The sequence below is a fragment of the Caproicibacterium amylolyticum genome, from assembly GCF_014467055.1.
Taxonomy (GTDB): Bacteria; Bacillota; Clostridia; order Oscillospirales; family Acutalibacteraceae; genus Caproicibacterium; species Caproicibacterium amylolyticum.
Window position 1 is genome coordinate 1,606,191 of the sequence record NZ_CP060696.1, and the last position, 57,671, is coordinate 1,663,861.

Genomic DNA, 57,671 nt, shown 5'->3' on the forward strand with positions numbered 1-57,671 from the left:
TCACACAAACGCACAGCTTACCGACCGTCAGCGTGACATGATTCTGGCAGGCGGTCTCTTGAACTACACCAAACAGCAGAACGGATGAATACAGCCGACTGCAGAATAACATCGTCACACCGCAATTACGGTCTGTCTGCAAGCACCATCAAATGGTTTGCCATTGCCTGTATGTTTGCCGATCATGTGGCATGGGCTTTTTTGCCTACTTTTTCCGCGCTGGGATTTACGCTCCACGCATTCGGCAGAATAACCGCACCCTGTATGTGCTATTTCATTGTAGAAGGTTACAGCCACACACACAGCGTTCGAAAATATTTGCTGCGGCTCGGCGTTTTTGCTCTGATTTCCTGGCCTTGCTTTTCGTTTTACGAAACGGGTACGCTGACCTTTAGAATGGGAATGATTTGGTCACTGTTCTTTGCATTGCTGGCTGTCTGTGCCTTTGACAAAATTTCCAATCCGGTTTTGAAATTGCTTGGGGTGTTGATCTGTGCAGTTGCGACGCAAATCGGTGACTGGCCAATTTTCTGTGTGGTATTTACACTGATTTTTTGGATTTTCCGCGGTAGCTTCCGTGCACAGGCACTCGTTTTTGCGGGTGCAGCAGTTATTATGGCAGTTGGTTTCTCTTACCGCAGTTTACACGCCGTTCCGTTTACTCTGATGCAGCTGTGTGTCCTGCTGGCTCTGATTCCCTTAGTACTTTATAATGGCAGACGCGGCGGCGAAAGCTGCCCTCAGCTAAATAAATGGGCATTCTATGTGTTTTACCCCGCCCATCTGCTTTTACTTGGACTGATTAAATATATTGTCCTTTAATTTTTCGGCAGTCTTTACACTTCGGAGGTAATCCTTTATGGATAAAATTCAAATGAAAACGCCGCTGGTCGAAATGGACGGCGACGAAATGACCCGCATTATCTGGAAAATGATTAAAGACATTTTACTTACGCCCTACATTGATTTAAAGACGGAGTACTATGACCTCGGGCTGAAGCATCGCGACGAAACCGGCGATCAGGTAACCGTGGATGCCGCAGAGGCAACTAAAAAATATGGTGTGGGCGTAAAATGCGCCACCATCACCCCAAACGCTGCACGTGTTAAGGAATATGATCTGCACCAGATGTGGAAAAGCCCAAATGGCACGATTCGTGCAATTCTGGACGGTACCGTATTTCGTGCTCCGATTCTGGTAAAAGGTGTGACACCGTTCATTCCAACCTGGAAAAAGCCAATTACGATTGCCCGCCACGCTTACGGCGACCTTTACAAAAACGTTGAAATGACCGTACCCGCTGGTGCAAAAGCAGAATTGGTTGTAACCGACAAGGACGGCAAAGAAACCCGCGAAACCATTCATAAATTTGATGGTGCAGGCATTATTCAGGGACAGCACAATCTAGACACTTCCATTTCCTCTTTTGCGCACGCCTGCTTCAGTTATGCACTGACCACCAAGCAGGACATTTGGTTCTCTTCAAAAGACACGATTTCTAAAAAATATGACCACCGCTTCAAGGATATTTTCCAGGAAATCTTTGATGCAGAGTATAAAGACAAATTTGAGAAAGCCGGCATCACCTATTTCTATACCCTGATTGATGATGCAGTTGCACGTGTTATCCGCAGTGAAGGCGGTTACATCTGGGCCTGCAAAAATTACGACGGCGATGTGATGAGCGATATGGTGGCAACTGCTTTCGGCAGCCTTGCCATGATGACCAGCGTACTGGTTTCCCCGACCGGTGTTTATGAATATGAGGCAGCACACGGTACTGTGCAGCGTCACTACTATAAATATCTGAAAGGTGAAACCACCAGTACAAACAGCGTTGCTACCCTTTTTGCCTGGACAGGTGCACTGAAAAAACGTGGCAAGCTGGATAATCTGCCCCGTCTTTCCGACTTTGGCTGTAAACTTGAAAAGGCCGCCATTCAGACTATTGAAGAAGGCGTCATGACCGGCGATATGTATCAGCTCTCCACACTGAAAAACAAGCGTAAGGTTGATACCGAAACATTCCTGAAAGAAGTGGCGGTTCGTCTGAACGCACTACTGTGATTTCAGGTCCATTAAATTTAAATTGAGTACGCGCGCAATATGCGCCGCCTCCGGAGCAGCAGTCGGCTGCTTCGCAGAAGGAAGGTACGTTTATGCCTAAACGTGAAAATATTTCTATGTCCGTAATCCGCCGACTTCCGCGATACTACCGCTTCTTAAATCAGCTGAAACGAGATGGTGTAACCCGCATTTCCTCTACTGAACTTTCCGCAAAGCTGGGCTTAACCGCTTCGCAGATTCGGCAGGATTTGAACTGTTTTGGTGGTTTCGGTCAGCAGGGCTACGGCTACATTGTGGAGCAGCTTGCTGCAGAAATTGGGCGAATTCTGGGGGTTGCGCACAACTACCGCACGGTGCTTTTTGGTGCCGGAAACCTTGGGCGTGCCATTGCAGCCCACATGGACTTTGAGGAGCTGGGCTTTGAGCTGATTGGTATCTTTGACAATGCTCCCCAAAAAGTTGGGACTGTAATACGTGGAATGGAAGTACTGAACACTGCCTCATTTGAGGATTTCTGCAAAGACAACAAGCCTGAAATGGCTGCTTTGTGCATTCCCCGCACTGCGGTGGAAGCTACGGTTGACCGGCTGTACCCCCTCGGCATACACAGCTACTGGAATTTCAGTCACTATGATATCACTATGAAATATCCGGATGCTGTTGTTGAAAATGTGCATCTGAATGACAGCCTGCTGACGCTATGTTACCGTATCAGCAACAATCCGGAAGCCTCTCACGAACCAACAAAAAAATAAAATCTACAAAAAGAAGCTGCTGCAGAAAATTTTCTGCAGCAGCTTCTTTTTACTTATCAATATCTACAAGTGATTCTTCGCCACTTGCTATTTTCATTATTCCCTATTCGCTTTATATTCTTTTGCAGCAGCAATCAAGCCCTTAAACAGCGGGTGCGGACGATTCGGACGGGACTTAAACTCTGGATGAAACTGACTGCCGATGAAGAATGAATTGGAATCTACTTCCATCATCTCAACAATATGGTCGTCTGGGCTTTTGCCTGCAAAGGTCACACCTGCCTCTTCCATGCGGGTGCGATAGTCATTGTTGACCTCAAAACGGTGACGATGGCGTTCATAAATCAGCGGCTCATTGTTATAAAGACGTGCTGCCAATGTACCGGGCGTTAACTTGCAGGGATATTTGCCCAGACGCATAGTACCCCCAAGCTGTTCAACGTCTTTCTGCTCCGGCATCAGGTCAATGACATGATTCTTGCTCTGCGGGTCAAATTCAGCAGAATTTGCATCCTTTATGCCCATAACGTTGCGTGCATATTCAACGATGCAAAGCTGCATGCCAAGGCAGATACCCAACAGCGGCACCTTGTTCACGCGTGCCCAGTGAATGGCAACCACCATGCCCTCAATACCGCGCTCGCCAAAACCGCCCGGTACCAACACACCGTCAGCATCTTTCAAAATTTGAGCCACATTTTCATCTGTAATTTTTTCAGAATCGATCCACTGTACGTTGACCTTGACATTGTTGCCAATGCCGCCGTGTGTCAGTGCTTCCGCAACGCTGAGATATGCATCATGCAGTTCTACATACTTGCCAACCAAAGCGATATTGACGCTGTCTGTCAGCGAAAGCGCTGTGTGCACCATGCTGATCCAGTCAGACAAGTCCGGTCCGCGGGTATCCAGCGCCAGTCGACGGCAGACAATCTCGTCCAGTTTTTCATCACGCAGGGCCAAGGGGACTTCATAAAGCAGCGGCAAATCCAAATTTTCAATCACGCAGTCCTGACGAACGTTGCAGAACAGTGCAATCTTTTTCTTAATGTCATCGCCAATCGGCTGCTCAGAGCGCAAAACAATCACATCCGGCTGAATCCCGATGGAGAGCAGTTCTTTCACGCTGTGCTGCGTCGGCTTGGACTTGTGCTCGTGGGAACAGTTCAAGTACGGAACCAGCGTTACATGGATGAACATGCAGTTCTCGCGGCCCTCTTCTGTTGCAAACTGACGAATGGCCTCTAAAAACGGCTGGCTTTCAATATCGCCGACGGTGCCGCCGACTTCAATGATTGCAACATCGACATTGTCACGCGCGGCGGAGATCCGTTCTTTGATTTCGTTTGTAATGTGCGGAATCACCTGCACAGTGCCACCGCCGTAGTCACCATTGCGTTCTTTTTGAATGACATTGTAATAAATGCGTCCGGAGGTAACGTTGCTGTTCTGCGAAAGGCTTTCGTCGATGAAGCGCTCGTAATGACCCAAATCCAAATCGGTTTCGGCACCGTCGTCTGTTACAAAGACTTCACCGTGCTGAAAAGGATTCATTGTACCCGGGTCCACATTCAGGTAAGGGTCAAATTTCTGCATTGTGACACGCAAACCACGTGCTTTCAGCAAACGGCCAAGGGACGCCGCCGTAATTCCTTTTCCGAGTCCTGAAACGACACCGCCTGTAACAAAAATATATTTTGCTGCCATAACATCCTCCATACGCTTAAAAATTCTCTCTTTTTTGCCTCATCCCGACAAAAAACAATTACTATGATTATATCGCGAAGAACCTGTGCTTGTCAAGAAAAAGCCGCTGAACAGAAAAATGACCCGCGCCAAAGTCTGCATCCGCCGCGAGTCATTTTCTGTATGGTTTTTATAAGACTGCATCCAGCATTTTTCGATAATCAATTATGGGCAGTGCTCCCACCTTGCTGTCAACCGGATTCCCGTCACGGAAAACATAAACCGTTGGAATGCTCATGACATTGAACTGTGCCGCAAGATCTTGATTTTCATCAACATCTACTTTCATTACAGCTGCTTTGCCGCTGTACTCCTCTGCAAGCTGTTCAATGACCGGCCCAAGCATTTTGCAGGGGCTACACCATGTAGCCCAGAAATCGCAGAGTACGACTCTGTTCTCTTTCAGGACTTCCGAAAATTTCGCCGCGTCCGCATGAATCACTTCTGCCATTTTGTATCCTTCCTTTCCGTTTCAGTATTCGCTCTTTTTCTCTAAAGGATACCACTATCCCTGATATTTTTCAATAGTTGCTTTTGTGATTTTTACAGCAGTTTCCGGTTTGTTGCTGTCATTTACTTTTACCGCCGCGATTTTATCGACAACATCCATACCGTCATAAACCTGCCCAAAAACAGAATGACCGCGCGGCGGGTCAAATGCGTTGTACGCACCGTCCAGATTCGGGTTTCCGCCCTGCTTCTCATACAAAGCCTTATAAGCATCCGTCAGCTTGTTCGGGTCAAGAATGTTGTACTGCTGCTGCGCAATCTGCGGCCACTGGCTCTTATCATAGGTTTTTAGCTGCTCATACATAGTATTGACCTGGCTCCAGGTGCTGCTGCTCACCTTCGGCGCCTGATTGATAAAGAACTGGCTGCCGTTGGTGTTGTAGCCGCTGTTCGCCATAGCCAGGGAACCGCGCAGATTGACAAGGTTTGCGTTAAACTCATCCTCAAAGCTTTTATCCCAAATGCTTTTACCGCCGGTACCGGTACCAGTTGGATCACCGCCCTGAATCATAAAGTCCTTGATGACTCTGTGGAAAGTCAGGCCGTTGTAATAGCCCTTCTGAATCAGTCCTTTAAAATTTTCCACGGTTTTCGGTGCAGCCTCTGGGAACAGACGAATCTTAATAGTGCCCATCGTAGTTTCCAACACTGCTACTTCTTCGCCGGCAGCCGGTTTTCCCAACTGATATCCCAATTTTTTGCCGTCATCTGCCCGCAGCCCTGTGGAGCTTGCGGAGGAAGCGGCCTGTGATGTGCTCTTTGCCTGACTGGACACAGCTTTTGCCTGTGAAGAAGAACTGGAGGCTGTACCGCCGCATCCTGTTACGGTCAATGCTGCTGCCAAAGCTACTGCACCGGCCGCCAAACGTTTCTTTAACTGCATTTTCATTACTCATCCTTTGTAAAATATTCCGCAGAAAAACCTGCAGATTTCTTTCTCCGTCTTCTAAGACAGAAAATATACATTTTTTATTGTACAGAATCCTTTCTGTAAATGCAAGCCCTGTCCATCGTCATTCACGGGGCATTCGCTGCATATAAGTAAAAAGTATCGGCAAAAAGGAGGTAGTCAAATGTTTGGATACGAACCCGAGGGCTGGCGGATAGATAAAACAGAAAACCGTGCGGCACTGCGCAGCCCCGCAGCGCTGGCACAAGCCGCACGGGCCGGTCAGATTTTGGAAGGCCGCGCAGTTCTGTGTGACAGCGGCCACAACCTGATTGTAGACCTTGGCTGCATGCAGGGCGTAATCCCCCGGGAGGAGGGCGCTATGGGAATCCGTGAAGGTACTGTGCGCGATATTGCGCTTCTTTCACGCGTGAACCGGCCAGTCTGCTTTTACATAACCGGCTTTTCGGAGGAAAGCGGCCGCACTACTGCCCTGCTCTCCCGCCGTGCCGCGCAAGAATCCTGCTGGCGAGACTGCTTGAGCAAGCTGCTGCCCGGAGATGTGCTGGATGCCCGTGTAACGCATTTGGAACCGTTTGGCGCATTTATGGACATTGGCTGTGGGATTGTTGCACTGATGCCGATTGATGCCATCAGTGTTTCCCGCATTGACCACCCGCGGGAACGTTTTACAACCGGCATGGACATCCGCACTGTTGTTCGCAGCATAGAGGGCCGCAGAATTACACTGAGCCAGCGGGAGCTGTTAGGCACATGGGAGGAAAACGCCGCACATTTCCACAGCGGAGAAACCGTTGGCGGCATTGTGCGCAGCATTGAGCCATACGGAATTTTTGTGGAACTCACACCTAACCTTGCAGGACTTGCCGAGTGCCGGGAAAGTGTAACCACAGGGCAGCAGGCCAGTGTGTATATTAAGAGCGTTCTGCCCGCACGCATGAAAGTAAAACTGGTAATTATTGATACGTTTGATCTGAAATGCAAACCGGAACCGCCGCATTACTACTTTACGGGAGAACACATGGATCACTTTCTGTACTCGCCGCCGGAAAGCAGCAAAGTCATTGAGACTGTTTTTACGGAACAGAAACCTTAAAGTGCCTGCACAGGCGCTAATGCACTGTTCACAAGCTGTGCACGGCGTGCCTGCCGCTGCTGCGGTGTCAAGGGTTTCCCTGCTCGGAGTGTCATAGTCGCCGGCTGCACCGCAAAAAGCAGGCTGTCCAGTTGTTCCGGCCGCAAACCATGCACTGATTCAAAACATAGTCCCATTCGCACATTGGCATACAGCCGCAGAAACTCGCTAAATTCCAGCATACGGGCACTGAGCATCACGGCAAGCGCCCGCGACACTGCGTCTTGTGCTTCGATTGTACCAAGCAGTTCTGTACGAGCGCGACGTTCCCGTTCAATCAGCTGACTGCCGATGGAGCGTAAGTTTTCAACAGCATTTTTTTCGCTGATGCCAAGCGTAATGCGGTTGGTCAGTTCATAAACAGCGCCCGCCGGTTCCACTGCACCGTCAAAAACGCCGCGCAGTGAAAAGCCAAGCTGCGCCACATCGCTGGAAAGTCGTTCTACTGCCCCGCCCTGCTGCAAAGCAGGCAGATGCAGCAGAAGAGAAGGCACCATGCCGGTGCCTAAATCTGTCAGGCTCTGTGTCAGGTAGCCAATATCCCCATGAAACGCAAAGCGAAGTTCTCGGTCCAGCAGGGTGTCAAGCGTGTCCGCAGAGGACAACACTTTACCCGGCTGGCACCCCGGCAGGACAAGCTGCAAGCGCACGTGGTCAGCACCATTTACCATAACACTAACGCTCTCATCAGCTGTATAAAAAAGCGTTTTGCCTGCCGGTTGGGCAATAAACTCCGGCGTACACAGCTGGCGCTCCACAAACGAAACCCGTGCTGTCTCCTCACAGTCCTCCAAATCTGCACAAAGGAACTCTAAATTCATTTTACGCAGTACCTTCTCTACGCGCATGCGGCTGCGCTCCATATCCGAGCGGGACATCCGCGCTGGGAACGGCAAGTCGGTCATATTGCGAATCAGGCAGACACGAGAGCCAAGCACAACATCGCTGTCCTGCCCGGCATTTTCGTACCACTTACGGTTCATTGGAAGTACCTCCTCCCAAACGGCGCAGGCTTTCCTGCAGCTGGAGGGTTCTGCGCTCCTTTTTCTCCTGCTCAACAGCCTGCCGCAGCACTTCCTGCATTAAGACCATCTGACTTTGCGGCTGTGGCTGCGGTAAATTTTCACCGGGTGTTTTGCCGCAGTGAATGTCACTGCCGTACAAACGCTGCACAATCGGCAGCAGCCGGTCTGCAAAAATTTCATAGCAGTGCGCACAGCCGACCTTGTCGGTACGTGCAATCTCTTCAAAGGTAGCACCGCACCACGGGCAGCGCTCCTCCTCCGGTTCAGACTGTTCCTCTCCTAAAAAGTCACTGAGGATGCTGCCAAAACCGCGGTCCAATCCAGTCAGCAGTGTTGTATAGCCCAACCGATGTGCACAGGCCGCACACAGGGCATATTCAGTAAGCTGTCCATTTACGATTGTTTTTACTTTTATAGTTGCGGGATTTTCCCCGCAGGACTGACATATCAAGGTTATCCGTCCTTTCTGCAGGTATTCTAATGGATTATACACCGGGATTATGAAATAGATATGAAACAGCTGTTTTTCTTTAAAAAGTTTCTCACACATTTATGTCCTCCGCAATATACTGGACTGTAACAACAAACAAGGAGGCAATGCAATATGTGTAACAATGGTTGTGGGTGCGGCGGTAGCAGCTGCTGGATTATCCTGATCATCATCCTCATTCTGTGCGGCGGCTTCAGTGGCTGCGGCAATGGTGACGGATGTGGCTGCAACAATAACGGCTGTGGCTGCTAAGGTTTCACTCTGCTGAATAGTGTCTTATAATATAGAAGGGCCGCGGGAATACCCGCAGCCCTTCTATTCTTTGTTTGCGTTACTTTTTTAATGCTTCCCGCAGCGCCTGTGCCAGCTGATCCGGGCAGGAGGTCGGCTTTGAACCGCAGCGGATACCGCTGCATCTGCTGATGACCTCTTCCGCTTTCATTCCCTTTACCAGAGCACGAATGCCTTTCAGGTTTCCGTCACAGCCGCCGATTACCTGTACATCCTGAATAATATCGCCGTCCAGCTGGATGCGAATTTCACGGGAACAAGTTCCTTTTGTTTTGTAACGATATTCCATAGACTGCTTCCTCCAATTTACAAATAGAATCAGGCGCTTTCCGCCATCCGCTTCATCATGTTCAGCTGAACATCATCAGTAGAATAGCTGCCCAGCGGATTCATCTGCTGAGAATACATACCATGGAAATCCGAGCCGCCGGTCATGATCAGCCCGTACTGCTTTGCCAGCGCGGTAAAACATTTTTCATCATCCGGCACTCCCCTTGGGTGTGCAACCTCAATGCCATCAAGTGTATGAGACGCGGCAAGCTCCAGCAGCAAATCATAACTGTCATATTCCGCGGGATGCGCCAGCACCGCAAGCCCGCCAGCCTCATGAATCTGCTGAATAACATCGCGCGTTTCCGGGTACTTCACCGGTACATAGGCAATTCCTTCTCCAGGGGCAAACAACCGGTCATACAGCTCCCCGAAAATGGAATCTGCATAACCGGCATCCATCAATGCATGCATGATGTGCTGTTTAAAAATATTTGTACTTCCCTGTGCTCTGTGGGTAATCATTTCCACTGGAATTTGGTACAGACGCAGCACCTTCTGCAGCATGATTAAAGTCGCACGCTTTCTGGTTTCTGCAATCTGGTGGCAAAGCCCCAGCAGTCTGTCCGGATGTGGGCAGCAGTAGCAAAGGATATGTGCTTTCCGTCCCGTTTTGCCGTCTGTTGTTGAAAATTCCGCACCCGGAATGACCTCAATGCCCTTTCTCTTTCCATAAATCACAGCTCTGCCCGCACCGGCAAAGGTATCGTGATCTGTTACCGCAATCGCGCTCAGTCCGCGCTTTTTTGCAAGCATCACCAATTCCTCAATACTCACCGTGCCATCTGACATTTTTGTGTGGCAATGCAAATCCGCAGCCAAAAAAAGACCTCCTCTTATGTGATACCTAATCTTTCTTCATTATTATAAAACAAAATGAAAGGGGAATCAACTAAGGAGGCACCCTATGCTGTCATTTTTCGTCGTTTTTACGATTACTGCAGCAGCTTTTCAGGCGTAAAATGTGCAGAAGTAATTTTCCAAATGATGAAATCCACCGCCGCCATAAATACACTGATTACAAAATAATGCCACGCACTCAAACGGAACATGCCGGAAAACTGTCCGACATATAAAAGGATCAGCGGCAACAACACATAACCGCAAATCTGTACCGACTCCATAAAGCTGTGGCTTCTGCCCGAAACCAGCACCATAAACAGCACGCCAAACACAATCAGCGCGGGCGCCAGTAGGAATACCATGGTGATCCAGCTTGGATCTGCCCAAAATGCCGTAACGCCCAGCAGAATATCGCCAACGGACATTACAATCGCATACAAGACAAACGAAATCAGTGATACTAATGCAGAAAGCCCCACACAGCCCAACACCTTGGAATTGAAAATCTCTTTTGTGGTAAATGGCGTTAAAAAGAGCGTTTCAATCGTGCCGCGCTCCTTTTCACCGACAAAGCTGCTGGCCGCCGTTACGCAGGCGGTCATCAGCGGTACAATCAAATACAGCATAGGGCCAAGACAGTCGGAGTAAATAAAGAAAAGAGTTTGTCGGTCGTTCATGTAGTTCTGCTTTTCTGAAAGCAGAACACGCATTTTTTCCATACCCTCCACGCTGGAAGAGGGCAAGATATTCGCAAGTACCATAAAGAGGATTGGCAACAATACTACAAAACTCAGCGGAACGATGACTAGCATTGTACGTACAATTAGGTTCTGCCACATTTCCTTAAAATCTTTTTTTATCAGTGCCGTCTGGCGGACGTTTATCAGCCTGCTTAAAAATTTTGGCGGTCTCACAGCAATCCCTCCTTGCCCAGCAGTGCCATGTAAGCGTCCGTAAGTGTCGGACTGCACAGCCGTGCTTCATATATATCGTGACCGGCCGCCACAGCTTTTCGCAAAAGTTCCGGCATTTCATCTGCACTGTCAATTTCATGTTCCCAAAAACCATCTGCACGCTGTTGAAATCCTTTCAGGCTGTCCTTTTCCGGCAGACGAAAACCTGCTCGGACACGGCAGCCAGCCTTGCGGCACAGCACTTCTAAGGAACCATCCGCAACCACGCTGCCTTCACTGAGAATACCAAACTTTGTGCAAAGCTGCTGCGCATAGGGAAATTGATGCGTACACAGGAAAATTGTTATTCCTTCATTTTTTACCAGCCCGGAAAGCAGGCCAAGCACCGCTTCAGCACCCTCAGTATCCAAGCCAACAGTCGGCTCGTCCAGTAAAAGTACCTGCGGATGTGTCATAAGTGCCCGTGCCAGAGAAAGCCGCTGCAGCATACCAGTAGGAAATTGGCTTACCGGCAGATCACGTGCCTGCCAGATTCCTAAGTCCTTCATTAACTCTGCTGTGCGAGTCTGCGCATCTGCAGCCTTCATTCCGGATGCCTCGCCGAAAAACACAAGGTTCTCCTGCCCAGTCATACAGGCATACATTTTGGCAGATGGCGTCATAACGCCGCAGACTTTGTGCAGTCGAGCAGACTTTTTCAGTGGGTCCATACCGAGTATCTCACAGTGGCCGCTGGTTGGCGTAATTAGACCAGCCATCAGTTTTACCACTGTGGTCTTTCCTGAGCCGCTGCCGCCAAGTAAGCCGTAAGCCGTACCTTCAGCAATGTTTAAATCCAAAGTGTCCAATGCATTTGTTGTATTATTAAATGATTTGGTAAGCCGTTCTGTAAAAATTGCGTCCATCAGCCTTTTTGGGCCTCCAGTTCTGCAGAAAATGCGAATTTTTAATATTCTGTTTTAAGCATACCTGATTTTCAGATTTTGTCAATAAATATTCTGTAAAGAAAACGACTGCCGCAAATTTTTCCGCAGCAGCCGTTCCCTGTATCCCGTAATAATGTATTACATTTATCAGCCATTTGCCAGTTCAGCGTTCAATACCGTTTTTGCTGTCAAAGTCTGCCCGTTGTAATCCACAACGATTGTAGAACGCGGCGCAATGTCCCCAGCAATCATTTTCTTTGCAATCAGAGTTTCCACCTTACTCTGCAGAAAACGCTTGAGAGGCCGCGCACCGTAAACCGGATCATACCCCTGCTCCACCACATAGGTACGTGCAGTATCTGTGAGTTCCACATTCAGTTCGCGGTCTGCAAGCCTGCGGCGCAGAGAGGCAACCTGCAGGTCAACGATTTTATCAATTTCATTTTTCGTCAGTGGCTTATAAAACACAATTTCATCCAGACGGTTTAAGAACTCCGGACGGAACTGCATACGCAGCTGCGCCTGCACACCCTTGCGGGCTTCCTCGCTGATGGTACCATCAGGCTGAATACCCTCCAGAATCTGCTGCGAACCAAGGTTAGAGGTCAAAATCAAAATCGTGTTTTTAAAGTCCACGGTACGTCCTTGGCTATCGGTAATGCGGCCGTCATCCAGGACCTGTAGCAGAATATTGAACACATCCGGGTGTGCTTTCTCCACTTCATCGAACAGCACCACGCTGTATGGCTTTCTGCGTACCGCTTCCGTCAGCTGGCCGCCTTCTTCATAGCCGACATAGCCGGGAGGTGCACCAATCAGGCGGGAAACGCTGTGCTTCTCCATATATTCCGACATATCAATACGCACCATATTGCGTTCATCGTCAAACAGCGCCTGCGCCAGTGCTTTGGCAAGCTCTGTTTTGCCGACACCGGTCGGGCCGAGGAACAGGAACGAACCGATTGGCCGGTTCGGGTCCTGAATGCCTGCACGGGAACGCAGAATCGCTTCGCTGACCTTTTCCACTGCTTCGTCCTGACCAATCACACGCTGGTGCAGTGTGTCCGGCAAACGCAGCAGTTTGCCGCGTTCCCCTTCCATCAGCCTGCTGACCGGAATACCCGTCCAGCGGCCAACAATGCGTGCTACTTCTTCTTCGTCCACACGGTCACGCAGCAGTTGATGGTCATTCTTTTCGGCCTGCTGCTCGGCTTCTTCCAGTGCTTTCTGCATTTCCGGCAGCTTGCCGTACTTCAGCTCTGCAGCCTTGTTCAAGTCGTAATCGCGCTGTGCCTGCTCAATATCTGCGTTGCAGTGCTCGATTTCGGAACGCAGCTTCTGTACTTTTTCAATATCCTGCTTTTCGTTTTCCCACTGCGCTTTCATGGCTTTGAATTTTTCACGCAGTTCCGCAAGCTCTTTCTGCAAATCGACCAAATGCTGCTGGCTGAGGCGGTCATCCTCTTTTTTCAGGGCTGCCTCCTCAATTTCCAGCTGCATGATTTTGCGGGAAACATCGTCCAGTTCGCTCGGCATCGAATCAATTTCGGTGCGAACGGTTGCGCAGGCCTCATCCACCAAGTCGATTGCCTTATCCGGCAGGAAACGGTCCGTAATGTACCGGTTGGAAAGCATTGCGGCAGCAATCAGGGCCTGGTCGGTAATTTTCACGCCGTGGAAAACCTCATAGCGTTCTTTCAAACCGCGCAGAATAGAAACGGTGTCCTCCACTGTCGGTTCATCCACCATGACCGGCTGAAAGCGGCGTTCCAGTGCGGCATCTTTTTCGATATACTGATGATACTCATTCAGTGTCGTTGCACCAATGCAGTGCAGCTCGCCGCGCGCAAGCATCGGTTTGAGCAGGTTGCCCGCGTCCATGCTGCCCTCAGTTTTGCCCGCGCCAACTATCGTGTGCAGCTCATCGATAAACAGAATGACACGGCCCTCTGACTTTTTGACTTCGTTGAGCACTGCCTTAAAGCGCTCCTCAAACTCGCCGCGGTACTTTGCACCAGCGACCAGCGCGCCCATATCCAGTGAATACAGTTTATGGTCTTTCAGATTGTTTGGCACGTCCCCGCGTACGATACGCTGTGCAAGCCCTTCAGCGATTGCTGTTTTGCCAACACCTGGTTCACCGATTAAAACTGGGTTGTTTTTCGTTTTGCGGGACAGAATACGAATTGCATCCCGAATTTCAGAATCACGGCCGATAACCGGGTCGAGTTTCTGATCACGCGCTGCCTGCACAAGGTCAGTTGCATATTTGGAAAGTGCATCATAAGTTTCTTCCGGACTGTCACTGGTCACACGGGTGTTGCCGCGAACGTTGGAAAGCACCTCAAGAAATTTGCTTTCCGTAATAGAAAAGTCCTTAAAAAGTTGTTTCAGTGTGCTGTCCGCTTTGCGAAGTAAACCAATAAAAATATGTTCAACGGAAACATATTCATCATTCATGCGTTTTGCGGCAGACTCCGCTTCTGTCAGGGCGACGTCCACATCATGGGAAATATAAATCTGCCCCGGCTCGCGGCCCGGCCCGGAAACACCGGGTATTTTTTCAATCGCGCCATCCACAGCCTGCAGGAAAGTTTGTGCGTCCACATTCAGCTTTTTCAGCAGCTGCGGAATCAGGCCGTTTTCCTGCGTCAGCAGGGCGCTGAGCAAATGTGACTGCTCTATCTGCATATTGTCGTGCGAGAGTGCAAGGCTCTGCGCGCGCTGTACGGCATCCAGAGATTTTTGCGTAAAATTTTGTGCATTCATTTTTCCTCACTCCTTCAAAAGAAGCAGCTTTTAAAAGTGTCTTTCGGCACCGGAAAGGTCCCGCTGCGGGAACCTCCCTGCATCTTACAAAAGTTAGTATATCCAGAGAAAATGAACGTATTGTGTATAAATTATGTACGCATATATAATTTTAGCACTCTTTTTAACTGAGTGCTAAAATTCGCTTTGCGCTATATTTTAAGCCTTTGTAAGATTCAACTCGCCAGCACTTACAACAGCCGTTACCGTATAAGAACCGCCGCCGTTAACGTCTGCTGTCAACCGTTTGTCCGCTGCGTTTCCACTCTGCTTTGCATCAAAGTAGGTCTTAAGGCTGCCCGCACTGGCTACACCCTTAAACTGAAACTTACTGTCCGAAGTCATAGCACAGTTCATCTGACCGGCACTTACTTGCAGGGAAAGGTCATCCTTTATAACTGCTTTTTTAATATTGGCCTGCCCTGCATTTACATCGATTGTTCCGCTTCCGGTAAAACTGTCAATATCCGCCTGACCGGCATTGACTCCTACTTTTCCTTTGCCAGTCAGAGCACCAACTTTAACGCGGCCGGCATTCAGCAGCAGACTGAACTTTTCACTCTGCAGACGGTCTGCATTGAAGGCACAGGCATCAACTTCAATATTCAGTTCTTTCTGATAGTCTTTCGGGATCTGTACGGCCACCATCGCCGTATGGTCACTGCCTAAATGCAAGTTGCTGTCCCAGTGGTCAGAGTCCCCCTCCAGTATCAGGGTACTGCCATCTTTATTGAGAGTCGGCAGCTTATCATTTGAAATGGTACTGCTGGATTTTACAAAAACGTGCAGCGAACTGTCTGGGGAATTTTCAACATTCAGCAGTGTGGCGACCCAATGGTTTTCCGCATCTTTTAAAGGTGTTCCATGCAGCTTAATCGTCTGAATACCATCCAGTTCGGCTTTCTCTGTTTTGACTACCTTTGCAGAGGAAAAGTCTTTGGGTTCCAACTTGGAAAAGTCAAAATCTCCAAATTTGCTGCCAAAACCACAGCCAGTGCAGGCTACCGCAACAAGAATGCTTACCAAAAGAACTGTACCGTGCTTCAAAAGCATCTCTTTTTTCATTCTTTTCTCCCATCGCATTTGTTTACAACAGCTGACCCGATTTTGCTTTCATAAACAGAACTGCACCAAAAATGAAGCAGGTTGGCAGTCCAATAAAATAGTACCACATTTTGTCAAGAACTTTTTTCATTCTTAATGCAGCCTCCTCTAAGTTTATTCCAAGTTTAAATGATTTTTCATAATTGCCTGCGTAATGATAAAATAAACCACACTAAACAGTGCCATATATCCTGAAAGAACGGCCATAACCAGAATCGCCGCTTTATACCCGCCGTCCGTACCATAGGTCAGTGCATTGGCAGTTTGTACAAGCCAACTGCTCTCTTGAATATTTACAGTAGATGCGATAATGAAAACTGCAATAATCGCGTGCACAACCCCAAACGCTATAATCATACCGACACCAATGGCACGGTGATGCTTTGGCATCAGGCTGCCGATGCTTAATGAAGCGCATACCCACAGTTCAATGAAGACAACAGAAACCACAGCGGTTATCAGAACCATCAGCAACACACCGATGTAAATCGGATGCTGCTGAAAGCCTAAAAAGTTGATGTTAAACCATGAAGGATTGATACGCCCCATTTCTCCGCCAACCAGCATCAGGCTGATAATGGAAATGACAACAGTTGCAACACCCCAGATTGCGCTGATAATTACCTTGCTCCAAATCAGCTTTGCCGGTGTGACCGGCAGGGTGTGCATCAAATATCCCTCATCCTTAAACAAGTTGTCGTAAAAATAGCGCATACACAAAACCACGGTAAAAAGATTTACCCCAAACAGCGACAGACCATATAAAACGGCAAAAATTCCTTGGGTCACACGCAGCGGATTAAAAGCATATTGAAAATGAAAGTTTCCGCAGGCTTTGTCCAAAATAGAATACAGAACAGCCAACGCCATAACAATGATATAAAGCACTGCAAAGTTGCGGGATGTAGCTTTCATATCATATTTAATCAGTTTTCTCAGCATTTGAAAACCTCCCTAAAGTACGCATCCACGCTGCTGCCCTCGTGCTCGCGGATTTCATCCACTGAAGTATGCAGAACCAGGCTGCCGTTACTGATAAAAATCACTTCATCCAGCACAGACTCAACGTCTGCAATCAGATGCGTACTGATTATCACTGTTGCATTTTCATTGTAGTTATTAATAATGGTGTTCAAAATGTAATCTCTTGCAGCCGGATCGACACCGCCGATTGGTTCATCCAGCAGGTAAAGCTGGGCGTTGCGGCTCATAACCAGAATCAGCTGTACTTTTTCTTTCGTACCTTTGCTCATGGTGCGCAGGCGATCTGACGTGTTAATATGCAGGCGCTGCAGCATATCCAACGCCTTTGCCTTATCAAAATTCTCGTAAAAATCCGCGAACATATCCAGCAGATCATTCACACGCATCCAGTCGTTCAAATAGGTACGTTCCGGCAGGTAAGAAACGATCTTCTTTGTTTCCGGCCCCGGCACCTCACCGTTAATCGTCAAAATACCAGTGCTTGGTGTTAGCAAACCATTGCACAGCTTAATAAATGTGGTTTTGCCGCTGCCATTTGGCCCCAGCAGCCCCACAATGCGGCCGCGCTCAATGGTCAAATCTATACCGCGCAGCGCTTCTTTTCCGGAATAATTTTTACACACTCCCCTACACTGCAGAATTGGTTCCATCAGGCTTCCTCCCTTTCTTTGTCTGGTTCAGCTGTTCGTACCAAATCCGCTGCTTCCTCGCGGGAGAATCCCAGACGCTCCATCTGCGTCAGGAAGTCACGAATTACACCTTTTGCTAAAGCTGTTTTTAACTCCATGATTGCTTCCTCCTTATCGGTAACGAATCTGCCGCTGGTGCGCTGGGGAAAAATGAGTCCCTCTGTTTCCAGCTGTGCCAGAGCGCGTTGCATGGTGTTTGGGTTAACAGATGCCTCTGTTGCCAAATCCCGTACACTTGGCATCTTGCTGCCTGCCGGGTACAGCCCTGAAACAATACGCAGTTTCACCTGCTCCACCAGCTGTGCATAAATTGGCCTGTCAGAAGATAAATTCCACGCCATTGCGCCGCCTCCTTTTGATTTTGTATTATTGTACTAATAACTTAATACAATAATACATAAGGAATTTGCAGTTGTCAAGTAGTTTTTGAAAAATATTAAAAAAAGAGATACTCAGAGGTATTCAGCCCCGCAGTATCTCTTCCTGTGCTTTTCAACCGTTTGTTTTTGGATGGTGTCCATTTGGTACCACAGAGGTACCGTTCTCATGCAGATAGGTACTTTCAAAATCTGCTAAATGCAGTTTAACCGCCAGCGGATACTTTTGATATGCCTGCGAAATTGCAGTACAGCCACCGCGCGCCGCATCATCAAAGCCGCCCATATGCCAGCGAATCGCCATTGCCTCACTTGTGCGCAGACGCAGAAAACGTTCAATCAAAAAAACCGACTTTTCACCGTGCCCGTAAGGGAACTGGTCGTCAATTGCAAAGTACGGCCGCTGCTCCCACCGGCCGGTCTCCTCATTTTTTACATTGCGGACACTTTCTTTATAGAAATTCGCCTTACAGACATCATGAAGCAGCCCACAGATTGCAAAGCTTTCTTCACTATCTGTTTCCGGCTCAAACCAGTGCATCATAGTTTGATACACGCTGACACTGTGCTGCACCAAACCGCCAACACACGCACAATGGTACCGCGTGCTGGCAGGCGCTGCAAAAAAGTCCGTACGCTGCAGCCACTCAAGCAGTTCGGCCGCGCCGTTCCGCTGAATTTTACTGTTGTAAATCTCCACAAATTCTTCTTGATATCCCATTGTGTCGTCGGCTCCTTCCTCACGATACCAGCTATTATAACATATCTTCGTGTGTGAAGAAACCATTTTCAGAGTACTTTACTAGCATGCTGCACATTGTTTTCGGTTATGTCAGTGAAGCTGTACCAGTCGCTTTTAACTAGCTTACTATGCAGTAAGCTAAAAAAGTTTTACAAGAATTAAGGGTAGTATAAACCAACTGCTTTCATGAAATCCCCTATTGCTAAAAGAGGGCTGGGCAATCTTTTCCCACATTCAAAAGCAGTGCAAAGGATAAATGCTGTGATATAAAAAGCCGCATAAACAATTTTTATCTTTTTTCCTTCTTCAGCTCGAATATACGGAAAAGACAGCAAAAGAAGTATAGCAAAGCCTATAACTACTACTGCAATCATGTTGATTCAGCCTTTTTCCTTTCTATGCGTTTTGAGCTTTTTGAGGAAACCACAATTTTTATCCACGTGATTAATGGCATTAAGAATTCAAACAGCAGCCATAAAAATGGGATCGTTTCCTGTGCAGATTTCATATGCTCCATTGCAGATGGATAAACGGTACGGGCAAAAAGTATAATGAGTACAGCAACCACAAAAACCAATGGCTTATAAGAATTTAGTTTTAACAGCTCGGCGATTCCGGTTACCGTGACATAGAATAAAAATGATATTTTCAAAAAATACTGCATAATGAATATCAATGCATATAAAACATCTACGCCCTGAAATATTTCGGTAAATCCGGCGATTTGATAGGTCGAATAAGTGGGAAACATTAATATTTTCACAAGATCTCCAAGTACAGCTGTATCCCGAACAAGAACTGCAAAAAAGAACAATCCTCCAATTAAAAGGCCGCTCAGCAAGCATTTCAACAAATGCTTTTGATTGTCACAATTAGGAATAACCATTTGAAAAGCAAGAGTTCCAAATGGAATAACTGCAATCATATTTGCACTTTGAAAAACTTTTATTGGAGGGACAGATAAGACCGGCAGCAAATTGTTCCAGTCTATTCGATCCCAAACAAAAATCACAGATAAGGAAAACACTATGAAATTGAGCACAGCCACAACCGTGCTGTATCTCATAATCACTCTTATGCCTTTCATAACCGCCCAGCTACATAGAATCATAAAAGAAATGGAAGTCACCATCGACGATGTTCTCGGCAACACAGCAAAAGTGACAAAATCATCTACATCTCTCAAGTTCAATGAAGACAAGCAGAAAAAATAAAGCAAATATACCACCGAAAAACAAGGCCCAACATATTTTCCGAATACACTTTCATTAATTTGAAAAAGACTTTTCCCGGGATATTTTTTCATGATACTTAATTGAATCAGGAGGAAAATTACGGCGATAACGATGCCTATAGGCACCGCCAGCCAATTATTTCTTCCAGCCACTGCGAAGGAGAACGAAGTTAAGAGAGAAAAAGACTGAATATAGCAGATAAACATAAAAAGTAATTGTGAATAACTAATTTTATTTTTTTCCATGGCTTCCTCAATGTTAACTTTGTGAAATTTTTCCCATATCCGTTATATCCACCTGCACCGTAATTTCGGGATTAATTTGTACATATAGTTTGTCCCAGCTTGCCTGCATTTCCCTCCACTTTTTCGGCCATTTTCTGTAAATTTCGGTTCCAATCCCATATATATCGGCCTTATGAAATTGTGTTGTCTGAAAACAAGCAAGCACGCTGCTTTTAATTTCCTCCTCGGCAGCTTTTTGCAGTTCTTTTGCTGCGGTCACTGCCGGCTCTTTTTCAAAGCCACTCATTTCCCGAACGCCCAATTCTGCTTTCACATGAATGGATAATGAAACCGAACCATCCGCATTTAGATACGGCGTAAAGCCGCCCTCACTGGCTTCTATTTCAAGGCATGCCTTCCTGGACTTTGTCTCCACGTTGACAACACCGCTTTCAATTTTATTCATCGTCCATAAATAGCCGCGTGTTTTATTCTCGTCCAATTCCGCAACCATACGGTCTTTTTTAAAAATGGCCATACCTGCTATTTTTAATCTTGGTTTTCCTGATTCTTTATCAATTTTTATTAGGCTAGCTACAGGACATGTTGTTCCTCCCATAAGCTTTACCGAAAACTCAAGAAGATTTACATCTACCGATTCTGAATTTTCCTTTTGCTCACTAAGCATTTGTTTGATCTCCAGCGCAGATACACTTGCGTCGTCTTCTTTTGCTGTTAGAATTTCGTTTGCAGTGGAATCAGAGACTAGTATCCACACCCCCATTCTGGCTTCGTGGTCACGCAAAAAAAGGTCCAGTTCCGATTTTACTCCTTTGGATGCTGCATCTTTTCCGATGATTATGCATTGGTTATGCCCAATAAATAATTTATCACTATTTTCGTGTGTAGTCTCTCTTAGCATATCAAAAGCATTTTTGTCCGTCTTCTCAAAGATTAATATATTGGGTTTCGTTGAGCCCTGATCCTTGGAACCGCCCATTTTAGCCGCCTGCACTGTGAGTTTTGTCAAATTATTTCCTGCACTATCAATGCCGATACCGAGAATCGGCATAATATCTGTAAGTTCCCTACTGCCCATACAGCCTGTCAGCAAGAAGCAAATAAGCACAAATATAGCTGATAAGGAAAACCAGTGTCGCTTTTTCACTGCTTGTCATCTCCATTTAAGGGTACTTTAATTTCTTCAGGAGGAATTTTGCTAACTTGCCGAGTGGCATCCTGGCACTTGAATTCTGGTGGACGTTTTGTCATCGTCCAAAGCGGAGCACGAATCAATAAGTCCTTCCAATTTTTTAAGTGCATCGGTGCAACTCCCGCAAAATACGGTACTCCAAATGATTCCAGCGAACCCAGCTGAATCAGCAGCCCTACAATGCCTAAAAGAATGCCATAGCCGCCAAAGTTTGCCGCCAAAATTAAAATGACGATACGCAGCAAAACAATAGCATCTTGGTGTTCCGGTGTCACAAACTGTGCCATTGCTGAAATTGCAATAGTAACAACCATCGGTGCTCCAACCAACCCCGCTGCAACAGCTGCATCACCCATTACCAGTGCACCTACAATGCTGACAGCCTGCCCGGATGGCCGCGGTAATCGCAGCCCTGCTTCGCGTAATATTTCAAAGGTCATCAAAAGAATAAACGCCTCGATGACAGCCGGAAACGGAGTAGATTCACGGGCAGTCGCAATCGTAAACATTAACGTAGTTGGTATTACTTCTTGATGAAACGTAGTACATGCAACATAGAAAGCCGGTGCAAATACAGCAATCATAAAAGAGAGAAACCTAAGCAGACGGATGACGCTTGCATAAAGAGTTCGGGCATAATAATCCTCGGCTGTTTGAAAACTTTCAGTAAAAAGTAACGGCGCAGTTAAAACAAACGGAGTTCCATCCACAAGGATTGCAGCCCGTCCTTCCAAGATCTTCGCTGCAACCACATCCGGTTTCTCACTTTTACCGATAGTTGGGAAAAAGCTGAAGGGCGCATCTTCTATATACTGTTCAATATACCCAGACTCCAATATAGAATCGACCTGTATGGAACGCAGCCTTCTTTTAATTTCATCAATTAGGTTGGTATCTGCCACGTTTTTGAGGTAAACTACCGAAACCATCGTTCTTGTTTTTTCTCCAATCGTAAAGGTGTCAAATCTGAGTGCAGGATTCCTGATTTTTCTGCGAAGAAGCGACGTGTTTGTCCTATAATTTTCCGTGAAACCCTCTCTTGGGCCACGTGCAACGGCTTCAGTTTGAGGTTCAGTAACGCTGCGTTTGTCCCAGCCCTTACTGCTGATAATCAGTCCGCAGCTATTTCCATCTATCAGCAGTACAGTATCACCCGCTAAACAGCTTTCAACTATTTTATCTTTATCGCAAGCTTCTGTTACGTCACCTGAGCAAATGATGTGCTTTTGTACTTCTTCAATTACATTTCCTTTTATTTGTGTTGTGCATAACATCAAGGGCTTCATAATACACTCTGTGATGATGCTGCTGTTTACAAGACCATCTATAAACACCAACGCTGCATTAATAACGGGTTCGTTTCCAAATGAAAATTCCCTAATTTTAACATCGTTGCTATTTCCGAGGCAGTTTTGAATTTCATTTACATTTTTTTCTAAAGATTTTTCCATTTTTTTAGAATGAGATTGTACCTCACCACTTTCGGAAGTGCTTTTCCCAGAGGGACTATTTTTAATTTTTTGACATTGAATTTTTTTTAGTAGATTTTGAAACATTATAAATCCATGCCCCCTTCTCTAATTAAATCCATTATTGCCATAATCATTAAAATTATGTCATCATCCTAACGCGTGGCTGCAGTTGTTTCGCCGGAGAAAGGGCCAAATTCTAAAATGATCCAATCGGTATTGAGCCGAAACATTTCCTGCATGCGCGCATCTTTTTTGCTTTCGCCTGACAGTTTTTCAATATCATTGCTTGTTTTTAAGTATTCCGCACACACATAACCGGCGCTGTCCCTTTTGAGTACATCCGGCTGCAGAGTACTTTTACACGAATCAACGGAACGCGACTATGGGAATGTATCCTCAAACAGGATTTCTTTCCTATGGTACCACGGGTATCCGTCGAAACTTTCATCTGCGCATACATGATAACAACGTCTGTGTTGATAAAAAGTTATCTAAACCACGCCTGCAACGTGCTTGTACATCAAGGAATAAGTGTAATAACCAGATGATTGCGGAATCTGATTATTACACATACAAGTCATGATTTTTGCTGGTATCTGCTGCTAATTTACCAATACAGTAAGACAGTATGTCGTCCACTTTTACCTATCATCAATCTACCCTTGAATTTTACAAAGTTTTGGGCTACTATATATAAAATATAAAAGTTTATCATATATCTGCAAGAATATTAATTAAAGAGGGCTTAATTCTGTATGAACAATTCCGTAGAAACAATTCACACTCTCAGTGAAGAGGAAGCTTGCAGGCTTCTGGATTCCGGACCAATGGGGCTTTCCACAAATCAGGTTAGTGAAAGACAGCAAAAATACGGCAGAAACGTACTTGCCAAGAAAAAAGGAAAACCGGTCATTTTGGTATTTCTTTCAAACTTTGTCAGCCTAATGGCGATTTTGCTGTGGGTTGGCGGCCTCATCGCGTTCGTCGCCGGAACACCGGTGCTTGGTTTCGCAATCTGGCTGGTAAACATTATTAACGGCGTTTTTAGTTTCTGGCAGGAATTCCGTGCCAGCAAGGCAACTGAGGCACTGAAAAAGATGCTGCCGTCATATGCCCGTGTTATACGTGACGGAAAGGAATCACAAATTTCAGCGGAAGACCTTGTTCCCGGTGATATTATGCTGGTTGAAGAGGGTGACAAAATATCTGCGGATGCCCGGCTGCTGGCAAGCAACGATTTGCAGGTGAACCAGTCTACCCTGAACGGCGAATCCAATCCTGTTCGAAAAATGCACGATCCAATTGTTAAGGAAGACCTGTCGCGTTTCGAGATTCCCAACCTGATCTTTGCGGGAACAAGCGTTGCCAGCGGTACCGCACGGGCGGTGGTCACAACCATCGGCATGCAGACCGAGTTTGGCAAGATTGCCAGTCTGACGCAGACGACGAAAGAAGAACAGAGTCCTTTGCAGAAAGAACTTGATATTCTTACTAAGCAGATTTCAGGAATCGCCATCAGCATCGGTGTTGTATTTTTCATAGCGGCGCTGTTTTTCGTCAAACAGCCCTTTGCACAGGCTTTCATATTCGCGCTGGGCATGATTGTGGCATTCATTCCTGAAGGCCTCTTGCCTACCGTTACGCTGTCTCTTGCCATGGCAGTACAGCGAATGGCGAAGGAACATGCTCTTGTCAAACGTCTTTCCGCAGTGGAAACGCTTGGCTGTACGACGGTGATCTGCTCTGATAAAACCGGTACACTGACGCAAAATGAAATGACAGTCTGTCACGCATGGCTGCCCGGTCAGGAATTTGATGTAACAGGTCTCGGTTATGCTCCAGAGGGAAAAATCCTTGCTGGAGAAGAACCAATAACCGCTGCGGACAACCTTGATCTAAAAATGCTGTTTTCAGCTGCCGCGCTTTGCAGCAATGCGCGCGTGCTCCCACCAAACGAAGAAAACGACCATTATACGGTTCTAGGCGATCCGACCGAGGCCTGCCTTGGCGTCGTTGCACAGAAAGCAGGCATTGACCTGAAACAGCAAGTGTCTTTGACGCCCCGCTTGAGAGAACTGCCGTTTGATTCGAGAAGGAAGCGAATGAGCACAATTCATCAGCTGGAAAAGCCGGTGAACGGTTGCCGGCGGATCGCGTACATCAAGGGTGCGCCTAAAGAAGTCATGGAACTCTGCACAAGCGTACTGAAAAACGGCGAACGGATTGAAATGACCAAGGAACAGCGCACAAAAATCATGGAAGAGAATGATAAGTATGCCGCGAACGGCCTGCGCGTCCTTGCTGTTGCCTGCCGTTATCTAGGAGAAAATGACAACCTGCCGGCTGCCATGAGTGCTTATACCCCGGAACTGATTGAACAGGAAATGACCTTTATCGGTCTTGTTGCCATGATGGATCCCCCGCGCCCGGAAGTTGCCGACGCGGTAGAGCAGTGCCACAAGGCAAACATCCGCATTATCATGATTACCGGCGATTACGGCCTTACCGCCGAGAGCATTGCCAAACGTATCGGCATTGTTACAGGTGACCATCCCCGTATTATTGCGGGCAACGAACTGGAAAAAATGTCGGACGAACAGCTGAAAGAAGCGCTCAGGGATGAAGTGATTTTTGCAAGGGTCGCTCCGGAACAAAAATATCAGGTTGTCGTGGCCCTTCAGGAGCTTGGCCATGTTGTGGCGGTCACCGGCGACGGTGTGAACGACGCGCCAGCGTTGAAGAAAGCCGACATTGGCGTTGCGATGGGCATGTCCGGCACAGATGTCGCCAAAGAAGCTGCGGAAATGATTTTGACTGACGATAATTTTGCGTCCATTGTAAAGGCGATTAAAGAGGGCCGCGCAGTCTACAGCAATATCCGCAAATTCCTTCTTTATATCTTCAACAGTAATATGGCTGAAGCGGTACCTTCCGCTGCATTCTTATTCTCGAAGGGTGGTATCCCGCTGCCGCTGACCGTCATGCAGATTCTTTCCATCGACCTCGGTACCGATATGCTTCCGGCTCTTGGCCTTGGCACCGAATTGCCTGAGGAAGGTATTATGGACCGTCCACCGCGTTCCAAAAAGGAAACATTGCTGAACAAAAGGCTCATTTCCCTTGCATTCTTCTGGTACGGTCTGATAGAAGCCATCATCTCCATGGGCGGATATCTTTTTGTCAATATCATGCACGGCTGGCCGTCCGCTCCGCTGGCAAGTTCAGGCATAGTATACCAACAGGCTACGACCATGGCGCTCGCATCCATTGTTTTCTGCCAAATCGGCGTTGTGCAATGTGCCCGCACCGAACAACAGTCTATCTTCAAGGCCGGTCTGTTTACGAACCGACATATTACCTTCGGCATCATCTTTGAGATTTTCTTAATCTGTGCGATTATGTTTGTGCCGTTCCTGCAGGGAGTTTTCCAAACTGCACCTATTGACCCAATTGACTGGATTTACCTGATCTGCTGCCCAATTCCAATTGTAGCGCTGGATGAATTGAGAAAATTTTTTTCGCGCAGAAACAAAAAAATAAATGGAGGAAAATAACATGAGAGTCATTATTGTCGGATGCGGTAAATTGGGCTCCGGGCTGGCAAAAGCTCTGACCCGAAAAGGAAATCAGGTTACAATCATCGACAGCAATGCGGATGCTTTTGAACTGCTTGATAAGGATTTTTCGGGTAAAACTATTGCTGGAATTGGTTTTGACCGGGATATTCTGGAAAAAGCCAATATCAGCCATGCGGATGCTATTATTGCCTGCAGTAAGAGTGATGAAATCAATGCTTTGATTGGAAAAATCGCGCGTGACATTTACAGGGTACCCCGCGTGATATCCCGGCTTTATGACCCAAGAAGAGCGGAAATTTACCACAGTCTGGGGATTCAAACTCTTTCCACAACCACGTGGGGGGTTCAGCGTGCCATGGAAATGCTCAGTTATGACAGACTGGACAGTGTCCTTACAATCGGGGACAGTCAGGTGGAAATTATCAGGGCAGAAACGCCTGCACTTCTGGTAGGGAGAACGATAAATGAGCTGACAGTGTACGGCGAAATACAGGTGGTGGCGGTCAGCCGCAGCAATAAGGTTTTTATGCCGTCTCAGGGAATGACTTTGCAAAAGCACGATGTACTTTATATTGCTTTGCTGGCCTCTTCTGCAAAACGACTGAAAACCCTGTTGGGCTTGGATTAAGGAGGAAAAACGATGAATGTTATCATTGTCGGCGGAGGCTACACAGGAGTCTATCTTGCCAAATTGCTGTTGGATAATCATTGCTCCGTCAAGGTCATCGAGAACCGCAATAAGGTTTTCCAAAAACTGCAGCAGGACCTTCCTGAAGAATATATTGTCAAAGGAAGCGGCACCGACCCCAGCGTATTAGAGTCGGTTGGAATTGCTGCGGCCGATGTATTTGTTTCCATTACGGATAAGGATGAGATTAACTTGGTCGCTTCCACAATTGCAAAATTCGAGTTCGGTGTTCCCCGCGTGATTGCCCGCATCAACAATCCGAAGAACTCATGGCTGTTTACTTCCAGCATGGGCGTGGATATCGGTGTCAATCAGGCCGATTTGATGGCGCACTTGATTATTGAGGGAATCGACATGAAGAACATGATGACTTTGCTAAAAATCAACCGTGGTAAAGCCTCTATTATTCAGTTCCATGTTGGCTCACAGTCAAAAGCAGCCGGTAAGCGGATTCGTGAGTTGGATATTCCGAATACTGCAATCATTATTTCAATTTTCCGCGGTAAAGAGAACTTTATTCCCCGTGGGGACACTGTCATCAATGACGGCGATGATGTTCTTGCCCTAGCAGACGAAAAAGCACAGACGGTTATCAATGAACTGTTCAATTTCTGATAGAGTGTCTACAAAAGGGACTTTTACAAAACAGGCCATAAAAAAGTCGGAGTAACCATACCCAAAGGTATTGGCTACTCCGGCTTTTTGCTTTAGAATAGGCACCTATTCTTCACAAAAAAAGAAATTGGCGGCCCAATTCCGAATCGTCTTTGAAATGAGGAAACCTGCCGAAACGTGTTGTCAATTTTCACAATTATCTTTCGCCTGAGCTGAGCCGGAAACAATCCAGATTTTCGAATGCTTTTACTTTTCATATTGCCACTTTCAAAGCACTGCTTAAAGCCGCTGATTCACCTGGCTTATGGTACAATCCGCACGTGGTTTTCTTTCATCCACCAGTGAATCTGCAAAAGATATGCAAAGATCTGCGGCACACGCATGAGCTGACCGTACCACGGCTCTTTCAAATCATCGGGATGCTCGGCAAGGTCACGCAGGCGGTCAAAATCAAGCATATCCTTGAGCGGACTTCCCTCCTCCATTGCCTGCAAAAGCAGCGCCATCACACGATCAAAGTAGGCCGGACTGAACGTGCGCGGATACGGACTCTTTTTTCGCCATGCAATACGCTGAGGCAGAATATCGCTGAACGCTTCGCGCAGGACGCCCTTTTCCCTGCCGTGCAGACTCTTTAACTCCCACGGCAGATTATACGCGTACTCCACCAATCGGTGGTCACAGAAGGGCACACGCATTTCCACGCCACTGTACATAGACATCCGATCTTTGCGCGTCAGCAGCGTCTGCATAAACCAGTCAGTATTCAGACGGAACATTTCGCGCATCCGCGCTTCTTTTTTGCTTTCGCCGGACAATTTTTCGGTATCTTGCAATGTTCTCAGGTACTCTGCACGCACATACTCCGCGCTGTCCCCTTTGAGCACATCCGGCTGCAAAATGCTCTTGCGTAAATCAACCGAACGTGACCACGGGAATGTATCCTCAAACAGGATTTCTTCCCGATAGTACCAAGGATATCCACCAAACATTTCATTAGCACACACATGATAACAACTGTGTTTTCAGGAGAGTGGTTTGTCTATATTGCTACAGAAATTACAATTTTTAAATTCATAGATAGTAATTTTGCTTAATTAGAAAATGCGCCTACCTAGAAAAATCTTATGATGTCGAACTAGGCATATATAATTATGATGGTACAAAAATGCTTGACCACAACAACTTTATGAAATCTTTTGATTGCAGCCGATTGCACTACTTCTTTGTCTCCGAAATTTCGAAAGAAGTTGGAGACATAATTACAGGTCGACGAACATGAACCTCATATATTACCTAACAGGGTCATCCGAGTTTGCAAGAACAAAGTCCAATTCTGAAAATATCCAATTTTACGAATTTTTAACTTCCCGGTTTTTGATACGGCATGATGATTTCTTTTTCTACTTTAAAGAAATTAATGTTGCAATTAGCGCAATGAATACAATTACTACTGCAATAGCTGAAATTATTATTTCCCCTTTATTCAATGAATGAATACCGGATATAAGCAGAAGTACAAGCATTATAATAACCATTATCAGAATAACTGCGACAAGCCATGTTAAACCTTTGCTTTTCATATTATCACTCCTTATCTGCTCTTCAGAATCATCCTGAAAGCCTTATTAAATGTGATTCTGTTGCCGTAATTCATCACACCGCTACTGTAAATTTTTATTGAAAGAAGTGCAAGCAGCACTGTTGAAGCTAAGAGAATAATATATGAAAAATAATATCTCCTAGTGGTACCGTCACGAGATTGAATCTGATAAACATTGCCATCGTTTGTTCCTCTTTCCTTTACGATAATTATATCTTATTGGGTTGAGGTGTTACAACTTTACTTTAGCACAACAACCACTACATTGGGACCAACTCTTTCTTTGAATGTCTAGACACCATTCATTTTACCGGAGCCCCAATGGCTTTTCTATACTTTTACCAAATTGCAAACTTTATTGTACGCTTTCCTATCTCAAAATTGAACTAATATTGAACCAAGTTATCCGACTTGTTTTTTCGCATATTCTCTACCAATTTATCTACAGAAAAGGGCGCCCCATGTGCAGGGAATATTCGTTTTGCTCCAGCTTGAATCATCTTTTGCCAGCTATTGTAATATGTATCCATATTGCAGATAAAAATGACGCAATAATGTGTGCCTGCAAATGGATATTTGGAATACCTCTTGTAAGCAAGAAAGGAATGCTGAAAAATAATATTTACAGCATTCCTTTCTTGCATCTTTAGAAACTCTCAAATCTACCCGTTTTAAACTACTGTATCTTCAAAAGCTGCATCACTTTTTCTTTTACCTGATAATAAGCGTCCAGTGACTTCTTGTCGCCTGCAGGGACATCATAACCCTGCAGTGTATCCAACGTAAGTTTGTCATTTTCACTGAACAGCTTCGTTTGTTTTTCCTGCGCCATACGAAACGCACCAAACGCACTCTGGGTGTAAGGATAATATTGATTTTTCTGAAAATCCGTCAACTTTCTTGACGACTGGAACGGTACTTTTTTCAGAAGCAGCAGATACTCGTCTCCTTTTTGCAGCGGAATAGAAAAGCTGTTTCCCGCATTCAAAGACTTCGCAAATGAAAAATAACTGATTGCTTCAACAATTCTCAAATCTTTTCCCTGAAAGCTCTGTGACCCTTTGTAGACCCTCGTAACTTTGACAATCGAAAAAAACGCATCACTGCTGAATACGCGGTCACCGTCAAACTTTACCTGCACAATCAAGTCTGCACCCTGGATTAGCTTTTCCGGCATATCTGACGCTTCCTTTACCTTTAAAGTATCCAACGTTGGCTGCAAAGTAGTCGAACACATATAATCAAACTGTCCTCTCTGTGCGCTCGTGTCTGTGTAAGTTGTCCGCACTGCAAAGGCAAGAACGACACACACACATAGAAGGGCAGCAGGTATGAAATACCATCTTTTTTTCATGCCTGCAGCGCCTCCTCTTTCAGGACGCCATCATTCATTTTATAAAATTTGGCACATAAACTGGTTAAATCCTCCTGATTATGGCTTGCCAAAATAACTGTGGCACCGCGGTCGTTTTCTTCTCGGATAATTTTGCGTACCAGTGCTACACCATCTTCATCCAGCGCGTTGGTTGGCTCATCCAGCAGCAGTAGTTTCGGCTGCTCCATGACCGCCTGTGCAATACCAAGCCGCTGTTTCATTCCCAGTGAATATTTCCGATAAGCACGCTTATCCATTGGGTCAAGCCCCACGCGGGCTATCACATCTCGTATTTCCCCATCTGTAAGTTTACCGCGAATAGAAGCAAGTGCCTTTAAATTTTCAAATCCTGTGTAATGCGGCCAAAATCCCACATTTTCAATAATTAAACCCATCTCATCAGGAAACGGAATTTCTTTCCCAACCTCTTTGCCAAATACTGAAACCGACCCGCTGGTTGGCATAATCAGTCCAGAAATTGCGCGCATCAACATAGATTTGCCGGAACCGTTGTGCCCATACAGTCCATAGATGCCGCCCGCTTCCAACTGCAGATTGACATTCTTTAGAATTTCGCGTTTCTTTATAATTTTTGTATAATCATGCATATCGACTGCTAACATTCAGTTTTCCTCCTTGATGAAATCAATCAAATCTGCTTTTTGCAGGTAAAATGCTGTCCCCACATATAGTACAACAATATATATTAAATCTACCGCAATACTTTTCCAAACCTGAAATCCAGCGGCACCCGCGAAAAATACAGCCAGCGTTTCCGGCAAAACTGCAGCGTCTGCGTGCCAAAGCAGCATCTGCCCCGCCGTCGGAAGCAGTGGGAAAAGCCAACCTGTTACATTGGCATTTTGATACAGCAGAACACCTACCATAATTGCCAGCGCATAACAGCAAAGTGTAACGATATACGATTGTGTAATGCCCATTTTTATAGAAAGCAGATTTTGTGCAAAAGACAGCGTAAAAATTCCAAGCACCTGCAATGCAAAAAGCTGAATATACAGTAGTGCCGGTCCGCGCAGTGCAAATCCAAACCCCGCACCAAACGCAAAGGCCGCCGCAAAAAGTAATCCCCACGAAACAAAAATCTGCAAAAACAGTTGGGTTGTCTTTTGCAGCAGCCACTTCTGTTTACTGCCAATGCGCGTAAACACATACACATACTGCACCTCAAAGTCTTTTTGGAAAAGCGGTGCAAATACATACAAAAACAAAATCCACGGAATGTTATAAAAGAAAATGCTCAGGATAACCGAAGTATCTGTGGTATCTGCCCGCACACCACCAAACACCTGCAAAAAATAGGTATCCATATGCTTATCCAGTGGCATGCTCCCCTGTTGATGCAGAAGCAGAAAAAAGGCCAGAATCGCAAGGATGCAATACAATAGACGGCTCAGCAGCTTTTTTCGCTTCATTCCAGCACATCCTTTTTTACACGACACTTTAGATATATTAAAAAGCTACTGATTAGCAGCAGGACAATCACATAAACCGGCCAAAGGACATACGAAGTGCCCGTTAAGAATTGTACTAAGGAAGAAAATGATAACACCTTTCCCTGCAAATGCGTCATTCCGATAAGATAGTCCACCAAAAGCCAAAGCAAAATACCAGGCAGCGTGAGTACCAAGAATCGATTTTTATGCCAAAATAGCGAAATAGAAAAAGAAAGGACAGCAAAGGCACCGCCGACCATGGCGGGATTCAGACAACAAAGCAGGTTAAATAAAATCGGGTGGTTCATTTGCAGCGGCCAAAGAAACTTCGGCACATCAATCCAGTATCCCCAATTGTCTACAATTGGCGTTATATAAGGATTCTGCAGCGGGGCACCCGCACATAAAATCAACAATATAATTTGTTCAAATACATATGGAATCAAAATAACAAAGAACGCACCAATGAAGGTAACCAACGCTCCGGATACAAGGTATTCTTTTTGCGGTGCTCGAGATAAAATGCTTTTGACAGTTCCGGTTTTCAGGCCATCGTAGTAACTGGCACCATAGCCCAGCGCCGCCACAAAGGGGATAAATAAAAGCCCTATCATGCCAAGAAACGTAACATAATCCCATGTGTTTCCTGTGTTTGGCTCAATCTTAATTGCGTTTCCATACCACAAATACCACGCCGGACGCATCAACACTTGATCTTGGTTTTTGAAAGAAAATATGACCTGCAAAATAAAGACAGTCGTTATACCGCACATAAGCAGCATCGCAAAATAGAACGACTTCCCCCGCAGCATATTGTGAAACTGTAATTTTAATATTTTCCTCACATAAAATTCCTCCTTAAAAAACAAGGAAGTAAGAGGAATGAAAATTCCCTTTACTTCGACTCGAAATATGGATTTAATTATCCAAAGTTGACACGACCTGTTGCATAAATAAAATATGCCTTGGGGTCTACAGCTTTTCCACGAAGATTTACTGTTGCTCCATGTGATTGCTTACTAAAATAACTCAAAGTGGAACCGGTTCCACCACTGTTCTTAGGGAGTTTTGTAACGTAACCTATTGAGGAACCATTACTCGCTGCTGCCCAAAGATAAGCTTGGCCTTCTTGAATATTGTCAACCCAAACGCTGTATGTTCCAGCATTATTCCCCGAAATTTGCCCGCTTGTAATATGTGTTTCCGCAGAAAGTGGATACAAATTTCTGGACCAATAATTTGTTGAACTTGCAAACGCCGGAGCCGCCATACTCGCCATAAGGGCTACTGCCCCAATAGTTGCTGCAATGCCGGACACCTTTGATTTCTTTCCATTCATTATGTATCGCTCCTTTTCACATCATGGTTTTATTTTCGAACACGTAAATAATATTTAAAGCCACCTATCTTTTTTCGGCCGTTGAAAAACACAGGCAGTTTACAAGCGAAGCTCACTTCTTCTACTTTTCTGACTTATGCTTTAGCGCTTTAGGACGCTTGGGCTGGTACAAAATCCAACAAACGCAATGAGCACTACTGTTTGTAGAACGAATAACCAAATCTGCAAACTTTTCTTTCATTGCTGCTTTGCTTACGTTTTCCTTTTCCATTTTGAAACCTCCTGATGAAATAATTTTGCGGCTATCATGAGAATAACCGTCAATAGAATTGCAGTAAGTATATCGAATGATTTGTCCCTCTCGTGGAAGCCAAAGTAAAGCGCTAAAAAACTGCCGGATTCAATAGCAAATACAATGACCGACCTTGTATGCAATACCCGAATTTCCTCAGCATTCAACTCCAGATTGATATGCCGAATCGGAGCAAAAATGAAAATGTAGATACCGGAAAAGAGGAGGAAAGCTACCAGATACCATCCGGTGAGTCTTTGCAGCAGAGGTGCCAATAGATTTACCGCAGTCAAGCATAACATTTGAGAACTGATAAAACACGCAGTAGAGGAAGCTGAATGCACGCCACTTGTCATTTTACGAAGGATAAGAAAAGAAAGTAAAAAAATAATTGTATTTGCGGTACGGTGAAACGGAATGCTAATCAGCAGCGCTAATGTGAATGTGGTGACACCACCAATTAAAAGTGAAATGCCATATTGGTAGATTTCTTTTTCATCTTCTGTACGAAACGTTTTCGGCTCAAGTGCATCTGCAAGTTTTTTATACCATGCTTTCAGCTTCATTTTTTCATTCCTTTATTTTCCAACATTATATCACCAATTTCTTCATTTTCAAGCCATATTGTAATAACTGGTAGCTAAAATGTAATAACTGGTATATTTTTTATTGAATAATCTGCAAAAGACGCTAAAAATTCAAATCTGTTTTCATTACAAGATAGGAATAAATCCCCGTGATATTTGTCGACAACCATCTGCACATTCGTTAGCCCAACGCCATGGCGAAATTTATCTTTCTTTGTTGTTGCAATCTGATTATTATGGATTTTCACAAGTTGTTCTACGGGGTTTTTAACTGAAATAATAAATTGACCGCCCATACTGCCCATCTGGATAAAGATTTTCTTTTCCCCATGTAGCTTTCCACACACTTCTATCGCATTGTTCAAAGCATTTGCCAAAATTGTCACCACATCAATATCTTCCAGTGGCATCTGTGACAAATCACCGACCGCGTATTGAAAGGAAATTCCGCTTTTTACACCCACTAAATATTTTTCATTCAGAATTGCATCTATTGCTATATTGTTGGTATGCAGAGGCAAAATCTCGTGGTCTGCTTTCAGGGAAATAGAGTCCAAATACTGCACCGCTGCATGCACATCATTATGCTTTAAATATTCCTGTACACAAACCAAATGGTCACGAAAGTCATGGGATAGGCTGCGAATTGCCTGATGCGTTTCTGTAAGTGCCTGCACACCACGTTCTTCTTCCTCAACTTGCTGTTGAAGCAGCGTCTTATCCTGTTCCAACGCATGCCGGTAGGACAAACTTTGGATGATATAAAAGACAAGGCAAAGCAGTACAAACAGTGCCAGCTCGTTTAAAACATCCATCTGCGAAAATGATTTCTCTATTAAGTCGATGCGAACAAGGTTGACCATGACGAACAAGATTAGTCCCACAAACAAAATTAGCAGAATCCACTCTTTTTTCTCCAGTTGGCAGCTGCGCTGACCTTTTTTAACAGCAAAGCTAAACAGCAATACCGCTGCAATTGCAAATACTTTGGTAATAATTGCTACCGCTGTACTGCTTGAAATTGCCTCGATACTTGCACCTGTTATTGCCTGAAAAGCACAAATTCCAAAAATATCAAATGTTCCCAACAGTGGATTGGAAATTGGATCTATATTAAATAAGTGGACACCTGAAGTAACTATCAATTATAATTAAGTAGACACCCAAAAGGAGGCACTTACTCATGTCCACTGGTAAAACCGGAACCCGATATGACGAAGATTTCAAACGAACTCTCGTCAACCTTTATCAATCTGGCGGCAAATCACAAGCAGCACTCTGTAAAGAGTATGGCGTTTCTATCACCGCACTTGGCCGTTGGATTAAACAATACTCAATCGTCGAAACGGATGATGGCGAAATACTAACTGCTAAGCAGGTCAAAGACCTCCAAAAGCGTAATGCTCAGCTTGAGGAGGAACTCCTTATACTAAAAAAAGCGATTGCCATCTTCACGCCACACTCAAACAACGATTAGAAGCTATTCATAAGCTCCGTTTCCAACACAATATCAAGCTCCTTTGTAAGGTTCTTGGCGTTAATCGAAGTACTTACTATAAGCATTACAACACCGAACCGGCTGATCGTACAAAAGACAATCAAACGATTGCAAAGCTTATTCTTAAAATCTATGCAGATTATAACAAACGTCTTGGAGCTTACAAGATTACCTATGTTCTCCAGCGTGATTATGGCATTAACATCAGTGTCGGACGAGTGTACCGACTGATGAGGACTCTAAAACTTCCACGGATGTCCACCGAAAAACCTTATAAAAATTATAAGCATCGGGACAACGGCGAGTGTACCAACCACCTTCACCAGGAGTTCAATCAGCAAACTCCAAACATTGTCTGGGCAAGTGATTTCACATACATCAAAGTTGCCGGCAAATGGTATTATCTTTGTATTGTAATGGATTTATTTTCTCGCAAAGTCATCTCCTGGAACATATCAGGCAAGCCAGATGTCGACCTCGTCATGACTGCGTTCAAAAAAGCTTATGATAGAAGAAACTGCCCTTCTGGACTTATGTTTCATTCTGATCGAGGATCTCAGTATACTGCTTTTTCATTTCGACAGCTTCTAGATTCTCTTAATGTTGTGCAATCATTTTCCAAAAAGGGCTATCCTTTTGATAATGCTTGCTGTGAAAGTTTCTTCAAATATCTAAAAAAAGAAGAAACCAACAGGAAAGCTTATCACTCCCTACAGGAATTACAGTTGTCCATATTCCAATATATTGAAGGATACTATAACTCAAGAAGGCCTCATGGCTCTCTTCGAATGCTAACACCTAACGAGAAAGAAGAACTGTTCTGGAATCAGGCTTAATTCCTGTTTCCAGTATGTTTTCCCTAATTATTGTGTCTACTTACTTGACTATAGTTCAAATCAAACCAACAAATATTTTTTTTAAAACTGAACTGTCATAGCAAAAGACTTCCAAAGCAATGGTTACTCCGTACACAATCAACATTTTGGGAAAGATTGAATTTACATTATACATATACATAACATAAGAAATCACTGTCAATGTCAGCGGTATTCCAATCTACACAGCCCATTCCCTTTTTATTTTAATTTTCATCTGCGTGTTGAAAAACAGTACCATCCAAATTCCCTCCAAAAGAGACGGAATCTGGTCACACAAAAATGTTTGTAACATTAATATCACCCATTCTTTATTAGAAATTGATTGTAGGCGAGTTTTGTGTTCTGTGACAGTCTGCGGCTGATTGGCACCTGATCACCATTTCGCATTAAAAATGCTTCCTGCTGCAGACATTCCACTTTTTTCAGGTTCACCAGAAAACTTTTGTGGCACTGAAAGAAATTATTGCCTCGCAGCAGCTCCGCGTATTCTTCAAGTTTGCCGTAGCATTGATCTGGAAATCTTTTTTTTCCCTCTGATTCAAAATGCAACTCTACAATTCGCTTATTGCTTTCAAAATACAGAATTTCTTTTAGCGGAACCTCTACTGCTTTTTTGCCGTAACGTATCGGAACCGTATCCGATTGCAAATAAAGTTGGCTGATTGCGGCATCCAGACTCTCTGCAAAATATTCATCCAACTGCGACTTCAAAATGTACCGAATCGCACTTTGATAACCCAGTGATGCATACTGCACGAAGCTGGAAATGAAAATAATCATTGTATCTGGGCTGGCCGCTTTGACCTTCATAGCCACCTGCATTCCGTCCATACCAGTAAGCTGCACATCCAGCAGGATCATGCCATATATTGTTTCACTTGCAAGCAGTTCTTCGCCACTTGCAAAGACATCAAGTATGTAAGGAATGCCGTGCTCTGCCATATATGCTTTCGTTGCTTCCTGTAATCGTTCCTGATAAGCTCGCTCATCATCACAAATCGCGAATCGCAGAGTCTCTTCTTTTTCCAATTCCTATTCACCTCATGTTAAATTTTAACATAAATTGCACGGTGAATTCAAATAAAAAAGCATACGCAAAGTAATTTAGGAAGTTGAATTGTCCTTTTACAGCAAAAAATATTTTGATTGCAACTCTAAGATTTGATGAACCCCATTCATCAAATTTTTAATATCCTGCCCATTCACTTCACTATATGTATTGGCTATATGTGCAAGCTGATTAACGTTGACACCCAGCTTACGAATTTCATAAAGAATTTGCCGTAACAGACCATAATTCTTCTTGATGATGAAGCCATCTATAGACATTTTGCGAATATAGGCTTCCCGATTTTGGATACCTACAATCCCCATATTCCTTTTCACAAGCTGTAATTCTTCGTCTGTAAACCTTACGAGAAATGCTCGGTTTTTCGTTTTATTCTCAGCCATCATTTTCTCCTTTTTGGTTTATTTGTATCTAAGGCAACACCGCACAATGGCATACAAAAATCCACGCCATCTGCCCATAATGGCAAACAGCGTGGACGATTTTCAATTTCTCTTTGCGCGGGCAGTCTGCTTATGCAGACTTCGGTATCCTGCTTTTCAATATCGCAGGAGTTGTTCTTTTTGACAGCATCCTCTCGTTTGTCAGCACCAAGGTTGCCGCTGTCACCATACACCACGGTTCCTTCTCCAGTAAGCAGTTTTGGCGTCGCGGTAACGTCATGGACGTTGTCGCCAGTTCATCGCTTAGTGCCGACAAACTCATTTGTTTATTCATAACTGTAATTTACCACTTCACCGCATTTACTGCACACTTTTTTGTGCGGTGTTGCCTTATAGAATTATTTTCAAAGCACTATACAATCCGCACGTGGTTCTCTTTCATCCACCAATGAATCTGCAAAAGATAAGCGAAAATCTGCGGCACTCGCATGAGCTGACCGTACCATGGCTCTTTCAAATCGTCCGGATGCTCTGCTAACTCGCGCAGCCGGTCGAAGTCCAGCATATCCTTTAGAGGACTCCCCTCCTCCATTGCCTGCAAAAACAGCGCCATCACACGGTCAAAGTATGCTGGGCTAAACGTGCGCGGATACGGGCTCTTTTTCCGCCAAGCAATCCGTTCTGGCAAAATATCGCTGAACGCTTCGCGCAGAATACCCTTTTCCCTGCCATGCAGACTTTTTAATTCCCACGGCAGGTTGTAGGCGTACTCTACCAGACGATGGTCACAGAACGGCACACGCATTTCAACACCACTGTACATAGACATCCGATCTTTGCGGGTCAGCAGCGTCTGCATAAACCAATCGGTATTGAGCCGAAACATTTCCCGCATCCGCGCTTCCTTCTTGCCTTCGCCCGGAAGCTTTTCGGTATCTGCCAGTGTTTTTAGGTACTCTGCACGTACATACTCTGCACTGTCGCCTTTCAGCACATCCGGCTGCAGAATACTTCGGCGCAGGTCTACGGAACGTGACCATGGGAATGTATCCTCAAATAGGATTTCTTCCCGATGATACCAAGGATATCCACCGAAAATTTCATCTGCACATTCCCCTGAAAGTCCTACGGTATAATCCGGTTTGATTGCGCGGCAGAACAACAGCAGTGAAGAATCAATATCTGCCATACCCGGATAGTCCCGCGCACGCACCGCATCCAACAAGGCATCTGCCTGCGCTGCATTATCCAGCACTATATTTCGGTGATTGGAACCGATAGCATCCACCATTTCCCCAATAAATTCACTATCCGGTGCAGGCTGAAACAAATTGCGCTGGAAATACTTGGCGTTATCAATATAATCTACAGAATACGTTGTCAACTGCCGACCTTGCTCATGGTACTCCCTCGCTGCCACTGCTGAGATAATGGAGCTATCCAATCCACCCGAAAGCAGTGTGCACAACGGTACATCTGAAACCAGCTGACGGCGGATACTGTCGGTCAGTAAACTGCGTACATGCTCAACTGTTGTATTTTCATCTTCCGTATGTTCCTGTGCTGTCAGCTTCCACCAACGGTGCACCTTAACACCCACTGCTGGCTGATAAGAAAGGCTGTACCCTGGTGCCAGCTCTCTCATACCGCGGTAAACCGCATGCCCTGGTATCGCACCGGGACCCAGCAGGAATATCTGATTCAGTCCCTCTGCATCCACATCCGGAGCCACAAGCGGATTCGCAAGCAGTGCTTTGATTTCTGAGCCGAAAATTAACCCATCCGGATATTCATAATAATAGAAAGGCTTTACACCCATCCTGTCGCGCGCCGCAAACAGCCTGCGGCTGTTTTTTTCCCATACAGCAAAGGCAAAAATCCCGTTCAGATCTTCTAAACAGGCATCACCCCACATCACATAGGCGTTCAAGAGTACTTCTGTATCGCTGTGAGAATGGAATTCACAGCCGATCTTTTCCAAGCGTCGGCGCAGATCATCTGTGTTGTACAGTTCGCCATTGTAAACCAAAACATAAATCTCTTCTCCGGTCTCTGCGATCATTGGCTGACGGCCGTTTTCCGGGTCAACTACCGCCAGCCGACGGTGCAGCAAACTTGCATTTGCTTCCACATATTGCCCGTGATCATCCGGCCCACGGCGCTCCAGTGTTTTGGACATAGCATCCAACACGGTCTGCTGGTCTGGCAGATACCGCTGTGTATCAATCCATCCGGCAATTCCACACATATTCGTAAAACCCCTTTCAGCATCATGGTTCTTTGACAGAATATGCGCAAAGGATTCTGCATGTGCATTGATGCCGACTTAGAAAAATGGCCGAAGCAGGTGATTTTCAACCGCTTCGGCCTCAATGTCATTGTTTCTGCTGTGAACAGGCGTACTGTTGTTTCACCTGCTGAATCTGCTGTTGTGGTGCCTGCTGGGATGTGTACCAACCCTTTTCAGTCATCTTTTTGTACAAATCACCCTGCAGTGTCAGAGAATCCTGCAATGCTTTTGTAAAAGCCTGATTCACATTCTGTGTGCCAGACTCGATGCTGCCGTGCAGATACAAATCACACGCGTTCTTTTCTGCTAAAAGCAGATCTTCCATTGTGTTTTTGTCATCCATTTTCGGTTCCTCCTTTACACCAAATCGAAAAACTGCTGAAAAATCTGCTGATGCTTGTTGGACATCTGCTTTACACACTGTTTCAGCTGCATGTCTGTCATGGCGGAAGCTGCATTTTCGCACTGCTTCTGCAAAAACTGTTCGTGGCTAAGTGCGTCTTCAATATAGGACAATTCTTTTGGACTCATAAAAAACACCTCCGCAGAATAGTCTGCACAGAGGTGTTAAAAATATGCACATCATTGCTTCACGGCGCTCACTGTATTGTGAAAACTTTAGTGCAAGGGCAACACAAGATTCACAATTAAGCCAATAACACCGACTGCAGCAGCAGCAAGTTCCAGAAGCAGCAATGGACGAATCACGGTAACCTTTTCCGCTTCTTTGGTACGCAAGTCCACAGGCACAAGGTACTCGTCCAGAACCACCGCGTCATCCTCTTTCATATGGCGTTCGCCCAAATTGATTTTTTTACCGTTTTCGGGCTGGAGTTCCACATAAAAACGTAAAAATTTGGAATATTTTTTGGTTCCGACAGCGGGCAGCGCCTGAATCGCTTTGAGAGCGGTATGCGGAATGCGGTGTTCTTTGGGAATCAGCCCGCAGCTGACGCCAATCAAATCCGTTCCCTCCCTGCGCAGAATCGGGGATGCTAAATGAAAAATGCCGAGTGTCAGCATTGCCGCACCCAGAACATAAAACAGCAGATACAGGTACCAATACGCCCGTCCCATACTCATTGCTGTAAATGCAGGCGCTAAAAACACCACCGCCAAAATCAGGTTCAGTACTGGCATTAGACGGCTTTCATAAATTGCAGATTGTGTGTTCTGCCAGCTTTCCTCGCTGTACTCCGGTTCTTCATAGAGGTCGAGAATTTCGAGTTTTTTCTCCAATGTTCTGTTCCTTTCCCGCACAAAAATAGCTTCCGCTGAAATCATAGCACAAAAAATTCCTGCCGTCAAAAATTCCTGTGTTTGTGTACAATTTCTGAATTTTTGCAAAACGGACTTTTTATTGTTGACAGTCTGTGCTATTCTTATGAAAAAGGAGGTAATGACAAATGAATCTCAGTGAAGACCTGAAAAAAGTTGTTTTGGCGGGCATTGGTGCCGCCGCGGTTACCTTTGAAAAAAGCAAGGATATTGTGGACTCTCTGGTGGAACGGGGCGAACTTACTGTTGCACAGGGTAAGGTAATTAATGAAGAATTGAAACGCAAAGCAGCAGAAAAGGAAGACGCAGACACCGCTGCAAAAACATCGGGCAGCAGCATTTTGGATGAAATTGAAAATCTGACCCCGGAGCAGCGTGCCGCTTTGAAAGCCAAACTGGAACATCTAGACGCTAACCAATGAAAGACTCCTCCCCTGCCGGCAGTTCTTCCCGTCTGCGGGAACTGCTCGGCGTTCTGCGCAGGCATGATGTTCTGCATGGCCTGACACCTGCTTCCCTGCGCAGTATTCTGGAAGAACTTGGCCCCACTTATGTTAAACTCGGGCAGGTCATGTCTATGCGAAGTGACATTCTTCCGCGTGAATACTGCAAAGAACTGGAAAAGCTGCGGGCAACGGTACAACCGGTTCCTTTTCATGAAATCGAAGAAATGATTCGACAGGAATACGGCAGCTCTGTTTCTCAGACTTTTTCGGAAATTGATGAAACGCCGCTCGGTTCCGCTTCGATTGCACAGGTTTACCGCGCCGTTTTAAAGGAAGATGGTCAGAAAGTAGTTGTGAAGGTGCAGCGCCCCGGCATTCACGACACCATGCAACAGGATGTAAAACTAATGCACAAGGCCGTGCGTCTGCTAAACCACATGAGTGCCGCCGCACACGCTCCGCTTGACTTCAATGCTGTTATAGATGAAATGTGGACTGTGGCGCAGCAGGAAATGAACTTTTTGCAGGAAGCAGAACACATGCAGGAATTCGTCCGGCTGAATCAGGACATTGCCTACGTAACCTGCCCGAAAGTCAACCGCCACCTGACAACAGAACGTATCTTGGTAATGGAATGTATTGACGGCATTCCGATAGATGACACCAAGCGGCTGACAGAACTTGGCTACGATATGGATGAAATCGGCACCAAACTGGTAGAAAATTTTTCCAAGCAGGTTTTGGACGATGCCTTTTTTCATGCCGACCCCCACCCTGGCAACATCCGGATCAGCGGCGGAAAAATCGTTTTTCTGGACTTCGGCATGGTCGGACGCATCTCCCGCCACGACCAGCAACTGTTCCGAAGCATGTTTCAGGCGGTTGCCGAACATGATGTTCACATGCTGGAGGAAGGGCTGCTGACCATCGGTACTGCACACCGGCACATTGACCATTCCCGGCTTTATGACGCACTGGATGAGCTGCTGCGCAAATACGGTGACGCCAGTCTTTCTGAACTTGATCTTGGAAAGATGCTGCAGGAGATTTTGCAGCTTGCCACTTCCTTTGACATCTCTATTCCCTCCAGCGTTACCATGCTGGCACGCGGCATTTTAACGCTGGAAGGTGTCATTGCAAAGTGCTGTCCCAACGTCAGCCTCGTAGATATTATTAAGACCCACCTTGCAGGAGAATTCACCGAACAGTTGGACATTAAAAAAGAGCTGCTGCATACCGGAAAAGCATTGTATGGCAGCCTGCGCAGCGGCATCCGCCTGCCGGCGTACCTTGCAAGTGCACTCAAGACCTATTCAAAAGGCCACACAAAACTGAATTTGGAAATTGTCGGTTCAGAAGAGCCACTGGAAAAATTGGACGGCATGGTCAACAAACTTGTGGTCTGTATCATTGCGGCTTCCCTGCTGCTTGGCTCAAGTATTATCTGCAGCACCAACATGAAGCCGCAGGTACTGGGTTTACCTGTACTTGGTTTGGCAGGATTTTTCATTGCATTCATTTTGTGTCTTATTCTGGTGATTTCGATTTACCGCAAAACAAAACGATAAAGGCCATCCGCTTTCGGATGGCCTTTTCTTATGCAGCAGCGCCGTTTATTCATGTGTGTAATTCAGTATGATTTCCGTTTTTTCCGGTTTGAGCCGCCGCAGTACGACCCCGGCACTTTTCAGCATTCGTTTACTGGCAAGCGTTGCCGGCTCGTTTGCGTACTTGTCTGAAAGATAGACCACTTCCTGAATGCCTGACTGAATAATTGCCTTTGCGCACTCGTTGCAGGGAAACAAGTCCACATATATGGAGGCTCCCGCAAGGGACTTGCCGCCGGAATTGAGAATTGCGTTCAATTCCGCATGCACCACAAAGGGATATTTCGTCTGGGCCGCTTCCCCTTCCCGTTCCCATGGGTATTCGTCATCGGAACATCCCACAGGCAGGCCATTGTAGCCTGTGGAAAGAATAATGTGCTGCTGATTCACAATGCAGGCGCCCACCTGTGTATGCGGGTCTTTGCTGCGCATTGCTGCCAACAGCGCAACCCCCATAAAATATTCATCCCATGAAATATAATCCTGCTTTTTCAAGAAAACCACTCCGTTCTTACAGTATATACAAATTTATTATAGCAGAAAGCTGCCCAAAGGAAAAGCAAAAGCTTGCGCAATACGCAAAAATACCGTCAATCAGGGAAACTGAATTGGCGGCAGTTTTTTTATGCATTCACTTTATCAAGAGCCTGATTAATATCCGCTAAAATATCATCCGGATTTTCAATGCCAACAGACATCCGAATCATATCTGCTCCAATGCCGGCTTCCGCCAGCTGCTCATCAGTCAGCTGGCGGTGTGTGGTGCTGGCAGGATGCAGCACACTGGTACGCAGGTCAGCCACATGAATCACCATAGAGGCAAGCTGCAAAGACTCCATAAACTTTGCAGCAGCAGCGCGGCCGCCCTTTACGCCAAAGGAAATAACGCCGCAGGAACCGTGCGGCAGATACTTCTGGGCCAGTTTGTAATACGGGCTGCTCTTAAGCCCCGGATAGTTGACCCAGCTGACACGTGCATCCTGCTCCAGGAATTCTGCAACTTTCTGTGCATTGGAGCAGTGACGCTCCATGCGCAGTGCCAGCGTTTCCAAACCGAGATTCAGCAGAAACGCATTTTCCGGTGCAGGCTGACAGCCAATATCGCGCAGCAGATGTACGCGGGCTTTTGTAATATAGGCGGCTTTGCCGAAACGTTCTGTGTAAACCATACCATGGTAGGATTCATCCGGCTCAGTCAGCATGGGGAATTTGCCGTTTGTCCAATTAAAATTGCCGCTGTCCACAATGGCACCGCCAATTTGTACAGCGTGACCATCCATATATTTGGTGGTAGAGTGTACAACAACATCAGCCCCAAATTGGAATGGTTTACAGTTGATTGGCGTTGGAAACGTATTGTCCACAATCAGCGGCACACCATGTGCGTGGGCAACCTTTGCATAGAGTTCAATGTCCGTAACCACCAATGCCGGGTTCGCAAGTGTTTCGCAGTAAACAACGCGGGTGTTCGGCTTCATGGCAGCTTCCAGCTGCTCCTCTGTAACATCCGGCGGAACAAACGTAAAGTCAATGCCCATGTCCCGCATGGTTTTATTAAAGAGGTTAAAAGCACCGCCGTAAATCGCGCTGCAGCTGACAACATGGTCGCCTGCCTTGCAAATGTTCAGCACTGCAAGAAAAATTGCCGCCATGCCAGATGAGGTGGCAACACAGCCAACGCCGCCCTCCAGCGCTGCAATCTTCTTCTCCACTGCGTCTACGGTTGGATTCGCAATACGGGAATAAAAATAGCCGTCGTCCTCCAAATTAAACAGGCGGCCCATTTCCTCCGCACTGTTGTAGCGAAATGTAGTACTCTGCACGATAGGCAGTACACGGGGTTCGCCGCTTTTCGGCGAATACCCGGCATGGATACACAGCGTATCCGGCCGATAAGAATGATCCATTTTATACACTTCCTTATTCTTATACAAATCCATTTCTGGATTGCAATCAATGCATGGCTTTTGCTCTAAGCAAACAAGCCCTTGATCCACCCGGCGATCGCGTCGCTTGCAAAAACGACTACTGCAACCACCACAATAAACAGTACCACCGAAAAAGCACGCCAGAAAATTCGCTTTCTGCGGGGCATCACCTCAAAGGTTTCCCCCTTAACGCGGTAAGTCTGCGGCTTCTGCTCCTCTGGCGGCTGCGCATCCGGCGCGGCCTCTGTGTTTGGCTCCGGGAAAACGACTTTGCGCACGTTTTCTGCCTCTTCATATCGACAGCATGGCACATAAAAATTGTAGACTCTGCGGCTTGCTTCTCCAGCGGAAACCGCCGCACGCTTCTCATAAGGAATACCGCCGTCCTGCAGCAGTCCCTCCATCATATCCGCCTTGGCTTCGTCCGCTGTGGCAAGGCGAGCCGGGTTCTCTGCCTTTGGCTCTGTCAGTTTACGATTGCCACAAACCGGACATTCACTTTCGCAAAGCACATGGCATTTGGAACAGTACAGCATAACATTCCCCCATTTTTGCTTTCCCGCACATCTTAAGCATTTTCTATAATTATACGATACTTTACAGCGCTTCACAAGGGTAAAGAACGAATTTTCGGATACAGCAGTTCGGTGCAAAAGTATATTCAGTGTGTTTAATTCCATATATTGACATAATTAGTTCTGCGAAGTATACTGAATATTAATCAAATTTGCTGATTTGGAGGTTACCATGAATTTAAGAAAGCATTTGGTTATCTTCTGTCTGGCCGTTTTCGTGCCGCTCGCTGCAGGATGCAGTGCACAAAGCGCTTCTTCTGCTGGAGGTAGAACTTCTGTCAAAAACGAAGTTTCGTCCGACCCAACTTCCAGTGCGGTTTCTACCGTACAATCATCTACAACCAACTCGGCTGTTTCTGCAGTTGCTGGAAGTGTACAGTCAGCCGCACCCGGGAACGACAAGCAGCAGAAAGCTGCCCTTACACAGGTTATCACGGCGCTGTTTAATGGACCGAATCCTGCCTACCTCACCAATGGTACGGTACTGGGCGCAGGTGTTTCAAAAGCGACACCAAGCACTGCCAGCACACCGCAGACTGCTTTACAAACTTTCTTTACACAGGACGCCTATGACACTTTCCATGCAAACTACCTTTCGCTGTACCACGGTTTTGCACAGGATTCCGGGCAAACCATGCAGGCAAAAAACAGCGAAATCAAAATACAGAAAACGGACAGCGGCTATTCCTTTACCGCACCAGTTTCTTACGGCAAAGCGGGCAAACAGAAACAGGCTGCTGTAACCGGAACTGCACAGTTTAATACAGCTGGTCTGCTTTGTTTCTTCACCGTTACGAATGACAGCGGTCTGATAAAAGCTCTGCAAACAAATTCATAGTATAAAAACGGCGTTTCCCATGGTATTCATGTACCATAGAAAAGCGCCGTTTTTATTACTCGTTACTCCGTAAAAGGATGCAGCAACGTCTGGTAAGCCGCCTCATTTGCCGCCAGCATGCCGCTCTGCAGTGCCCCCTGCATCCAGCCGGGCTGGGTAGAAATATCTGCGCCTGCAAACAGCACCCGCCCATCATACTCTGGCTGGGCCGCGGCAGAAGAAAGGCTGACTTTCTGTCCGGGGCTGTAACAGGCAAATGCGCCATAAAAGCCCGCCGCATCCGACCAAAGCAGCGTTTTGCTTTGCAGGACAATGTCATCCAATTCCTTATCCGACAAGCCACAGGTCGCTTCAACCTGCCGTTTGATTAGTTCCAGCCGCTGCGAAGATTCTATACTTCCAAGTGTAACTGCATCCTGCCCCAAACTGGAAGCTGCTGTCAGCACGGCCGTGTTCAGCTGCACATTCTCCGCATAAGCAGGGTAAGCCGGGAACACAATTTCCTGTATTGGCAAATCCGTTACGGAACGTCCGCCAAAAATACCTCTTTCTTTCCAAAATGGTTTGCTGCAAAGGAACAGTGTCCGCTGTGCGGTCATATACCGCAGTTCCCGAATCGCCTGCATTTTTTCCGGACTAAAAGCCGGATTCAACTTAACACCTCGCAGTGCGCAAAATGGCACCGTGCAAATCACACAGTCAAACTCCTCTTCCGTAGTTTCTTCCGTTCCCTCCTGCCGGCAAATCAAGCGCACCGTTTTCGGCTTGCTGCCGTCAATTTGAGTAACGGACACACCCTGCTGAAAACGCACGCTGCCTACTACATCAATCCCCAATTTGCGATACTCAGGCGGTGTCTGGGACAGCAGCGACTGATAAAATGCATCTGCCAGCTTGCTGGAGCCACCCTCAATTTGATACATACAGGCATCCGCTTCAATATACTTTCGGCTCCAATCGTAGCTGCAGTCGTTTAGTGCTGCATTGCGCAGTGACAAAACAGAAAGCAGTTCTGTTCCACCGTTGCTCATGCGGTTCTTTTCTAAAATCTGGCGAACCGTCATTCCATAATACTGCCGGATGGTATCGCAGTACTGCCGCTTAATCTGCAGAATCTCCCGGCGCTCTTCCGGCAGTATGCGCAGCAGGTCGTGCCGGATATAGACATCCAGCCAGTTTTCCCACGGCAAATTTTTTTCACAGGCAGTCAGCTGATACTGCGGGTAAATCCAAGTTTTTACGCCCAATCCGAGAGGATCATTGCGCACCCGAATGCCGCGGTCATAAATATCGCCGCGCACAGCAGAAAAACAGGGACGTGTGCGCAGGTGAAATAAGTCTATATAATGCCACACAGTCTGGTGCGCTATTGGCACCGCAGAAGCACCAAGTTCCCCGTAAAGGTTTTGACCTTCATCAAAATAATAAGTGTAAACCCGCCCACCAATACGCTCCCGCTGCTTCTCAAAAATCGTAATGTCAAATCCCAGTTTTCTCAGTTCAAATGCGGCAGAAAGGCCGGCAAGGCCGGCGCCAACTACGGCAATCCTTTTCCCTTTACACAATGGAGGCACCGATATTTTCGTAATTTGGGTTGGGGGATTCAGCAAATTTACAATATTCCAAAAATCCTCCGGATGCCCCCCCTCTGTAAGTGCCTGCTGCAGCAGCTGATAACGCTCTGAACTGGTTGGATTCGGCTGTGCCTCCACTACTGGAATCTCCGCCAATGTACACACCCTCTCCTCTATTCGATGTAAAAGATCCTGTATCATAAGCATATCGGCAGACAGGCATTGGTATGCCTGCCAAATTTTCTAACCGCAGGTTTTATTTGCAGGGGTACAGGCATAAAAAAGGCGGCAGAGTTGTTGCCATTCTGCCGCCCAATATAAGAATACAATTTAGTTTTTGGTAGAGGCGTCAAAAGAATCAGCTGCATCTGCCTGCCCTCCAGCGCAGTTTCTACTGCCTTGGGCAGCAGCGAAAAAACTGCCACCGCAGAAGAAAGCTTCTTTTCAGAATCATCCTACCGAGTAGGTGTAAAGTAAATATGCTTTACGTTCAGCAAGTGACTGATATGTTGCTGATAAAGCTGCAAAAACTTATAAATCGATTTTCTTTATCACTCTGGAATGCTTTCAAGCATTCCTGCCAACTGATAAAATTTTGTCTGCAGGAATTGCTTGTTCTTTTGCTGTCCGACTACATTGATATGGTCCGTCTTCTGAATTTTCTCGATGTAATTCCAGGTTCCCTTTTGCGTATTGGGCTTAAACTGATAACTTCCGTCCAACGCAGTACCATAATTTTCATTGAAAGAATCACTGGAACCGCTATGCGGGTGTATTGCGGAACGAACGCTCACAATGCCGTCATTTTCCCACCATGTATGATCGATTGTGACATGCCCATAGGCATAGTTCACATAGCGCCCCATATACAGTGAACTATGCAAAAGGATTGGATTCATATTCGCATAAGGAACCTGATAATGCGGAAAAGTCAGAGAACGATATGTATCAGTGCAAGCAATAGAAAAGTAATAAATGTCCTTTTGTGCTTTGGCATATGCGTTTAGTACCGCAGCACCGTCCGTATCCAAGTCATAAGCGCTCAGATCCTTTGTCTTAGCCCATAACTTGCTTTTCATCACCTTTTCAAAATAAGAATGGTAGGATTCACCTGGTTCACGCTCTATCCCCCACTGGCCAAGCTTAAAATCCAAGCCCAGGTTCGTATCGTCAATATTCGCTCCCTGTACTGCGGCAAGCGCTGCAATAAACTGGTGTGTAAGCGGTTCTATCTTATATTTCTTATTATCAAATTGACTGCCGTCATGCGGTGTGGCGATAGTTGTCACGCTGTCAATCCAGTGCCGACATTTTCCAGAGAAAAGTGGGCTGATTGTATTCGCTTCTCCTGCAGCCCGTTCATCGGCATCACCGTTTTCAAGGAGCTGCGCAAGCATTCGAATTGTTTCGCCGCCCATACTGTGGCCTACTAAATGAATTTTTAAATGACTGTCCGTATCATTTAGCTGTGGAAGAACACCTGTAAAAGTGCTTCCGTATCTTGCGTGACCATACTTTCGGGAATGTGCCAATCCGTAGTCAACTGTTCCGCCAACAAGGTAGGCATACAGTTCACACGCTCTGTCCCAGTTGCTTGATACCGGCCCGATGGTTGGCGTATATACCGTGTACCCCTTTTCCGTCAGCAAATCACGCAAACTGTCAGTTCCGCCCCAATAATTTGAGTGCGCGATTTCCGTATTACCCCACCCAAACAGCCCGTGAACCAGCACAATCGGATCATGATTGCCTGCTTCGGTACTCAAAGTTCTTGTCCCTGAACTCTTCGTTATTGTAGACAAAACACAGCGTTTCGCCGCCTGCACAGGAACCGAAAGCGAAAAACACAAGCCAAACGCAAGTGTTAGCAGTAAACTGACAACTCGTTTCAAACTGCATTTTTTCATCACCCTAAAACCTCCTGATTCATTAATTAATACATAAGACAGCAAAAATGGCTATAGATAAGATTTTTTCAATCCTCTATAGCCAAGATCACATGCATGAAATGGAAAGCCGCTGTTTATTTACTAAGCGGCGCTTTGGGGTGCAGTACCGATTCTTTCAGCGGAACCGTCTGGTCACGCCCTAAGTACATATGGTAATACGGCGGATAAGAATTCAACATGGCGATTGCCATATGTTTCATTTGATCTTCGTTCAGATTTTGAATGGCTGGTACATCATCCACAGTCAAGCGGTCAGCGGCTGTCTTACCCGCAAATTTTTTCAGCCGTTCCACAATGTACCGAACATCATATTTTGAGGGATAAACCTCCAGTACATCCTTTTCCAGCCCGGTAAGCTGATAGACCGCCATCAATCCAGTACGCACAGACATTTCAACCGTAAAGACTACGTCTTCCGGCACTTCGACGTACTGACCAAGGAATCCAATGTTTGTGCATCCATCCGGCACATTTTTCGGGCGATCCGTTATTTTGCGCGGCATAAACTGACTGGTAACGTAAGGCATCATGCAAGTGGAGATGTAGGAATGCTGCAGCACTTCATCTTTAATGTCCAGCATGTTCAAATGATAGAGCAGCTCTGTCATAATTTCATTACCGGTACACTCACACATCGGCTTTTTTACATAGTTGCCTTCTTTTTCGCCGTAGCAGCCATATCCCCACATCACCTGCTCATCGTCTTTCTGGTTCAGGAAGAACGGATTATGATGCAGCTCAAAGGACATGTCCCAGTTGGAATCCAGTATCGTAATTGCGCCGCCGGTGCCAGCCTTGCTTCCTGTCATTTCTTCAATGCGCCTTACAAGTTCCGGGTATCCCTTAATGGTTGGCATAAAGGAAACCCATTTTGTTTTATCAATCTGGCCGACAAATTTTTCAGGATGCCCAAACTTCTCATTTTTCCTGGCAAGATTCTGCCAAAGGGTAAACGCACCCAAATCGTCGGTACTGCGGTTTGTCGGAGCTACTGTTTGGTTGTCACCAAAAGCACTGTTTGTAGTCATGGAACCATTGGTGACCAAAACAATATCTTTTTCATCCATCGAAATCGTACTCTCTTTTTCCCCCTGACGGACCAACAGTGCTTTTGCCGTGTTGCAAGCCGCGTCCATTTCAATATCATATGCCCAGCAGTTGTATGCCGTCTTAACACCCTTACTGCAAAGCCATGTCATAAGTGGTTTAATCATCGCGTCGTATTCACAATATTTCGTATGAATGATGCCTTCCAGGTATTCGTGGCGTACCTCCAGTGCGAAGCGCTGAAAATAGCGCTGACACTCCAATGCACTGTGGTATGTTTTAAAAGCCAAACAGCTATGGAAATTGATCCAGCAGCTGCTTTTGAAGAACGAATCGTCAAAAATATCGGACACTTTTTTGTCCTCAAGAGCAGACTCCGGCAGGCTTAAAAAGTGCTGCATATCTGCCATGTCCTTCTGGGAAAGGCGGTAATCGTGGACCTTGCTGTACCGTTCGCCGCGGTTCACCAGAACACGACACTCTGAGTGAATCGGCTCCTCACGGTTAAACTCCACGATATCATCCAGCACAGAACGGCCCTTGCTCTCAAGCGAAGGAACTTTACTGAACAAATACCACAGACATTCCATATAGGGTTCCATTTCACGCTCGCCGCGGCAAAGGTAACCGAATTCATTGCGCATGCCATCCATGCTTCCACCAACATCATTCCGTTTTTCAAGGATGGTTATGTTTTCACCAGGCATGCCTGCGTCATCAACTAGGAATGCTGCTGCCGCCAGGCCAGCCAAACCGCCGCCTACGATGTACGCTTTTCGTTCCTCGATTCCCTCCGGTTTTCTTGGCCTATACATCGTGGAATAAATATTCATACCGAACCATCTCCTTTTAATTTGTTCGTGTTTCATTTTGTTCTGAAATCAGTATAGTATGGAAGAAGGCAAATCAGAATTGACACATTGCCATTACTGTTAAGCAATATTTACAGATGGCACTGTGTGTAAAGCTCTGGTACAATAGTAAAATTCTGTTCATACCCTTGTTAAAAAGAATAGATACAATAAATATATTTTTGGGAAAGGAGAATTCTTCCATGCTAAAAAACGCCAAGGAGATGTTTGCAGAGTCATTAAAAAAGATGCTGCAGCAAAAGACTTTAGATCACATTACCGTAAAAGACATTGTCGAAGACTGCGGAGTTTCCCGTCAAGCATTTTATTATCATTTTTCAGACATCTATGATCTTGTTGAGTGGATTTTTATTGAGGAAAGTTCAGCGGCTCTGGCAAAGAACCGCGATATCGATACATGGAAGCAAGGTTACTGCCACGTGCTTCAGCGGATGCAGGAAAACAAAAACCTTGTCCTTAATTCGTACCGCTCCATAAGTCGGGAATACTTAGAAGCATTTATGTACCGTGTTCTGTATCAGGTCATCTATCCTGTTGTAGAGGAACAAGCGACTGGTTTAAATGTCGAAGCAAAGCATAAAAAGTTTATTGCACATTTTTACAGTCTCGCAGTCGTTTCCGTAGGAATTGACTGGGTTCGCACCGGCATGAAAGAAAAGCCCGAGGATATTGCCGACCAAGTTGCTACTCTCGTTCAGGGTGACTTTATAAAAGCGCTCAAAAAATATGCAAAATAAGGAGTCCATCCGGTTCACACGCATTTGTAGGCCCTGCCAATATGTTTAGAACGAATATCTACAGCAATCGGTAATGCGGTTTTTCTTCGCCAAAAATCCTCCAGCGGAGAAAATCATCTACTATAACCCCAACCAGACCAATCCCACACCACAGCAGCGACCATTTCAGGCAAATCTGTCCCAGCAGATTGAACGGCTGCTTTGAATAATCCCACACATGCATGTGCAGACCAAGATTAAAAATACAGCCAAAAAGAAACTCAATGGCTGTAATTGTCAATCCGGCCAGCAGTGCCTGACTTACAAGCGGCCACTCCCAGCGAATCTTCTGATTTTCCACACCGATTATACAGAATACTAAACCACCGGCTAAAAACATTGACCAGTGCGTCCAATGACGCCAGTGCAGTTCCAACAAGCAGTAAGCTGTTCCGCCAAAAAGGAACAAAAACAAATATTCCCAAAAAGTGCATAATCGAGTATTTTTCAAGCTGCTGCACCTCCAAAATGCTATTTAGATTTTACGGCAGTCTATTTGCCAGCGCAGAAGTATATGTACTTATATTTATCTCTACCACTTGTGTGAAAAAATGCATTGCATGTAACTCCATAATTCCAATCGATTTGGTAATAATTTCGTTTGCAAATTAGTTACAGGTCTGTTACAATTACGTTGTTCTCAGAACAATTGCTTTGTAAAGGAGGTCAGCGTTATGTGTTCACTTTGGAGCTACATCTGCCGTTGCTTTAACATCGGTTCTTTCTGCTAAATGATTTCGTTTTACATTTGCCGCCCCTCAATCGGGGTGGCTTTTTTGTATCAGTACTATAAATTTTCACTTTTTTCTATAAAATAAATTTTATTTAGCTGATGTGCGGTGACTAACATATATATGCCGTAAGCATTTCAATAATTGATATCCCTATCATAGCACCTGAAAAAAAGTCTTTGAAATCTGTTCCACCAATAGTTTGCGGCAAAGCCGCATTTGCAATACCCATAACAAAATAGGAAAACTATTTCGGGAAATCATGACCACACCATACTTTTACAGTAGGATTATTTTTTACAAATGCACATATTTTGTCCAGTGTTCTTTGAGCTTTCGCTATATTAAAAGATGATGTGCCAGGTCCCACACCTATCTCCAAACTTTTATTGCGGATACAGGCGTCACCTGTGATGAGAACAGGACCATCCTTACTGTTAATCAGATATGAGATATGACCCGTTGAATGACCGGGTCATGCTCAGGACTCCTTTGGAGGTAAAATTACAATAGAAAGTTTGGGTGTCGGTAGCCCAACATACTCATAACATAACTATAGGGTCAAATGATCTTTGAATGACTGTGGATATAAAATTCCTCCTGACTGGGCTGAAATTTTCGATCCATTTTTTCAAAATCAGAATCAAACTGTTCTGCTGCCTCTTCATTGATTTGATACGCATCGCTCTCTATATAGCGCCATTTCCTTCCGTCCAAATATTTTTCTGTTAATTCTTTTACCAGCATGGCTGCCGGATAGAAATCCTCATTGATACATATGTTGTATTTTTTGCAGCTCTTAAACCCACGGGAAACGTAATTATCAGGGTTGCCAAAGATTACAATGACGTCATAGGCCATCTCTTTTGCTTTTTCAAACGAATACTCAAGCAGTGCTTTACCGTATCCTTTTCTTTGAAACTCTGGAAGAATGCTCAGTGGGCCAAAAGTCAGTATTTGTTTTTCATGGTTCTCCTCATCTATAAGTTTTGCTTTTGTATACATGATATTTCCGATGATGTGATTGCCTTTTTCAAGAACAAAATCCAGTTTCGGTATGAAGTCCGGATGATGCCTTATAACATGTACCAAATAATGTTCGCTGCAACCTGGAACATTCAAATTCCAAAAGGCCTTTCTCGTCAATTCTTCCACTTCACGCAGATCTTTCGCTTGCTCATTCCTAATAAAATATTCTTCTTTTTTATTATTCAAATTATTTCTCCTTCAGATTCCACTGTTAAGTAAAGTTTAGTAAAAGACCAAATTTTCAGATTTATTTTTATGTATATTCCCAGCCAATTTGTCCACAGGGAAAGGCTCTCCGTGTGCGGGAAATATCTGTTTTGCACCCGCTGAGATCATCTTCTCCCAGCTATTATAGTATTCATCCAAGTTGCAGATAAAAACAACGCAATAATGAGTACCTGCAAATGGAAGCATATGTGCAGCGACATCGCCCACCAGACAGTCTCCATCTGGGAACAAAATGCTGACGAAATCAACCGTATGCCCCGGAGTTTTAAGTAGATATCAGGTGGTGACACTAAGCTTTAAAGGAATTAAGTCCATTATTCATTCTCTTTTCCTCATCCAAAAATAATACATTTATGGCAAGCAAATGGTGCTGTTATTAATAATTATATATCTCTTCTGCTACTGAGTTTAAATATAATGTGAAGTTCAGCTGGCATGTTGGGTTATCCATGATGCTCATACTGCGAAATTTAAAATAATGTAATTCATCGCTGCAAGTGGAAATCGCTATTTATAATCTGGATTATGTGGTGCAAATTCCATCAAATTAAGCCTTACCGCCCTTTTGGGTTGTTTTTCTGAATGTCAATTCTGTCATAATTATCATTACAATGATGAAAATTGCAAGGTAAGCGGGAAGTATCTGGAAGCTAATTGAATTACCAAGGAGTCCAAACAATGGCGGAATAAAGGTTGAACCGACATAGGCGCTTGCCATCTGAATCCCGATAATCGCACCAGAATTTTCTGCACCGAAATTGCTCGGCGTGGAATGAATAATGCAGGGATAGATTGGCGCACATCCAAGCCCGATAATGATAAATCCGGCAAGTGAAACAGTTAGATTCTGCACGGGAATCACCAAGGATAGTATTCCGCAGGATAGAATACAAGTACCGAGAATAATCATCTTTCTGTCGCCGAGTTTGTTCATAATAAAACCGCCGATAAATCTACCCACAGTCAGTCCTATGAAAAATAATGATGCAAACCTGGCCGCCTGTTCAGTTGCTATACCCTTGACTTCAACCATGTAGGTGCTCGCCCAATTCATCACAGTTGCCTCCGCAGCACAATAGGCGAAAAAGCCGATTAACAGGGTAGGAACGCCCTTGATTTTCAGTGCACCGATCAAGCCAATGCTTTTGGCACCGTCTTCCGCTCCGACTTTTTTCTGATTGACTTTCCAGACAGGCAGAGTGGCAAGGAGAAGCATGCCAATACCAAGTTGAATGAACGCGACAATGCGGTATCCATTGTTCCATGTTGAATTCTTTATCGCACAGCTCATGACAAACGGACTGATAATTGTTCCCACACCCCAGAAGCAATGCAGCCAACTCATATGTTTTGAGGTATAATGAAGCGCAACATAGTTGTTCAGTGCGGCATCAATTGCTCCGGCACCAAAACCGTAAGGAATGGCAAATATAATCAGCATCCAGAATTGAGTTGAAAAGGAAAATCCAAGCAAAGCAATCCCCGTAAGTAATACACTGGTAACCGTTACGATATGGGTGCCAAACTTTCTTGTCAGTTTATCCGACAGCAGACTGGATACAATTGTGCCACCCGATATAACCATAGAAACGATTCCCATGAAAGAAATCGAAACATTCAACGCATTATGCATCACAGGCCATCCCGAGCCAAGAAGCGAATCGGGTAATCCAAGGCTGATAAATGCCAAATAAATAATTGCGAGTAAAAGTGAGTACATTCTTATTTCTCCAACTTTCAGTTTGTTTTATCGTTTGAACAATCGGTATTTTTACATACATTTTCAAAAACGCATGGATCACATACGGGCGTTTTTCTACAGCGATTGATTCCATGTTCTAAAATCAACCAATGATACCAACCATACAGTTGATAGTCCTTTTCAACATCCAACTCAAAAAAGCTACATAAACATCCAGGGCGAATCCTATCGTCTGAAAGACCGACTTAAAACCGGCGCACTGATTGCCCCGCCTGCTGACATTCCGGCGGCTGAACATTTAGCTTTGTATCCACCATCGGAGCGTTTCTACGAAGCTGCATGAGATATGGTGATAGAGATAGTTGTTAGGAACATCAACTTTTTTCAGTTCATCCTTTAACTCTGCTTCAAAAATCCGAATCAGATACTGCTTGAAGAATCTGAAAAACATATCTCCGGATTCTCCGCTAAAAATGCCAAGCATATTCTTCTGGTTGTCCCGCAAGTGGTAAAGAATGTGTGTAATGATGCATTCCGTGTATTTTTTCTGTGTCAGCAGGCTGTTAAATACACCAAATATCTACTATTTTGATTTTCGTTTCCTCCTGTTCGTGATAAATCCCTTCCGGACGATTTGATGCTTTTGTTCGG

The 57,671-nt window shown here is 45.5% G+C and carries 62 protein-coding genes (1 of these 62 only partly in view); 14 read left to right on the plus strand and 48 right to left on the minus strand.

All coding sequences use genetic code 11. The features are described 5' to 3' along the window. The 4 genes from H6X83_RS07645 to H6X83_RS07660 form a co-directional block, all read left to right on the plus strand. Positions 1-88: the final stretch of an aconitate hydratase gene (locus H6X83_RS07645; protein ID WP_212505912.1), read on the plus strand. 1,847 nt of this gene lie to the left of the window's left edge; 88 of the gene's 1,935 nt are visible here — the last part of the coding sequence; its start codon lies off the left edge, out of view; the stop codon is at positions 86-88. Further along, a complete protein-coding gene (locus tag H6X83_RS07650) occupies positions 85-822 on the plus strand; it encodes a TraX family protein (RefSeq protein WP_212505913.1) in 738 nt (245 codons plus the stop codon). The genes H6X83_RS07645 and H6X83_RS07650 overlap by 4 nt, the downstream gene beginning before the upstream one ends. A gap of 37 nt (positions 823-859) precedes the next feature. Beyond that, a complete protein-coding gene (locus tag H6X83_RS07655; RefSeq protein ID WP_212505914.1) occupies positions 860-2,068 on the plus strand; it encodes an NADP-dependent isocitrate dehydrogenase in 1,209 nt (402 codons plus the stop codon). 92 nt (positions 2,069-2,160) lie between these two features. Beyond that, positions 2,161-2,823, plus strand: coding sequence for a redox-sensing transcriptional repressor Rex (locus H6X83_RS07660; RefSeq protein ID WP_212505915.1), 663 nt, complete (start codon positions 2,161-2,163; stop codon positions 2,821-2,823). 96 nt (positions 2,824-2,919) lie between these two features. Here H6X83_RS07660 and pyrG read toward each other — a convergent pair whose 3' ends face one another. The 3 genes from pyrG to H6X83_RS07675 form a co-directional block, all read right to left on the minus strand. Beyond that, entirely contained in the window at positions 2,920-4,530 is a 1,611-nt protein-coding gene (gene pyrG, locus H6X83_RS07665; RefSeq protein WP_212505916.1) for a CTP synthase, read from the minus strand. 169 nt (positions 4,531-4,699) lie between these two features. After that, a complete protein-coding gene (gene trxA, locus H6X83_RS07670; RefSeq protein WP_212505917.1) occupies positions 4,700-5,020 on the minus strand; it encodes a thioredoxin in 321 nt (106 codons plus the stop codon). Between the two features lie 54 nt (positions 5,021-5,074). Beyond that, positions 5,075-5,962, minus strand: coding sequence for a peptidylprolyl isomerase (locus H6X83_RS07675; RefSeq protein ID WP_212505918.1), 888 nt, complete (start codon positions 5,960-5,962; stop codon positions 5,075-5,077). Positions 5,963-6,152: 190 nt separating this feature from the next. On the opposite strand from H6X83_RS07675, the gene H6X83_RS07680 reads away from it, so the two are divergent. After that, positions 6,153-7,085 (plus strand): S1 RNA-binding domain-containing protein, encoded by a 933-nt coding sequence (locus H6X83_RS07680; protein ID WP_212505919.1) that lies wholly within the window; start codon positions 6,153-6,155, stop codon positions 7,083-7,085. Here H6X83_RS07680 and H6X83_RS07685 read toward each other — a convergent pair. Next, positions 7,082-8,107 (minus strand): ATP--guanido phosphotransferase, encoded by a 1,026-nt coding sequence (locus H6X83_RS07685; protein WP_212505920.1) that lies wholly within the window; start codon positions 8,105-8,107, stop codon positions 7,082-7,084. The genes H6X83_RS07680 and H6X83_RS07685 overlap by 4 nt on opposite strands. Then, on the minus strand, positions 8,097-8,699 hold the full coding sequence (locus H6X83_RS07690) for a hypothetical protein (protein WP_212505921.1): 603 nt from the start codon (positions 8,697-8,699) through the stop codon (positions 8,097-8,099). Before H6X83_RS07690 ends, H6X83_RS07685 begins: the two co-directional genes overlap by 11 nt. A gap of 54 nt (positions 8,700-8,753) precedes the next feature. Between H6X83_RS07690 and H6X83_RS07695 the strand changes: the two genes are divergently transcribed. Further along, positions 8,754-8,891, plus strand: a complete 138-nt coding sequence (locus tag H6X83_RS07695) for a hypothetical protein (RefSeq protein WP_212505922.1) — start codon at positions 8,754-8,756, stop codon at positions 8,889-8,891. A gap of 79 nt (positions 8,892-8,970) precedes the next feature. On the opposite strand, the gene H6X83_RS07700 is transcribed toward H6X83_RS07695, so the two are convergent. The 14 genes from H6X83_RS07700 to H6X83_RS07765 form a co-directional block, all read right to left on the minus strand. Then, positions 8,971-9,219 carry a TIGR03905 family TSCPD domain-containing protein gene (locus tag H6X83_RS07700; protein ID WP_212505923.1) on the minus strand — a complete coding sequence of 83 codons (249 nt, stop codon included), beginning with the start codon at positions 9,217-9,219 and terminating at the stop codon, positions 8,971-8,973. Between the two features lie 29 nt (positions 9,220-9,248). Continuing rightward, positions 9,249-10,082 (minus strand): PHP domain-containing protein, encoded by an 834-nt coding sequence (locus tag H6X83_RS07705; protein WP_212505924.1) that lies wholly within the window; start codon positions 10,080-10,082, stop codon positions 9,249-9,251. Between the two features lie 113 nt (positions 10,083-10,195). Further along, complete coding sequence (locus H6X83_RS07710; RefSeq protein ID WP_212505925.1) at positions 10,196-11,017, minus strand: ABC transporter permease subunit; 822 nt, start codon at positions 11,015-11,017, stop codon at positions 10,196-10,198. Further along, positions 11,014-11,922: an ABC transporter ATP-binding protein gene (locus H6X83_RS07715; protein WP_212505926.1), complete on the minus strand. Its 909-nt coding sequence runs from the start codon at positions 11,920-11,922 to the stop codon at positions 11,014-11,016. Before H6X83_RS07715 ends, H6X83_RS07710 begins: the two co-directional genes overlap by 4 nt. 168 nt (positions 11,923-12,090) lie before the next feature. After that, the gene (clpB, locus tag H6X83_RS07720) at positions 12,091-14,712 is read right to left on the minus strand and encodes an ATP-dependent chaperone ClpB (RefSeq protein ID WP_212505927.1); all 2,622 of its coding nucleotides are present in this window, start codon (positions 14,710-14,712) and stop codon (positions 12,091-12,093) included. Between the two features lie 198 nt (positions 14,713-14,910). Then, positions 14,911-15,816, minus strand: a complete 906-nt coding sequence (locus tag H6X83_RS07725) for a DUF4097 family beta strand repeat-containing protein (RefSeq protein WP_212505928.1) — start codon at positions 15,814-15,816, stop codon at positions 14,911-14,913. Positions 15,817-15,969: 153 nt separating this feature from the next. Then, positions 15,970-16,797: a hypothetical protein gene (locus H6X83_RS07730; protein WP_212505929.1), complete on the minus strand. Its 828-nt coding sequence runs from the start codon at positions 16,795-16,797 to the stop codon at positions 15,970-15,972. After that, positions 16,791-17,489 carry an ABC transporter ATP-binding protein gene (locus H6X83_RS07735; protein WP_212505930.1) on the minus strand — a complete coding sequence of 233 codons (699 nt, stop codon included), beginning with the start codon at positions 17,487-17,489 and terminating at the stop codon, positions 16,791-16,793. Before H6X83_RS07735 ends, H6X83_RS07730 begins: the two co-directional genes overlap by 7 nt. Further along, a complete protein-coding gene (locus H6X83_RS07740) occupies positions 17,489-17,869 on the minus strand; it encodes a GntR family transcriptional regulator (protein ID WP_212505931.1) in 381 nt (126 codons plus the stop codon). Before H6X83_RS07740 ends, H6X83_RS07735 begins: the two co-directional genes overlap by 1 nt. A gap of 151 nt (positions 17,870-18,020) precedes the next feature. Next, positions 18,021-18,626 carry a hydrolase gene (locus H6X83_RS07745; protein WP_212505932.1) on the minus strand — a complete coding sequence of 202 codons (606 nt, stop codon included), beginning with the start codon at positions 18,624-18,626 and terminating at the stop codon, positions 18,021-18,023. Positions 18,627-18,805: 179 nt separating this feature from the next. After that, entirely contained in the window at positions 18,806-19,021 is a 216-nt protein-coding gene (locus H6X83_RS07750; protein WP_212505933.1) for a hypothetical protein, read from the minus strand. Further along, a complete protein-coding gene (locus H6X83_RS07755) occupies positions 19,018-20,127 on the minus strand; it encodes a GerAB/ArcD/ProY family transporter (protein WP_212505934.1) in 1,110 nt (369 codons plus the stop codon). The genes H6X83_RS07750 and H6X83_RS07755 overlap by 4 nt, the downstream gene beginning before the upstream one ends. A 13-nt stretch (positions 20,128-20,140) precedes the next feature. Continuing rightward, positions 20,141-21,274, minus strand: a complete 1,134-nt coding sequence (locus H6X83_RS07760) for a Ger(x)C family spore germination protein (protein WP_212505935.1) — start codon at positions 21,272-21,274, stop codon at positions 20,141-20,143. Next, positions 21,271-22,875 (minus strand): spore germination protein, encoded by a 1,605-nt coding sequence (locus H6X83_RS07765; RefSeq protein WP_212505936.1) that lies wholly within the window; start codon positions 22,873-22,875, stop codon positions 21,271-21,273. Before H6X83_RS07765 ends, H6X83_RS07760 begins: the two co-directional genes overlap by 4 nt. 671 nt (positions 22,876-23,546) lie before the next feature. On the opposite strand from H6X83_RS07765, the gene H6X83_RS07770 reads away from it, so the two are divergent. From H6X83_RS07770 to H6X83_RS07780, 3 genes are read left to right on the plus strand one after another with little or no spacing between them, the layout of a single operon-like run. Then, entirely contained in the window at positions 23,547-26,345 is a 2,799-nt protein-coding gene (locus H6X83_RS07770) for a cation-translocating P-type ATPase (protein WP_212505937.1), read from the plus strand. 1 nt (position 26,346) lies between these two features. Then, positions 26,347-26,997 (plus strand): potassium channel family protein, encoded by a 651-nt coding sequence (locus H6X83_RS07775; protein WP_212505938.1) that lies wholly within the window; start codon positions 26,347-26,349, stop codon positions 26,995-26,997. Between the two features lie 12 nt (positions 26,998-27,009). Further along, positions 27,010-27,672, plus strand: coding sequence for an NAD-binding protein (locus H6X83_RS07780; RefSeq protein WP_212505939.1), 663 nt, complete (start codon positions 27,010-27,012; stop codon positions 27,670-27,672). Between the two features lie 302 nt (positions 27,673-27,974). On the opposite strand, the gene H6X83_RS07785 is transcribed toward H6X83_RS07780, so the two are convergent. The 10 genes from H6X83_RS07785 to H6X83_RS07830 all read right to left on the minus strand — a co-directional run bounded on the left by H6X83_RS07785 (position 27,975) and on the right by H6X83_RS07830 (position 35,467). Beyond that, positions 27,975-28,664, minus strand: coding sequence for an asparagine synthase-related protein (locus tag H6X83_RS07785; protein ID WP_212505940.1), 690 nt, complete (start codon positions 28,662-28,664; stop codon positions 27,975-27,977). 411 nt (positions 28,665-29,075) lie between these two features. Beyond that, a complete protein-coding gene (locus tag H6X83_RS07790) occupies positions 29,076-29,255 on the minus strand; it encodes a hypothetical protein (RefSeq protein WP_212505941.1) in 180 nt (59 codons plus the stop codon). Positions 29,256-29,951: 696 nt separating this feature from the next. Then, on the minus strand, positions 29,952-30,629 hold the full coding sequence (locus H6X83_RS07795; protein WP_212505942.1) for a hypothetical protein: 678 nt from the start codon (positions 30,627-30,629) through the stop codon (positions 29,952-29,954). Then, complete coding sequence (locus H6X83_RS07800; RefSeq protein WP_212505943.1) at positions 30,626-31,273, minus strand: ABC transporter ATP-binding protein; 648 nt, start codon at positions 31,271-31,273, stop codon at positions 30,626-30,628. Before H6X83_RS07800 ends, H6X83_RS07795 begins: the two co-directional genes overlap by 4 nt. Beyond that, entirely contained in the window at positions 31,274-32,083 is an 810-nt protein-coding gene (locus tag H6X83_RS07805) for a hypothetical protein (RefSeq protein WP_212505944.1), read from the minus strand. It lies immediately after the preceding gene. Beyond that, entirely contained in the window at positions 32,080-32,949 is an 870-nt protein-coding gene (locus H6X83_RS07810) for a hypothetical protein (protein ID WP_212505945.1), read from the minus strand. The genes H6X83_RS07805 and H6X83_RS07810 overlap by 4 nt, the downstream gene beginning before the upstream one ends. 77 nt (positions 32,950-33,026) lie before the next feature. Then, on the minus strand, positions 33,027-33,443 hold the full coding sequence (locus H6X83_RS07815) for a hypothetical protein (RefSeq protein ID WP_212505946.1): 417 nt from the start codon (positions 33,441-33,443) through the stop codon (positions 33,027-33,029). 121 nt (positions 33,444-33,564) lie between these two features. After that, entirely contained in the window at positions 33,565-33,714 is a 150-nt protein-coding gene (locus H6X83_RS07820) for an AgrD family cyclic lactone autoinducer peptide (RefSeq protein WP_212505947.1), read from the minus strand. Further along, on the minus strand, positions 33,696-34,301 hold the full coding sequence (locus tag H6X83_RS07825) for an accessory gene regulator B family protein (RefSeq protein ID WP_212505948.1): 606 nt from the start codon (positions 34,299-34,301) through the stop codon (positions 33,696-33,698). Before H6X83_RS07825 ends, H6X83_RS07820 begins: the two co-directional genes overlap by 19 nt. A 74-nt stretch (positions 34,302-34,375) precedes the next feature. Beyond that, positions 34,376-35,467, minus strand: coding sequence for a sensor histidine kinase (locus tag H6X83_RS07830; RefSeq protein WP_212505949.1), 1,092 nt, complete (start codon positions 35,465-35,467; stop codon positions 34,376-34,378). A gap of 38 nt (positions 35,468-35,505) precedes the next feature. Here H6X83_RS07830 and H6X83_RS07835 point away from each other — a divergent pair. Next, a protein-coding gene (locus tag H6X83_RS07835; protein ID WP_246419068.1) for an IS3 family transposase occupies positions 35,506-36,656 on the plus strand; the annotation gives its coding sequence in 2 pieces (ribosomal slippage) (positions 35,506-35,764 and positions 35,764-36,656; 1,152 coding nt in all). A 339-nt stretch (positions 36,657-36,995) separates the two neighbouring features. On the opposite strand, the gene H6X83_RS07840 is transcribed toward H6X83_RS07835, so the two are convergent. From H6X83_RS07840 to H6X83_RS07870, 7 genes are all read right to left on the minus strand, one after another. After that, complete coding sequence (locus tag H6X83_RS07840; RefSeq protein WP_212505950.1) at positions 36,996-37,727, minus strand: LytR/AlgR family response regulator transcription factor; 732 nt, start codon at positions 37,725-37,727, stop codon at positions 36,996-36,998. A gap of 96 nt (positions 37,728-37,823) precedes the next feature. Beyond that, positions 37,824-38,150, minus strand: coding sequence for a plasmid mobilization protein (locus H6X83_RS07845; RefSeq protein ID WP_212505951.1), 327 nt, complete (start codon positions 38,148-38,150; stop codon positions 37,824-37,826). Further along, a complete protein-coding gene (locus H6X83_RS14795) occupies positions 38,150-38,386 on the minus strand; it encodes a hypothetical protein (RefSeq protein ID WP_212505952.1) in 237 nt (78 codons plus the stop codon). Before H6X83_RS14795 ends, H6X83_RS07845 begins: the two co-directional genes overlap by 1 nt. A 176-nt stretch (positions 38,387-38,562) precedes the next feature. Further along, a complete protein-coding gene (asnB, locus tag H6X83_RS07855) occupies positions 38,563-40,398 on the minus strand; it encodes an asparagine synthase (glutamine-hydrolyzing) (RefSeq protein ID WP_212505953.1) in 1,836 nt (611 codons plus the stop codon). Between the two features lie 127 nt (positions 40,399-40,525). Further along, a complete protein-coding gene (locus tag H6X83_RS07860; RefSeq protein WP_212505954.1) occupies positions 40,526-40,783 on the minus strand; it encodes a spore coat protein in 258 nt (85 codons plus the stop codon). Between the two features lie 14 nt (positions 40,784-40,797). Next, entirely contained in the window at positions 40,798-40,971 is a 174-nt protein-coding gene (locus H6X83_RS07865) for a hypothetical protein (protein ID WP_212505955.1), read from the minus strand. Between the two features lie 87 nt (positions 40,972-41,058). After that, positions 41,059-41,679: a hypothetical protein gene (locus H6X83_RS07870; protein ID WP_212505956.1), complete on the minus strand. Its 621-nt coding sequence runs from the start codon at positions 41,677-41,679 to the stop codon at positions 41,059-41,061. A 167-nt stretch (positions 41,680-41,846) separates the two neighbouring features. Here H6X83_RS07870 and H6X83_RS07875 point away from each other — a divergent pair, with 167 nt between their 5' ends. Both H6X83_RS07875 and H6X83_RS07880 read left to right on the plus strand, forming a co-directional pair. Further along, positions 41,847-42,140: a phasin family protein gene (locus H6X83_RS07875; RefSeq protein WP_212505957.1), complete on the plus strand. Its 294-nt coding sequence runs from the start codon at positions 41,847-41,849 to the stop codon at positions 42,138-42,140. Next, on the plus strand, positions 42,137-43,732 hold the full coding sequence (locus tag H6X83_RS07880; RefSeq protein ID WP_212505958.1) for an ABC1 kinase family protein: 1,596 nt from the start codon (positions 42,137-42,139) through the stop codon (positions 43,730-43,732). The genes H6X83_RS07875 and H6X83_RS07880 overlap by 4 nt, the downstream gene beginning before the upstream one ends. Positions 43,733-43,777: 45 nt before the next feature. Here H6X83_RS07880 and H6X83_RS07885 read toward each other — a convergent pair whose 3' ends face one another. The 3 genes from H6X83_RS07885 to H6X83_RS07895 form a co-directional block, all read right to left on the minus strand. Next, the gene (locus tag H6X83_RS07885) at positions 43,778-44,266 is read right to left on the minus strand and encodes a deoxycytidylate deaminase (protein WP_212505959.1); all 489 of its coding nucleotides are present in this window, start codon (positions 44,264-44,266) and stop codon (positions 43,778-43,780) included. Positions 44,267-44,394: 128 nt separating this feature from the next. Next, the gene (locus H6X83_RS07890; RefSeq protein ID WP_212505960.1) at positions 44,395-45,678 is read right to left on the minus strand and encodes an O-acetylhomoserine aminocarboxypropyltransferase/cysteine synthase family protein; all 1,284 of its coding nucleotides are present in this window, start codon (positions 45,676-45,678) and stop codon (positions 44,395-44,397) included. Positions 45,679-45,743: 65 nt separating this feature from the next. Next, positions 45,744-46,235, minus strand: a complete 492-nt coding sequence (locus H6X83_RS07895) for a hypothetical protein (protein ID WP_212505961.1) — start codon at positions 46,233-46,235, stop codon at positions 45,744-45,746. 211 nt (positions 46,236-46,446) lie between these two features. Between H6X83_RS07895 and H6X83_RS07900 the strand changes: the two genes are divergently transcribed. Further along, positions 46,447-47,112, plus strand: coding sequence for a hypothetical protein (locus H6X83_RS07900; protein WP_212505962.1), 666 nt, complete (start codon positions 46,447-46,449; stop codon positions 47,110-47,112). Positions 47,113-47,174: 62 nt separating this feature from the next. Here the strand turns inward: H6X83_RS07900 and H6X83_RS07905 are convergent, their stop codons facing one another. The 4 genes from H6X83_RS07905 to H6X83_RS07920 form a co-directional block, all read right to left on the minus strand. After that, on the minus strand, positions 47,175-48,842 hold the full coding sequence (locus tag H6X83_RS07905) for a flavin monoamine oxidase family protein (protein ID WP_212505963.1): 1,668 nt from the start codon (positions 48,840-48,842) through the stop codon (positions 47,175-47,177). Between the two features lie 41 nt (positions 48,843-48,883). Continuing rightward, positions 48,884-49,054: a hypothetical protein gene (locus H6X83_RS07910; RefSeq protein WP_212505964.1), complete on the minus strand. Its 171-nt coding sequence runs from the start codon at positions 49,052-49,054 to the stop codon at positions 48,884-48,886. Between the two features lie 183 nt (positions 49,055-49,237). Then, positions 49,238-50,593 carry an esterase/lipase family protein gene (locus H6X83_RS07915; RefSeq protein ID WP_212505965.1) on the minus strand — a complete coding sequence of 452 codons (1,356 nt, stop codon included), beginning with the start codon at positions 50,591-50,593 and terminating at the stop codon, positions 49,238-49,240. Between the two features lie 116 nt (positions 50,594-50,709). After that, positions 50,710-52,515 (minus strand): oleate hydratase, encoded by a 1,806-nt coding sequence (locus tag H6X83_RS07920; protein WP_212505966.1) that lies wholly within the window; start codon positions 52,513-52,515, stop codon positions 50,710-50,712. A 116-nt stretch (positions 52,516-52,631) separates the two neighbouring features. Between H6X83_RS07920 and H6X83_RS07925 the strand changes: the two genes are divergently transcribed. Next, positions 52,632-53,291 (plus strand): TetR/AcrR family transcriptional regulator, encoded by a 660-nt coding sequence (locus H6X83_RS07925; protein ID WP_246419070.1) that lies wholly within the window; start codon positions 52,632-52,634, stop codon positions 53,289-53,291. A gap of 58 nt (positions 53,292-53,349) precedes the next feature. Here H6X83_RS07925 and H6X83_RS07930 read toward each other — a convergent pair whose 3' ends face one another. From H6X83_RS07930 to H6X83_RS07950, 5 genes are all read right to left on the minus strand, one after another. Beyond that, on the minus strand, positions 53,350-53,781 hold the full coding sequence (locus H6X83_RS07930) for a putative ABC transporter permease (protein WP_246419072.1): 432 nt from the start codon (positions 53,779-53,781) through the stop codon (positions 53,350-53,352). Between the two features lie 841 nt (positions 53,782-54,622). Beyond that, positions 54,623-55,276, minus strand: coding sequence for a GNAT family N-acetyltransferase (locus tag H6X83_RS07935; RefSeq protein WP_246419073.1), 654 nt, complete (start codon positions 55,274-55,276; stop codon positions 54,623-54,625). Between the two features lie 36 nt (positions 55,277-55,312). After that, positions 55,313-55,525, minus strand: coding sequence for a hypothetical protein (locus tag H6X83_RS07940; RefSeq protein WP_212505967.1), 213 nt, complete (start codon positions 55,523-55,525; stop codon positions 55,313-55,315). 340 nt (positions 55,526-55,865) lie between these two features. Continuing rightward, positions 55,866-57,038 (minus strand): MFS transporter, encoded by a 1,173-nt coding sequence (locus H6X83_RS07945; protein WP_212505968.1) that lies wholly within the window; start codon positions 57,036-57,038, stop codon positions 55,866-55,868. 280 nt (positions 57,039-57,318) lie between these two features. Further along, the gene (locus tag H6X83_RS07950; RefSeq protein WP_343063148.1) at positions 57,319-57,600 is read right to left on the minus strand and encodes a TetR/AcrR family transcriptional regulator C-terminal domain-containing protein; all 282 of its coding nucleotides are present in this window, start codon (positions 57,598-57,600) and stop codon (positions 57,319-57,321) included. Positions 57,601-57,671 lie beyond the last annotated feature (71 nt).

Excerpts from the sequence above, each read along its gene's own strand:
- H6X83_RS07650 (WP_212505913.1), top strand. The coding sequence starts at position 85 with ATGAATACAGCCGACTGCAGAATAACATCGTCACACCGCAATTACGGT.
- H6X83_RS07655 (WP_212505914.1), top strand. The coding sequence starts at position 860 with ATGGATAAAATTCAAATGAAAACGCCGCTGGTCGAAATGGACGGCGAC.
- H6X83_RS07660 (WP_212505915.1), top strand. The coding sequence starts at position 2,161 with ATGCCTAAACGTGAAAATATTTCTATGTCCGTAATCCGCCGACTTCCG.
- pyrG (WP_212505916.1), bottom strand. The coding sequence starts at position 4,530 with ATGGCAGCAAAATATATTTTTGTTACAGGCGGTGTCGTTTCAGGACTC.
- trxA (WP_212505917.1), bottom strand. The coding sequence starts at position 5,020 with ATGGCAGAAGTGATTCATGCGGACGCGGCGAAATTTTCGGAAGTCCTG.
- H6X83_RS07675 (WP_212505918.1), bottom strand. The coding sequence starts at position 5,962 with ATGCAGTTAAAGAAACGTTTGGCGGCCGGTGCAGTAGCTTTGGCAGCA.
- H6X83_RS07680 (WP_212505919.1), top strand. The coding sequence starts at position 6,153 with ATGTTTGGATACGAACCCGAGGGCTGGCGGATAGATAAAACAGAAAAC.
- H6X83_RS07685 (WP_212505920.1), bottom strand. The coding sequence starts at position 8,107 with ATGAACCGTAAGTGGTACGAAAATGCCGGGCAGGACAGCGATGTTGTG.
- H6X83_RS07690 (WP_212505921.1), bottom strand. The coding sequence starts at position 8,699 with ATGTGTGAGAAACTTTTTAAAGAAAAACAGCTGTTTCATATCTATTTC.
- H6X83_RS07695 (WP_212505922.1), top strand. The coding sequence starts at position 8,754 with ATGTGTAACAATGGTTGTGGGTGCGGCGGTAGCAGCTGCTGGATTATC.
- H6X83_RS07700 (WP_212505923.1), bottom strand. The coding sequence starts at position 9,219 with ATGGAATATCGTTACAAAACAAAAGGAACTTGTTCCCGTGAAATTCGC.
- H6X83_RS07715 (WP_212505926.1), bottom strand. The coding sequence starts at position 11,922 with ATGGACGCAATTTTTACAGAACGGCTTACCAAATCATTTAATAATACA.
- clpB (WP_212505927.1), bottom strand. The coding sequence starts at position 14,712 with ATGAATGCACAAAATTTTACGCAAAAATCTCTGGATGCCGTACAGCGC.
- H6X83_RS07725 (WP_212505928.1), bottom strand. The coding sequence starts at position 15,816 with ATGAAAAAAGAGATGCTTTTGAAGCACGGTACAGTTCTTTTGGTAAGC.
- H6X83_RS07730 (WP_212505929.1), bottom strand. The coding sequence starts at position 16,797 with ATGCTGAGAAAACTGATTAAATATGATATGAAAGCTACATCCCGCAAC.
- H6X83_RS07735 (WP_212505930.1), bottom strand. The coding sequence starts at position 17,489 with ATGGAACCAATTCTGCAGTGTAGGGGAGTGTGTAAAAATTATTCCGGA.
- H6X83_RS07740 (WP_212505931.1), bottom strand. The coding sequence starts at position 17,869 with ATGGCGTGGAATTTATCTTCTGACAGGCCAATTTATGCACAGCTGGTG.
- H6X83_RS07745 (WP_212505932.1), bottom strand. The coding sequence starts at position 18,626 with ATGGGATATCAAGAAGAATTTGTGGAGATTTACAACAGTAAAATTCAG.
- H6X83_RS07750 (WP_212505933.1), bottom strand. The coding sequence starts at position 19,021 with ATGATTGCAGTAGTAGTTATAGGCTTTGCTATACTTCTTTTGCTGTCT.
- H6X83_RS07755 (WP_212505934.1), bottom strand. The coding sequence starts at position 20,127 with ATGGAAAAAAATAAAATTAGTTATTCACAATTACTTTTTATGTTTATC.
- H6X83_RS07765 (WP_212505936.1), bottom strand. The coding sequence starts at position 22,875 with ATGTTTCAAAATCTACTAAAAAAAATTCAATGTCAAAAAATTAAAAAT.
- H6X83_RS07770 (WP_212505937.1), top strand. The coding sequence starts at position 23,547 with ATGAACAATTCCGTAGAAACAATTCACACTCTCAGTGAAGAGGAAGCT.
- H6X83_RS07775 (WP_212505938.1), top strand. The coding sequence starts at position 26,347 with ATGAGAGTCATTATTGTCGGATGCGGTAAATTGGGCTCCGGGCTGGCA.
- H6X83_RS07780 (WP_212505939.1), top strand. The coding sequence starts at position 27,010 with ATGAATGTTATCATTGTCGGCGGAGGCTACACAGGAGTCTATCTTGCC.
- H6X83_RS07785 (WP_212505940.1), bottom strand. The coding sequence starts at position 28,664 with ATGTTTGGTGGATATCCTTGGTACTATCGGGAAGAAATCCTGTTTGAG.
- H6X83_RS07790 (WP_212505941.1), bottom strand. The coding sequence starts at position 29,255 with ATGAAAAGCAAAGGTTTAACATGGCTTGTCGCAGTTATTCTGATAATG.
- H6X83_RS07795 (WP_212505942.1), bottom strand. The coding sequence starts at position 30,629 with ATGAAAAAAAGATGGTATTTCATACCTGCTGCCCTTCTATGTGTGTGT.
- H6X83_RS07800 (WP_212505943.1), bottom strand. The coding sequence starts at position 31,273 with ATGTTAGCAGTCGATATGCATGATTATACAAAAATTATAAAGAAACGC.
- H6X83_RS07805 (WP_212505944.1), bottom strand. The coding sequence starts at position 32,083 with ATGAAGCGAAAAAAGCTGCTGAGCCGTCTATTGTATTGCATCCTTGCG.
- H6X83_RS07815 (WP_212505946.1), bottom strand. The coding sequence starts at position 33,443 with ATGAATGGAAAGAAATCAAAGGTGTCCGGCATTGCAGCAACTATTGGG.
- H6X83_RS07820 (WP_212505947.1), bottom strand. The coding sequence starts at position 33,714 with ATGGAAAAGGAAAACGTAAGCAAAGCAGCAATGAAAGAAAAGTTTGCA.
- H6X83_RS07825 (WP_212505948.1), bottom strand. The coding sequence starts at position 34,301 with ATGAAGCTGAAAGCATGGTATAAAAAACTTGCAGATGCACTTGAGCCG.
- H6X83_RS07845 (WP_212505951.1), bottom strand. The coding sequence starts at position 38,150 with ATGGCTGAGAATAAAACGAAAAACCGAGCATTTCTCGTAAGGTTTACA.
- asnB (WP_212505953.1), bottom strand. The coding sequence starts at position 40,398 with ATGTGTGGAATTGCCGGATGGATTGATACACAGCGGTATCTGCCAGAC.
- H6X83_RS07860 (WP_212505954.1), bottom strand. The coding sequence starts at position 40,783 with ATGGATGACAAAAACACAATGGAAGATCTGCTTTTAGCAGAAAAGAAC.
- H6X83_RS07865 (WP_212505955.1), bottom strand. The coding sequence starts at position 40,971 with ATGAGTCCAAAAGAATTGTCCTATATTGAAGACGCACTTAGCCACGAA.
- H6X83_RS07875 (WP_212505957.1), top strand. The coding sequence starts at position 41,847 with ATGAATCTCAGTGAAGACCTGAAAAAAGTTGTTTTGGCGGGCATTGGT.
- H6X83_RS07880 (WP_212505958.1), top strand. The coding sequence starts at position 42,137 with ATGAAAGACTCCTCCCCTGCCGGCAGTTCTTCCCGTCTGCGGGAACTG.
- H6X83_RS07890 (WP_212505960.1), bottom strand. The coding sequence starts at position 45,678 with ATGGATCATTCTTATCGGCCGGATACGCTGTGTATCCATGCCGGGTAT.
- H6X83_RS07895 (WP_212505961.1), bottom strand. The coding sequence starts at position 46,235 with ATGCTGTACTGTTCCAAATGCCATGTGCTTTGCGAAAGTGAATGTCCG.
- H6X83_RS07900 (WP_212505962.1), top strand. The coding sequence starts at position 46,447 with ATGAATTTAAGAAAGCATTTGGTTATCTTCTGTCTGGCCGTTTTCGTG.
- H6X83_RS07910 (WP_212505964.1), bottom strand. The coding sequence starts at position 49,054 with ATGCAGCTGATTCTTTTGACGCCTCTACCAAAAACTAAATTGTATTCT.
- H6X83_RS07915 (WP_212505965.1), bottom strand. The coding sequence starts at position 50,593 with ATGAAAAAATGCAGTTTGAAACGAGTTGTCAGTTTACTGCTAACACTT.
- H6X83_RS07920 (WP_212505966.1), bottom strand. The coding sequence starts at position 52,515 with ATGAATATTTATTCCACGATGTATAGGCCAAGAAAACCGGAGGGAATC.
- H6X83_RS07925 (WP_246419070.1), top strand. The coding sequence starts at position 52,632 with ATGGCACTGTGTGTAAAGCTCTGGTACAATAGTAAAATTCTGTTCATA.
- H6X83_RS07945 (WP_212505968.1), bottom strand. The coding sequence starts at position 57,038 with ATGTACTCACTTTTACTCGCAATTATTTATTTGGCATTTATCAGCCTT.